Below are 55696 nucleotides of genomic sequence, written 5' to 3' on the forward strand. Positions count from 1 at the left end.
TGAACTCATAGTCGATGTAGAAATGCACGATCGACTGCCCCTCACCCGCTGGCTCGAAGCGCCAGCGATTGTCGAGATATTTGAACGGACCGTCGATATATTTGACCTCGATCTGGCGCTCGGCCTTGTTGAGCAGCACCTGCGTCGTAAAGGTCTCGCGGATCGCCTTGTAGCCGACGGTCATGTCAGCCAGCAGCAGGATTTTGCCATCCCTTTCCTTGCGTGAGCGCACGGTCAGCGCCTCACAGAGCGGCAGGAATTCCGGATAGTGTTCGACATCAGCGACGAGATCGAACATCTGGTCGGCCGTGTGCTTGACGACATGGTTTGTTTCAAAGTGCGGCATAGAAGGGAGTTAAGCGGGCACGCCGAGAAGATCAAGGAGCCTCTGCATCTGGCGCCGCGATTTCAACTGCAGAACCGGCACATGCGGGCCGTGCTGGGCAAGGCCTGCGACGATACGCGGCGAGAATTTGTCCTCGAAGGTCCAGATGAATTCGAGGAACTGCCAATCGACCTTCTCGATGCAGCCCGGCGCCATTTCCGGGCGGGCGCGGCCGAGATATTTCAGCCAGCGGGTGACGACGCCCCAGACACAGAGAAGCCGCGGCATCCGCACCCAGACCACGATATCGCTTCTCGGCACGCGGACATCGAAGGTCGAAGGATTGGTGCCATCCATGATCCAGCGATCGTCGGCGATCCTCTCGACGATGCGTCGGCGCTGTTCGGCCCGATCGCGTTGGACCCAGCCAGGCAACCACAGAATATCGCGATCAATGGAGATGTAGGTAAGGTCGAAATGCCGAGCCAGCTTCTGCGAAAGCGTCGACTTGCCACCACCGGAGCATCCGACCACGAGGATACGCCTGGCATTGCGGATATGACCGGCAGCAACGGCATCGTCGACGTCGTTCACGTTCCCAGGCGCTACTGGCTGATCCATCGACAAACTCCGCCAAACAATCCCGGTCTAGGGTCGGTTGGAAAATCATCGTTGTCACGATCGAAACCTGACGATCGATCAGATGATCGGCACCCGGCATAGGCTCTTCAAAAGAAAAGCGGCGTCTTGGTTCGACAAATATCGAACCATCAGCATTCCAATCAAGGAAGAGAGAACAGCCGATACGCGATCGGCCAAAAATTCGCAAGTTTCGCGCGCAATCGGGAAATTATGCACATCGCCCGAGATGAGTAACCGTCAAACGAAAACTCCGGCACTGGGGCCGGAGTTCCTGTTGTTTCGAAGTGCCTCGGTTCTACCCGGCAGCAGCCGCCAACTTCTTTTCGCGCGCTGCCCGCAGGCGGGCGAAGTCGTCGCCGGCATGGTGCGACGAGCGGGTCAGCGGGCTCGAGGCGACCATGAGGAAGCCCTTGGTATAGGCGACCGTCTCGTAGGACTTGAATTCCTCCGGGGTGACGAACTTCTCGACCTTGTGGTGCTTGCGGGTCGGCTGCAGGTATTGGCCGATGGTCATGAAATCGACGTCGGCGGTGCGCAGGTCGTCCATCAGCTGCAGCACTTCGTTGCGCTCTTCGCCGAGGCCGACCATGATGCCGGACTTGGTGAACATCGTTGGATCGAGCTCCTTGACGCGCTGAAGCAAGCGGATGGAGTGGAAGTATCGGGCGCCCGGACGGACGGTGAGATAGTTGCCCGGTACGGTTTCCATGTTGTGGTTGAACACATCAGGCTTGGCGGCGACGACGCGCTCCAGTGCGCCAGGCTTCTTCAGGAAGTCGGGCGTCAGGATTTCGATGGTGGTCTGCGGCGAAGCGGCGCGGATCGCCCAGATCACCTTCTCGAAATGTTCGGCGCCACCGTCGGCCAGGTCGTCGCGGTCGACGGAGGTAATGACGACGTGGGAGAGGCCCATCTGCTTGACGGCCTTGGCGACGTTCTCGGGTTCGGCCATGTCGAGCGCATTCGGCTTGCCGGTCGAGACATTGCAGAAAGCGCAGGCGCGGGTACAGATCTCGCCCATGATCATGAAGGTGGCGTGCTTCTTGTCCCAGCACTCGCCGATGTTGGGGCAGCCGGCTTCTTCACAGACCGTGACGAGATTGTGCGAACGCACCAGCTCGCGCGTCTCCTGATAGCCCTTGGAGGTCGGCGCCTTGACGCGGATCCATTCCGGCTTGCGCAGCATTTCGGTATCGGGCTTGTGGGCCTTTTCCGGATGGCGGACGCGTTGCGCCCCTTCAGAGACGGCATCGAATACCGTTACCATACTGTCTTCCTCGTCGCGGCGGCTGCGGCTTGGTGCCGGCAGACCCTTTTTCGATCTATATAGATGGCTCGACGAGAAATGTCAGGCCACCTTTTTCTGGATAGCCCGATCGCTGACGCAGGAAGCGTCGCAGGCTATCGTTTGACAGCGCGGCCGACGGCAATCAGCAGGCAGGCGCCGATAAAGCCGAAGACCAGATAGGCAAGCCAGCCGGAAAAAGCCATGCCGAAGGCTGCCAGAATGATATTCGACACCACCGCGCCGATGATGCCGAGCGCTATGTTCATGAACAGCCCGACATCGCTGTTCATGAACTTCTCCGCAAGCCATCCGGCAAAACCGCCGATGATGATCGCAGCCAGGATGCCGACGCCGTTTACAGCCATGGTGATCTCCGTGCATTGAGGACAAGGTCGCGTCATCAATGCGGGATCGCGCCAAAAGTTCCGGCGACGGCCGGTCCATCAGGCGTTCAGCGCACGCCCATAGGCATCGAGCACGCTTTCCTTCATCGTCTCCGAAATCGTCGGATGCGGGAAGATCGTGTGCATCAGGTCTTCTTCTGTCGTCTCCAGGTTCATCGCGACGACGAAACCCTGGATGAGTTCGGTCACCTCGGCGCCGACCATGTGCGCGCCCAGCAACTCGCCGGTCTTCTTGTCAAAGATGGTCTTGACCATGCCCTGATCTTCGCCAAGGGCAATCGCCTTGCCGTTGGCGACGAAGGGAAAGCGACCGACGCGGATATCGCGGCCCTCGGCCTTTGCCTTGGCTTCGGTGAGACCGACCGAGGCGACCTGCGGGTGGCAATAGGTGCAGCCCGGGATCTTCAGCTTGTCCATCGGGTGGACATTCGGCAAGCCTGCGATCTTCTCCACGCAGATGACGGCCTCGTGCTCGGCCTTGTGGGCGAGCATCGGCGGGCCGGCAACGTCGCCGATCGCGTAGACGCCGGGAACATTGGTCCTGCCGTAGCCATCGATGATGATGCAGCTGCGGTCGGTCTTGATACCAAGCGTTTCGAGACCAAGGTTCTCGATATTGCCCTGAACGCCGACGGCGGAGATCATCCGGTCGGCGGTGATCTTTTCGACCTTGCCGTCCTTCATCTCGACATGGGCGGTGACCGAGTTCGCGCCCTTATCGACCTTCGTCACCTTGGCCTCAAGGTGGATCTTCATGCCCTGCTTTTCGAACTGCTTCTTGGCGATGGCGGAGATCTCGGCGTCTTCGACCGGCATCACGGTCGGCATGACCTCGACCACGGTCACGTCGACACCCATGGTGCGGTAGAACGAAGCGAATTCGATGCCGATCGCGCCCGAGCCCATGACAAGCAGCGACTTCGGCATTTCCTCCGGCTTCATCGCCTCGAAATAGGTCCAGACCAGCTTACCATCGGGCTCGATGCCCGGCAGGGCCCGCGGGCGGGCGCCGGTGGCGATGATGATGTGCTTGGCAGTATAGGTGCCCTCGCCCTTGGTGTTCTTCGGCAGCGGCGCCTGCGGCTGAACGATCGCCTTCGTCGTCTTGCCGACGACGATCTCGCCGGGCTTGGTCAGCTTGGCCTCGCCCCAGATGACGTCAACCTTGTTCTTCTTCATGAGGAAGCCGACGCCGCCGTTCATGCGCTCGGCAATGCCGCGCGAGCGGGCAACGATCGCCTTCAGATCGGGCGTCACCGCACCTTCGATCTTGATGCCGTAGCTGCCCGGATGCTGGGCATAGTGCAGCACTTCGGCCGAGCGAAGCAGCGCCTTGGTCGGAATGCAGCCCCAGTTGGAGCAGATGCCAGCCAAATGCTCGCGCTCGACGACCGCAGTCTTGAGGCCCAACTGCGCCGCACGAATAGCGGCGATATAGCCTCCCGGACCCGAACCGATGACGATGACGTCGTAATTCTCAGCCATGTGTTTCCTGCCTTTGTCTCAAGCGACCTTGCGGGTGAAGAGCACCCAGTCGTGTTTTCTGCTACCTTCGAAGAGCGGCACGGCCTCGGTCCGAGCCGCCTCCTCGAAGCCGTTTGCCCTGTAGAGTGTCTGCGCCCTGTCATTGTGGCTTTCGGTGATCAGGCTCACCGGCGCCGAGCCGGCGCGTGCAATTTCATGTGCAAGCAGTCTGCGTCCGATGCCGCGGCCGCGCCGATGGCGGTAAACGCCGAGGCTATCGATGAACCAGTGGCCGACCACAGGCCGCTGCAGCGCCAGCAGGGGTTCGAGCACAGCATGCTTCGCTTCGATTTCCGCCACCGAAGCGTCGATACCGTAGCCGATCGATACCCCCGCGATTTCATCATCGAGGTCGGCAACGACCGCATCCCGCCAGTTTCCAGGGCCGACATCCTCGCGCAGCTTGTTGCGCCCGCGCTCGAAAGCCGTATCGGTCGCCCCGCCAAGAACCGCGCCAGACCAGAGCCAGGCGGCAAAGCCTTGCGAGGCGATGTCGACGAGAACGGCGAGTTCTGCCGCCTCGTTTCGTTCCGCCGGTCTGATGGTGACGTCGTCCGTCATCTCAGACACCGAGCATCATCCGGACGACCGGCTCGAGGCCCCGGCCGATCGCGTGGGTGTTTTCAGCGTCCAGATGCACGCCATCGAGCGGCGTTGTCCTTGCAACCGATCCCGCATCGAAGAACCCGCAATCGAGTTCGTCTGCAAGGTCGCGGTAGAGCGGCGCCAGCATCGCCGACTGCTCGATGCCGTCGGCGAACATCGCCGCGAACGCACTGTTTGCCGTCTCGCAAAGCTGCGGCGGCGAAACGATCAGGATTTCGGGGCCTTCCGCCGTTTCGACCGGCCAATCGTGACGACGCACGAGATTGACCAGGCGCTCGATACCCTTGACCGCGCCGAAAGCCGTGCCGTGAATGATCGGCTTCATATCGTTGGAGCCGAGCAGAATGACCATGAGATCGAGCGGCGCATGACTGTGAAGGACGGTAGGCAGCATCCGCGCGCCGTTGCGGTCGCAATCGGCGAGGTGATCGTCATAGGCGGTCGTGCGTCCATTCAACCCTTCGGCAACAACATGAACGTCCGGCCCGAGCGCCTTCTGCAACACGTTCGGCCAACGGTCTGCGAGTGCATGACGGCCCGGGCCGGACGCGTCATAGCCCCATGTCAGACTGTCACCGTAGCAGAGAAGTGTTTTCATCGTCCGGGCCCGCCTTCGGCGTTGCGATCAAGGAACGGACCGGCCCGAGGGCCGGTCCTTGTCCACATCAGACCAGCATGCCCATCGGGTTTTCGATGTAGCGCTTGAAGGCTCCGAGCAGTTCGGCGCCGAGCGCGCCATCGACGCAACGATGGTCGGTCGAAAGCGTGACCGTCATCACAGTGGCGATGACCATCTGCTTGTTCTTGACGACGACGCGTTCCTCGCCCGCACCGACCGCAAGGATCGTGGCGTGCGGCGGGTTGACGACGGCGGCGAAGTCCTTGACGCCCATCATGCCCATGTTGGAGACCGCCGTCGTGCCGCCCTGATATTCCTCGGGCTTCAGCTTGCGGTCCTTGGCGCGCTTGCCGAGGTCCTTCATCTCGTTGGAGATGGCAGACAGGCTCTTCAGCTCCGCCTGGCGAACGATCGGCGTGATCAGGCCGCCCGGGATGGACACGGCGACGCCGACGTCGGCATGCTTGTGCTTGACCATGTTGCTGTCGGTCCAGGACACGTTGGCATCCGGAACGTCACGCAGAGCCAGCGCCAGCGCCTTGATCACCATGTCGTTGACCGAGAGCTTGTAGACCGGCTTGCCGTCCTTTTCCGGAGCGGCAGCATTGAGCTGGGCCCTGAGCGCCAGAAGCGTATCCAGTTCGCAATCGAGCGAGACGTAGAAGTGCGGGATCGTCTGCTTGGATTCGACGAGCCGCTTGGCGATCGTCTTGCGCATGCCGTCATGTGGCACGAGCTCGTAGGAGCCGGGCTCGAACAGTTTGAGTACGGCGTCTTCCGACATGCCCTTGGCAAGCGGCGCGGCAGCGGGAGCTGCAGCACCTGCTGCTGGTGCAGCGGCCGGCTTCGCGCCGCCACCGGCAACAGCAGTCTCGACGTCCTTCTTGATCACGCGGCCATGCGGGCCGGAGCCGGCGATCGCCGAGAGATCGATGCCGGCATCCTTGGCAAGACGACGCGCTAGCGGCGACGAGAACACGCGACTGCCGGATTCCGTCTTGGCCGCCTGCGGCGCTGCCGCCACCGGCTGAGTTGCAGCGGGCGCCGGAGCGCTGGCCGCTGCCGGCGCGGGCGCTTCCTTCGTTTCGGCCGCGACCGGTGCCGCTGCACCGTTGCCGCCCTTGGCGGCCGCGGCGACATCTTCGCCGTCGGCTGCAAGGACCGCAATCAGCGCATTGACCTTGACGCCTTCGGTGCCGGCGGGAACGACGATCTTGGCAACGGTGCCTTCATCGACGGCCTCGACTTCCATCGTCGCCTTGTCCGTCTCGATCTCGGCGATCACGTCGCCGGACTTGACCTTATCGCCTTCCTTGACCAGCCACTTGGCCAGATTGCCTTCTTCCATCGTCGGAGAGAGGGCAGGCATTGTGATGTTGATAGGCATCGAAGGGCCCTCCCCTTATTTGTAGCAAACGGCTTTCACCGCATCGACGACCTCTGCGACGTTCGGAAGCGCGAGCTTCTCGAGGTTCGCGGCGTAAGGCATCGGCACATCCTTGCCGGCGATCGTCAGGATCGGGGCATCGAGATAGTCGAAGGCCTGCTGCATGACGCGGGTCGCAATCTCGGTACCGACGGAAGACTGCGGATAGCCTTCTTCGACTGTCACCAGACGACCGGTCTTCCTGACGGATTCGATCACCGTCGGCAGATCCATCGGACGGATGGTGCGAAGGTCGATCAGCTCGACGTCGATGCCCTGCGCTTCCAGTTCGGCGACCGCCTTGATCGCATAGGTCATGCCGATACCGAAGGAAACGATGGTTGCGTCCTTGCCGACCTTGTGGATACGGGCCTTGCCGATCGGCAGCACGAAATCGTCGAGCTTCGGCACTTCGAAGGACTGACCGTAGAGGATTTCGTTTTCGAGGAAGATGACCGGGTTCGGATCGCGGATGGCCGCCTTCAGCAGGCCCTTCGCATCAGCTGCCGTATAGGGCATGACAACCTTGAGACCTGGAATGTGGCTGTACCAGGCGGCATAGCACTGCGAGTGCTGCGCCGCTACGCGGGCCGCAGCACCGCTCGGGCCACGGAACACGATCGGCGCGCCCATCTGGCCGCCGGACATGTAGAGCGTCTTGGCGGCGGAGTTGATGATCTGGTCAATCGCCTGCATGGCGAAGTTGAAGGTCATGAACTCGACGATCGGGCGCAGGCCGGTCATGGCAGCGCCAACGCCGACGCCGGCAAAGCCGTGTTCGGTGATCGGCGTGTCGATGACACGACGGGCGCCGAATTCCTGAAGCAGGCCTTGCGTGATCTTGTAGGCGCCCTGGTATTCGGCGACTTCTTCGCCCATGACGAAGACGTCGTCGCTGGCGCGCATTTCCTCGGCCATGGCGTCGCGCAGAGCTTCACGCACGGTCATCGTCACCATTTCGGTGCCGGCCGGGATTGCCGGATCGGCGGCAACTTCGACCTTCGGCTGGGCCGCAACCGGTGCCGGCGCCGAAGCTGCGGGTGCTTCGCTGGCGGTGGCAGCCTTGGGCGCATCCACCTTCGGTGCGGCGATATCGCCAGCGCCTTCGCCATCCTGCAGCAGGACTGCGATCGGCGTATTGACCTTGACGCCTTCGGTGCCGGCGGCGATCAGCAGCTTGCCGATCGTGCCTTCATCGACGGCTTCCACTTCCATGGTGGCCTTGTCAGTCTCGATCTCGGCGATGACGTCGCCGGAGGAGACCTTGTCGCCTTCGTTCTTCAGCCATTTCGAGAGCGTGCCTTCCTCCATCGTCGGGGAAAGGGCGGGCATGAGAATTTCTACTGGCATATTTGAGCCTCCCCGGATCAAAGCAGGATATCGGTGTAGAGCTCGGATACATCCGGCTCCGGATCAGCCTGGGCAAAATCGGCGCTGTCGGCGACGATGTCGCGGACGTCCTTGTCGATCTGCTTCAGCTCGTCCTCGCTCGCCCATCCCTTTTCGGTCAGACGTGCCTTCACCTGTTCGATCGGATCGTGTTCCGACCGCATCTTCTGCACTTCATCCTTCGAGCGGTACTTCGCCGGGTCGGACATGGAGTGGCCGCGGTAGCGATAGGTCTGCATTTCGAGAATGATCGGGCCCTTGCCCGAACGGCAATACTCGACAGCCTCGTCGCCCGCCGCCTTGACCGCACGAACATCCATGGCATCGACCTGGAAGCCCGGGATGCCGAAGGAGACACCGCGCTTCGAAAAATCGGTCTGCGCCGATGCGCGGGTGACCGACGTGCCCATGGCGTAGCGGTTGTTCTCGATCACGTAGATCACCGGAAGCTTCCACAGCTGCGCCATGTTGAAGCTTTCATAGACCTGGCCCTGGTTGGCCGCGCCATCCCCAAAATAGGCGACGCTGACATTGTCGTTGCCGCGATAGCGGTTGGCAAAGGCAAGGCCGGTGCCGAGCGACACCTGGGCACCGACGATGCCGTGACCGCCGTAAAAATGCTTTTCCTTGGAGAACATGTGCATCGAGCCGCCCTTCCCCTTGGAAAGACCGCTGCGACGACCCGTGAGTTCGGCCATGACGCCGCGGGCGCTCATGCCGCAGGCCAGCATGTGGCCGTGGTCACGGTAGGCGGTGATGACCTGGTCACCGTCTTTCAGCGCCATCTGCATGCCGACGACGACAGCTTCCTGGCCGATGTAGAGATGACAGAAGCCGCCGATGAAACCCATGCCATAGAGCTGGCCGGCCTTTTCCTCGAAACGCCGGATCAGCAGCATTTCGCGGTAGGCTTTCAGTTCGTCTTCTTTGGTGAATTCGGCGATATTACCGCCGCTCAGGTCCTTCTTGGCCGGCTTTGCTGCGGTCTTACGGCTGGAGACGGACGCGTTTTTTCGCGGAGCCATTCATTCCTCCCAATGGTTAGCCTTTGAGGGTTACCATAGGGAAAGAAAAGCGCCACAGCAATGCCATATTTGCATGGCTCGCATTCCGCGCAAGTTATTGAATTTAAATATGAAATGCCAATTAACCGAATTTCGGTTAATTCGTCATGCGGTGGAAAATAACAATTTCATCGCTGCGCGACATATTGAGCGCGAGGCGAGCCTTCTCATCCAGCATGTCACGCTCCAGCGAACCGTCGCTCATCAGCTGAACCTCCTTTTCGAGGGTCGTTCGCCGCTTTGTGAGCTCGTCCAGCCGTGCCTGCCGCTCAACGATCTGGCGATCGAATTGCTCCGTCGCCTTCAAGCCGTAGCCGCCGTGAATGGAATGATAGCCGAAATAAGACAGAAAGGCGACCGCGATCAGCGGCAGCACCAGTCGGCCCAGTTTCCGTTTCTTATGATGCCTTGTCCACATCCCGTTCACACCCTGATACGCAATACAGGGTGAGACTAACCGGCATTGATTAACCGACCGTTGACCATGAATGGCCGGATAAAGCAAAACCCGCCCACGGCAACCGTGAGCGGGTCAATTTTTTCAGCGATCGATCGAGGCTATCAGCCACGCAGGATCGAGCGGCCGGCGTAGTTGGCCTGCAGGCCGAGCTGCTCTTCGATGCGGATCAGCTGGTTGTACTTTGCGAGCCGGTCGGACCGGGCCAGCGAGCCGGTCTTGATCTGGCCGCAGTTGGTGGCAACGGCGAGGTCGGCGATCGTCGCGTCCTCGGTCTCGCCCGAACGGTGGGACATGACGGCGGTGTAGCGTGCCTTGTGTGCCGTTTCGACAGCGTCAAGTGTTTCCGACAGCGAGCCGATCTGGTTGACCTTAACGAGGATCGAGTTGGCAACACCCATCTTGATGCCATCGCGCAGGCGGGCGGAGTTGGTGACGAACAGGTCGTCGCCGACGAGCTGGCACTTGTTGCCGATGAGGTCAGTCACAGCCTTCCAGCCGTCCCAATCGTCTTCCGCCATACCATCTTCGATCGAGAAGATCGGGTACTTGGCAGCAAGTTCCGCCAGGTATTCGGCCATTGCACCCGGCTCAAGCGTGCGGCCTTCGCCTTCGAGGACGTACTTGCCGTCCTTGAAGAATTCGGTCGCGGCGCAATCGAGTGCGATGAACATGTCTTCGCCCGGCTTGTAGCCAGCCTTCTCGATCGACTTCATGATGAAGTCGAGTGCTGCCGGAGCGGACGCCAGACCCGGCGCGAAGCCGCCTTCGTCGCCGACATTGGTGTTGTGGCCGTCGGCGGAAAGCTGCTTCTTCAGCGTGTGGAACACTTCCGAACCCATGCGGACCGCGTCACGCATCGTATCGGCACCGACCGGAACGATCATGAACTCCTGGAAGTCGATCGGGTTGTCGGCATGAGCACCACCGTTGATGATGTTCATCATCGGAACCGGAAGCACGTGGGCGTTCGGGCCGCCGACGTAACGGTAGAGCGGCAGGCCGGAAGCTTCGGCGGCAGCCTTGGCGACGGCCAGCGACACGCCGAGGATGGCATTGGCACCGAGGCGCGACTTGTTGGCCGTGCCGTCAAGCTCGATCATCGTCTTGTCGATCTGGATTTGGTTTTCCGCATCGAGGCCACCGATCGCCTCGAAGATCTCGCCGTTGACGGCGTCGACGGCGCGCTCGACGCCCTTGCCGAGGTAACGCGTTCCACCATCGCGCAGTTCGACCGCTTCATGCGCACCGGTCGAGGCACCCGACGGCACGGCCGCGCGGCCGAAGCTTCCGTCTTCCAGATAGACGTCGACCTCGACGGTCGGGTTGCCGCGGCTGTCCAGAATTTCTCGGCCGATGATGTCGATGATTGCTGTCATGATCTCTTCCCTGCTTGAGGACGGTGGTGGGTCGGGCCTGTCATAAGCGAAGGCCCGGGATTTTCAATGGCGCGCAAGATGTAAAAACAACCGCGCCACCGGGGTTCATGAAAATTTCACGAGCCTGTCTCAGCCCTTTGCGACGGCGTCGAAGGCCAGCAGCTTTTCGAGCAGCCGCGGCATGTCCTTCAGATGCACCATGTTGGGGCCATCGGAAGGAGCGTTGTCCGGTTCCTCGTGGGTTTCGACGAACAGGCCGGCGATGCCGACAGCGACGGCTGCACGCGACAGCGTTTCAACGAACTCGCGTTGACCGCCGGTCGAACCGCCCTGCCCGCCCGGCTGCTGCACCGAGTGGGTGGCGTCAAAGACGACGGGCGCGCCGAGCGAGGCCATGATCGGCAGCGAGCGCATATCGGAAACCAGCGTGTTGTAGCCGAAGGACGCGCCACGCTCGCACAGAAGAATGTTGGGATTGCCGCTTTCGGTGAATTTGGCGAGCACGTTCTTCATGTCCCAAGGCGCCAGGAACTGGCCCTTCTTGACGTTGATGGTGCGGCCAGTCTTGGCAGCTGCCACCAGAAGGTCGGTCTGGCGCGACAGGAAGGCCGGGATCTGCAGGATGTCGACGGTCTCGGCGACGACGGCGCACTGCTCCTCGGTGTGCACATCGGTCAGGACCGGGAAACCGAACTCCTTCTTGAGATCGGCAAAGATTTCCATCGCCGTGTCGAGGCCGATGCCGCGCTTGCCAGAAAGCGATGTACGGTTGGCCTTGTCGAAGGACGATTTGTAGACCAGGCCGATATCCAGCGACTTGCATAGTTCGGCAAGCTTTCCCGCCATCATGAAGGCGTGCTCGCGGCTTTCCATCTGGCAGGGGCCGGCGATCAGCGACAGGCGCTCCCTCTGCGAGAAGGCGACCTGCTTGGCACCTTCACCGACGACTACTCTGGCATTCGTTTCCATCATCAAGCTCCAAACGCGAAGATCACCCCTTGCCCCGGCATTTCGGGGACAATGAGGCGTCCGCCCATTTCTGAAAATTCGATATCGTTGCGCGCGAAGAGCGCACGCGTCACTTCGAGGTCCGCGACGCGGAAGATCACGGCCCGGCCGCGCAAGCCGCGCTCGGCGCTGCGGACCGAACGGCCGAAGAAAGCCTCCATGCCGGCGGCGCTCAGCACAGAGATCTTGGCGTTCGTCGTCTCGATATCCATGCCGAAGGAGTGAGCCGCGACTTCGCGCTCATCGACCGCCTCTTGCAGCAGGTACTGGAAATCGGTCGGGTTCGTCTCCGAAAGCACGACCTCGGAAATGCCGAGCACGCTGTTGTCGTGCCGCTCGAGCGCGCCACGATCGATTGGAAGCGCGCGCACCCGCTGACAGCTGAACAGGAAGAAATCCGGCGAGCGCAGGTCGGCGGCAAAGGCCAGCCGGAAGGAGCCAAGCCCTTCCCGGCCATCCGGCAGCCGCATGGGCCGCGAGAACTCCAACATCTCGCCGCCCGAGATGCCACGGGCGCGAAACCGCATATGATCCGTCGCAGCGTCTTCAGTGCCGAGCACGATCGCTGACAGACCTTCCGGCCCCTGACGGAATCGGAAAGCCTGGTCGCGGGCGACGAAGGCGTTGCCGTCCAGGGCTGCCATTTCGCATTCTTCGCGCGAAGCGACGGCAAGCGGCTCAAGATAAGTGTTGTCGGAGAAGAAGACGCAGGCGTTTTCGGTGCCGAAGGGATGGCGAGCATCCTCGGCCACCGTGAAACCGAGATCATTGAGGCGACGCCGTGCCTGTTCAAGTGCGTCCACCGGTAGCACGAGATGATCGAGCGGGCGGGTGGTGCGCTTGGAGAGGCTCATGGCGGTTTCCCTGATGGTTTGCCGCTGTTTGCAACTTTTGTCCGGCGATTGCAAGCCGACTGGCGGCCATGGCACCGATTGCCCGTCTGGACCCAAACATCTGCAGAGAACAGAATCCATCCGCGCCGGGCACCGCCCGCCGCAGATTTATGGTTGCCACCAGGTGCCGAACTGCCCGAGCGTCAATAGTATCCCGGCGCCGCGGTGGCGTTGCCCGTATTCGAAGCCCCGAGACCGGGGGCGAATGTTTGCGGCTGCGCGTAGGTCGTATTGCTCGAGGACGTCGTGGCACAGCCCGAAAGCCCTAGCAGGGCGATCGTCAAAGGCACGAACAACAAAGTTATGAAGCGCATAGGTACTGACCCTTTCTTTAGCTGAAGAACAGAAAAGGCTGAAACCGGTGTTTTGGGGAGTACGTAACAGTAACACGACGTAACACGGCGACACGAGGGACTGGGAACCGCAGCGTCGCGTCGGCCGCTGCGGTTGTTCTCGTTACACCTGCGTTCAGCGCCCGAACAACGAGGTCGGGCCATTCGCGTCAAACACTAAGATCGCGTTTGATGGCGCAGGTCGCGATAAAGGTCGGCACAAACCTGTCGATCAGGAAACTGGCGCATTGAACGACGCTCCTCTTACAACACTCGAAAATTGGCGGCTGCGCTGCAAGCGGTCAACGTTCAGTAGAAGCCGCCTTTCGGTAAAAGACTGCGGTGTGACGTCGCATCGTTTTCAGCGTGTCAGCTAAAAACGTGCAGAGATCGAAGAATTTGCGGCGCCCACACGTCATCATCCCAGGAGCGACTTCGGCCGCTTGTGAAGCGGACGCAATCGCGTAAAGTCGGCCGATGCAGCCTGAGGTTACGATGGGCCTGCGCGTTTTTAGGGGCAACATTTGATCATTTCATTGCACGGCGGGGGACACATCCGGATACGCGGAGCAAGGCAACCTTCGATACCTGGATGCCTTCAACATGGAGTTGAGGCGGCATGATTCGCGATTTGATTGCCAAGCTCGCTTCGGTCGCCATCATGATGTTTGCCCGCGCACTGACAGCTGCCCGGGCACTCTGGCACGAAACCGGCCTGCCGCCGAGACAGAGCATCTATTTCGCCAACCACTCCAGCCATGGCGATTTCATCCTGATCTGGGCCGTGCTGCCGCCTTGGCTGCGCGACCGCGCCCGCCCGGTTGCCAGCGCCGAATACTGGCTGAAGTCGAAGCTGACATCGTTCATCGGCCGCGACGTCTTCAATGCGGTGCTGATCGAACGCGACCCCGCCGCGCGCACAAGCGACCCGGTCGAACAGATGGCGACGGCTCTGGACGAAGGTGCCTCGCTGATCGTGTTTCCCGAAGGCACGCGCAACCAGACCGAGGCCAAGCTGCTGCCATTCAAGAGCGGGCTCTATCACCTCGCACGCAAGCGGCCGGACGTGGCGCTTGTCCCTGTCTGGATCAACAATCTCAACCGCGTGATGCCGAAGGGCGAGTTCGTTCCGATCCCGCTGATCTGCACGATCAACTTCGGCGAGCCGTTGAAGGTTGGACCAGACGAGAGCAAGGAAGACTTCATCGCCAGGGCGCAAGCAGCACTGCTTTCCCTCGCCCCGGCACAGACGGATAACGACGCATGAGTACCACGACTTCCGATATGGTCACCCTGCTGCTCGGCGTCGGCGGCATCCTGCTGTTCGCCTCTTCGGTCGGTTACGTACTGCAGCGCAGGCTTTCGCCCGACGGCTCCAATGGAGCGATCGAGAACCTCAACGCCCGCATCAAGGCCTGGTGGGCAATGGTGTTCCTCATTGCCATCGCCTTCATCGCCGGACGTGTCGGGGTGCTGCTGCTTTTCGCCTTCTGCTCATTTGCGGCGCTACGTGAATTCATCACGCTGATCAATACGCGCCGCGCCGACCATTGGGCGATCGCTGCTGCCTTTTTCCTGGCCTTACCGATCAACTATTATCTGCTCTGGGCCGAAGAATACGGCATCTACGCGATCTTCATTCCTGTCTATGCCTTCCTGCTGATGCCGATCATTGCGGTCCTGCGGGGCGATACGCAAAACTTCCTGCTGCGGATTTCCGAAGTCCAATGGGCGTTGATGATCTGCGTGTTTTGCGCCTCGCACGTACCGGCCTTGCTGACGCTGCAGATACCCGGCTACGGGGGGCGCAACGTGTTGTTGATCGCCTTCCTGGTGATCGTCGTGCAATCGAGCGATGTGCTGCAATATGTCTGGGGCAAGCTCTTCGGGCGCACCAAGATCGCGCCGAAGCTCTCGCCGTCGAAGACAGTGGAGGGGTTCGTCGGCGGCGTTGCCAGCGCGACGCTGCTCGGCGCCTCGCTCTGGTGGATCACGCCGTTTACCCCGATCCAGGCCGGGGTGATGTCGTTCATCATCACGATGATGGGCTTCTTCGGCGGGCTGGTGATGTCGGCGATCAAGCGGGATCGCGGCGTCAAGGACTGGGGCCACCTGATCGAAGGCCATGGCGGCTTGATCGACCGGCTGGATTCGGTCGTATTCTCGGCACCGATCTTCTTTCATCTGACGCGATACTGGTGGTCGTTGACATGAGCGGCCACCTGCGCGCTTTTGCCCGCAGCAGCATCGTCCACGTGCTTTTTGCTTTCATAGCAATGGGCGGATGGGCGCTGTTTGCCAACAGGCACCACCCAATGCCGCGACCACTCGTAGCCGGCCTGGTGCAGGGCGCCCTTTCAGCCGCGCTGACACTGTGCCTGAAATCGGCCATCGACGCGCTGTCTCTTCGTTTCCGCGGCACTTCGCAGCTTTGGATGCCGCCGCTCCTCGCCTGCCTTGCTTCGACAAGCATCCTCGTCGCCGTGCACGCGGCAACCGGAACACCGGAAATTCTCAAAACCATTGCCGTGCCGCTGCTGGTATCGGGCAGTTATGCAGTGCTCTACAACTATTCGATCAGCCGCGGGGGAGCTTGACCAATGACAGAAACCGGCGACCGCAGGCCGTTGGCCAGCCGAAACACCCGCTGGGCGCAGGCAATCGCCCGACGCCTCGCCGCGATGTCGATCACGCCCAACCAGATATCGCAGGCAAGCATGGCGGCCGCGGCTCTGGCAGGCGTTGCTTTCTGGCTGACCAGCGAGACCCAGGACGGACTTCGCGCCCTGCTTTTCATCGCGGCGGCCCTGTTCTGCCAGATGCGTCTGCTCTGCAATCTATTTGACGGTATGGTTGCCGTCGAGGGCGGCAAGGGTGAACCGGACGGTCCGTTCTGGAATGAATTTCCCGATCGGGTCGCCGACCTCTTCATTTTCGCCGGCGCCGGCTATGGCGTCGGCCTGCCTGCGCTCGGCTTTGCCGCAGGCGCCTTCGCCGTGCTCACCGCCTATGTCCGCGAACTCGGCCGTGCCAATGGCGCACCGAGCGACTTTTCCGGCCCGTTGGCAAAACAGCACCGCATGGCGGTGATCACGTTGGCGGCCGTCGTTTCGGCTTTTGAAGGGTTGTGGCTCGGCGATGGCGAAGTACTGCTCGTCGCCCTTGTTGTCGTCTCGGTCGGGGCAGCCGTTACGGCATTGCGCCGCGCGCGACGCCAGACCGCCTGGCTGAAGGCCAAAGCCGCAGCAAACTAGCCTCCGCGGACCGCACCCCCCAACCTCAATCCGTTGAACGCCGTCGCCTGCATCGGCTCGGCGAACCCCTTGACGTCCTCGAAACTTATTATTAGATAGATTACTCTATTTATTATAACGCCACTGAGCCGCCCTTGAACGTTTTGCGCCACCCACTGCCGACCCCCCCGGTTGGCGGAGCTACGTCGACCGTTCGCCCAACCATGCCCGTTCGGCGATAGGCGTTTTGAATCAGATGGATCCGGCCGGCCGCCACATCGCCTGCCGTTACGGAGATGACCATGACCACCCAAGACCGCATAGACGGGGTCGATGCGCTGCGCGGCTTCGCGCTGCTCGGCATTCTGCTCGTCAACATCATGGCCTTCGCTTCGGCATTTTACGGCCTCGAATTGCCTGACCCATCGTTCGATACCGGCCTAGACCGCGCGGTGCACTTCGCTGTCGCACTGTTCTTCGAAATGAAGTTCTACCTGCTCTTTTCCTTTCTCTTCGGCTACAGCTTCACCTTGCAGATGCGCTCCGCCGAAAAGGCAGGCGACGCCTTCGTGCCGCGACTCTTGCGGCGGCAGGCGGGGCTCTGGCTGATTGGCCTGACGCATGCGGTGCTTTTGTTTCATGGCGACATCCTGACGACCTACGCCGTCCTTGGCATCGCCCTGATGATGTTGCGCACGCGAAGCGATGCCAGCCTCTGGCGTCTCGCTCGCCTGCTGGTGATCAGTACGGCGCTTGCCTGGTTCGCCCTTGGCGTCGCCGCCGTCCTGGAGCCTCCAGTCCTTGAGCGGTACGCCATCATCGCCGCGGCTGCAGCGACGGAAGCGGCCTTTCGGGGCGATTGGCAATCCATCATCGGCCAGCACCTGACGGAACTGTCATCGGTCTGGGTCATCCTCGGCCTGTTGCAGGCGCCATCGGCGCTGGCCATGTTTCTTGTCGGCCTGATTGCCGGACGTCGGCAGATCCTGTCTCGGCCGCAGGAGAACCGCGCCCTGTTCCGTTGGCTTGTTCGCCTCGGCCTTTTCGTCGGCCTGCCTGGCGCCGTCATCTATGCCTATACCATCGTCCAAATGGCCGATTCGCCTCAGGCGATCACCGGACTTGCCGTCGGGCTGTTGACCGCGCCGTTTCTGACGGGAGCCTATGTCGGCGCGATGATGCTGTTCCTCGATAGTGCCGCTGGACGGTGGCTGCGCAACCTGTTGGCGCCGGCCGGCCGGACCGCGCTTTCCAACTACCTGCTACAGTCGCTCATCTGCGCGCTTATCTTTCATGGCTACGGTTTCGGCTTGATCGGCCATATCTCGCCGCTCGAAACCGTATCGATGGCCCTTGTCGTCTACGCCGCCCAGCTTGTTCTTAGCCGCTGGTGGCTGCAACGCTTCGCCTATGGACCGCTGGAATGGCTGCTGCGCCTCATCACCATTTGGCGCGTGCCGCAATGGCGCAACCTTGCAAGCGCCGATCGGCGGTAGACCATTCTTTTCGGCGAGATCGAGATCGCACCCGGCGACCCTGCTCGCCGGGCGCTTCGGTGTCGATGCGGCATATGAAGCCAAAACGAAAACGGCCGGTCACGTAGGACCGGCCGCAATTTTCAGAACCGTGCTGACGGATCAAACGAAGCGCGACTGTTCCAGCGCCGCTTCGACGAAGCTCGCAAACAGCGGGTGCGGATCAAGGGGGCGCGATTTCAGCTCCGGGTGATACTGCACGCCGATGAACCACGGATGGTCAGGGTACTCGACGGTCTCAGGCAGAATGCCATCAGGCGACATGCCCGAGAAGACCAGGCCGCAGGATTCAAGCTGCGGCTTGTAATCGACGTTGACCTCGTAGCGGTGGCGATGACGCTCCGAAATATCGGCCGTGCCGTAGATGTCGGCAATCTTCGTGCCGGTCTTCAGCGACGCACGATAGGCGCCAAGGCGCATGGTTCCGCCGAGATCGCCGGAAGCCGAGCGCTTCTGAAGTTCGTTGCCCTTAACCCATTCGGTCATGAGGCCGACGACCGGCTCCTTGGTCGGGCCGAACTCGGTCGAGGATGCCTTGTCGATGCCGGCAAGGTTGCGCGCCGCTTCGACGACTGCCATCTGCATGCCGAAGCAGATGCCGAAATACGGCACCTTGCGTTCGCGGGCGAAACGCGCCGCGTTGATCTTGCCCTCGGAGCCACGCTCGCCGAAGCCGCCGGGAACCAGGATGCCGTGTACCTTTTCGAGATACGGCGCCGGATCTTCCTTTTCGAAGACCTCCGACTCGATCCACTCGAGCTTGACCTTGACCCGGTTGGCGATGCCGCCGTGATAGAGCGCTTCGGTCAGCGACTTGTAGGCGTCCTTGAGGCCGGTGTACTTGCCGACGATCGCAATGGTGACTTCGCCTTCCGGCGTACGGATGCGATCGGCAACTTCTTCCCACGCTTCCATGCGCGGCTTCGGTGCCGGCTCGATGCCGAAGGCGGCAAGCACTTCGTTGTCGAGGCCTTCCTTGTGGTAGGCGATCGGCACGTCGTAGATCGAAGCGACATCGAGCGCCTGGATAACCGCCGACTGGCGGACGTTGCAGAACAGCGAAAGCTTGCGACGTTCGGCCTCGGGAATTTCGCGATCGGCACGGACGAGCAGGATGTCGGGATGAATGCCGAGCGCCTGCAGTTCCTTGACCGAATGCTGGGTCGGCTTGGTCTTCAGTTCACCAGCCGCCGGAATGTAGGGCATCAGCGTCAGGTGGACATAAACGGCGGTGCCGCGCGGCAGATCGTTGCCGAGCTGGCGGATCGCCTCCATGAACGGCATCGCTTCGATGTCGCCGACGGTGCCGCCGATCTCGCACAGCACGAAATCATAGTCATCGTTGCCTTCGGTAACGAAGTTCTTGATCTCGTTAGTAACGTGCGGGATCACCTGAACGGTTGCGCCGAGATAGTCGCCGCGACGTTCCTTGTCGATGATGTTCTTGTAGATCCGGCCGGTGGTGATGTTGTCGGTCTTCGTCGCCGAACGCCCCGTGAAGCGTTCATAGTGGCCGAGATCCAGATCGGTCTCGGCGCCGTCGTCGGTGACGAACACCTCGCCGTGCTGGGTCGGGCTCATGGTGCCCGGATCAACGTTGAGGTAGGGGTCGAGCTTGCGCAGTCTCACCCGGTAGCCACGCGCCTGCAGCAACGCTCCAAGAGCAGCCGCAGCTATGCCTTTTCCGAGGGAGGAAACCACGCCGCCAGTGATGAATACATATCGCGCCATGGGAGTCACCGGTTACCTTTTAACAAACGATTCCGCCACCGAAAAATTCGCCTATCCGAATTTTTCCGTCTTCGAAGGGAATCAGATTTCACACAAAATAAAACCGGCGGATGGTGCCATCCGCCGGTGGGTTCATTTAAATTGCGACCTTATTGGCCGCTGGGAACTTGCGATCCCGTGTTGCCGTTGGCGCCGCCTGCAGGCGTTTGCGTTGTCGTGGCACCGCTAGCCGGAGCCTCGCCTGTGGTCGCCGGAGCCGGCGCTGTTGCACCGTTGCCGGTCGCAGGCTGCTGGGTCGCGCCGCCGGCCGGAGCCTGAGTGTTGCCACCGCCAAGCGAATCGAGGACGCCGCCGCCCGAGCTGGTGCCCGGAATACGGTCGAGGATGTCGGTCGCCTGCGGCTGGTAACGGGCGAGGATACCCATCGCCAGGGCCAGAACGAAGAACAGTGCCGCGAGGATCGCCGTCGTGCGGGTCAGCGCATTGGCAGTGCCGCGTGCGGACATGAAGCCCGAGCCACCGCCGATGCCGAGGCCACCACCTTCGGAGCGCTGAATGAGAACGACGCCGATCAGGGCAACGACGACCATGAGATAGATGACGAGTAGTACGGTCTGCATCAGCTTCCAGTCCTGCCCTTTGGGCAAACGAATCAAATCTTGCGCGGACTCGGGGCTTCCCGGGCGCAATTTTCGCGCTTCTTTATACCAAGCCGTCCGCTATTCCAACCCCCTGCCCGGCCTGTGCCGGACAATCAGGCCGTCAAATCTTCATAAGCCCGGTAGATGGCGAGGAAGTCTTCGGCTTTCAAGCTCGCACCACCGATCAGCGCGCCATCGACGTTGGCAACGCCCATCAATTCGCGGGCATTGGACGGCTTGACCGAACCGCCGTAGAGAATGCGCATCTTGCCGCCGGCACCACCGAACCGCGACACCAGTTCCTGGCGCATGAAGGCATGCGCCTCTTCGACGTCGGCAGTCGTCGGCGTCAGACCCGTACCGATCGCCCAGACCGGCTCATAGGCAATGACAGTGTTTTCCGCCGTGGCGCTGTCGGGCAGGCTTTCGGCAAGCTGACGCTTGAGCACGTCGAGCGTCTTGCCCACCTGTCGCTCGTCACCGGTTTCGCCAATGCAGACGATGGCGACCAGTTCGGCGGCGTGGGCGGCGTCCGTCTTGGCGCGCACCAACCCGTCATGCTCGGCATGGTCGGTGCGTCGCTCGGAATGGCCGACGATCACATGGGTGCCGAAGCAATCGGCGATCATTTCGGCAGAAACTTCGCCGGTATGTGCGCCGGACTGCTTCTGATGGCAATCCTGGGCGCCGATCATCAGCGGGCTATCGTCGCAAAGCGCGGTCGCAACATAGAGTAACGTCGCGGGCGGGCAGATCAGCGTCTCGACCTTGCTCGACAGATCGCCCTTGACCCCTTCGGCCATCGCCTTGATCTGATCGAACGATGCGCGCGTTCCGTTCATCTTCCAGTTTCCGGCGACGAGCGGGCGGATGTCAGGCGTCATGAAATTTCCTCCGGGTCAGGTCATTTTCTCGGCAAGCGGCCTAGCAAATGCAGCCGGCAAAGGAAAGCATCCGTCGCTGAATATTCCGGAAGGACCAAAACGATCGGCCCGGCCGGTGGTCTCTCGCATTGCAGCGCCGCGCGTTAAGTATGACGCGCAAAGGATGCTGTAACGCTTTCAACCTGCTGAATAATATCGTCCTTGGATCGATTCCGAATTAAGGATCTATATGCGGGCGACGGTGCGAGCCATGTGGATCACCGCAAAAGGCAATCCTTCATCATCCCTCTCCTGTCGGCCCGTGACGACAAAGCCGCGACGGTGATAGAATTCGACCGCGCTCGCGTTGTCGGCGTAGACGCTGACGTCGAGATGACCGAGCCGCGTCGCGGCGTGTTCGATCAGTCCGCGGCCGATGCCGGCGCCATGGACTTCGGGATCGACGAACAACCCGCCGACAAAATTGTCGATCAGCCCGATGAAGCCCGCCGGATGCCCACCGACCTCTGCGACCCAATTGTCGGCCATCGGCAGGTACGTGTCGCGGACGATCTGCAGCTGGGTGACCAGCCGCTCTTCGCCGAGAAAGGGATGCCCGATGCGCGAGGCGGACAGCCAGATGGCCACCAGCCGGTCACGATCTTCCGCGCGGTAAGGCCGGATCACCGTTTCTGAGAGCCGATTGGCCTCGTGTTGGTCGTTTTGCATGTCTCTCTCATAAGATATTCTGAGCGGCAACCCGCCGAGCGCCGCCAGTGATGCCTCTTTCAGGCCGCAAACTTGAGCACGGCCTCCGGCTCTTCGCCGTAGCTATCGCCTGTCAGAACAAAGCCCAACCCCTTGTAGAAACCTTCTGGGCTCGCCTCACCCAGTCCGCAGCTGGTGTAGAGCTCGCGGATGCCACGCGCCTTGAGGTCGCGCACGACGAGTTCGATCGCCTTCTTGCCGATGCCCTTGCCCTGAAATGGACGGGCTATCATGAAGCGCCAGAGGTAGACGCCCGGGCAATCGATGCCGTCGTCCCAATCCGATCCCTGGTGCAGCATGATGAAACCGACGAGCGTCTCCTCGGCGTAGATCGCGCGGAACCAGGCATTCTCGGAGAAATGCGCTTCCGCAATCGAGGTGCCGTTGTCGGCGACCATATTGCGCTGTCCTTCGCTCAGCGTTTCGCTGAGCTCGCAGACCTCGCAAACGGTAAGCGCGGAGATACGGCGGAAGGTAATTTCTGCATCAGACGGCAATGCATGTTCGCTCATAAGCGACTCCTGAAAATCAAATGGATGAAAACGAGGACCAAGCCAAAAAGGCCGGCCGCGGTTTTAGATCGTCCGCCAACGATTTGAGCCAACGCTCAAATTGGACATATGATCAAATCTGCGCTATGTCAATCGCATACAACCGGAGACTGAATATGGTGTACATGACCCGCCTCGCCCGGCGCGAGGCGATCATTGCGGCGGCCATCGCCGTCATGCTGAAGGACGGCTTCGACGGGATGACGACACGTCGGGTTGCAGCCGAAATGGGAGCGGCCAACGGCATCATCCACCATCACTTCAAAACGGCAAGCGACCTCAAGTGTGCGGCCTTCCTGCATTACGAGGCTGCGGCCCGTGCCGAGTTCGTGGAGATGCGCCCTGCACTCAGTGCGACGGCAGCGCTCAAGCTCTTCGTCAGTGACCACACGGACGATACACGGGAAAGCGGTATGCGGTTCTGGGCGGAGGCATGGCGGGCAGCCCAGGCCGACCCAGAATTGGCCGGCGCTTACGCCCGGGCCGTTTCCGGCTGGCATCGTCTGCTTTGCGGCATCATTGCGGACGGTGTCGCGGCGGATGAATTCCGTGCAGGCGTGCTCGCAGAAACGATCTCCTGGCGGATCCTCGGTCTCGGAATTGGCCTTTCCAGCATGGCAGTGCTGCCTATGCCGCTGCTATCGCCGACAACCGTGCGCCGCCTGATGATGCAGGCCGTCGCGGACGATCTCGGCATCTCGTTTCAGGAGATAACCGGGGCATCCTGACCTATACCAAACCTGCGCTGATATTGACCTATTGCGTGGGACCGTGTGCGGTCATCCGGCGAGGAGCGGACCTGAGAGCGATGCCTTGGCATCGGTCGAGGATTGCGACGCTGCCAGTGGGCGACAGACGGCCCGCCCGAAGGGCCGGGCACTTTTGCCCCTTGATGGCGTTGACAATCCTCACCGGACCACGCGGTCCGGCTGCGGTTATCTCCTTGCCGGAAACCAAAATCGCTCCGGCGCAATCGGTCAATATCAGCGCAGGTTGGTATTACGCCTTTGCCGCAAGTGCCTTGCGGATATCAGCCACGTGCTGTCGGTCGAACAGGTCGAACACCTCGTCCCCCGTCAGCCGTTGGACGTCCTGGATATGGGGATAGGCATGCTCAGCCTCACCGAGCGCCAGATAGGAGCGGGCGATGGTCATCGACCCGAGCGGCTGGCGCAGTGAAAGCGTCCATTCGCGAACGAGTTTCGAAACAGCGATGCTCTCGCGGTGAAGCCTGACATCGTGGAGCGCGGCACCGTAACCGCCTTTGACCCAATAATAGAGGTCTTCCCCCTCGAAGTTCGCGTCCGCCAGTTGCGCCGCATTGCTCGAGCGATTCTGCGAACCGATGCTCCGCCCCCAGCGCGATGCCGGCGTTGGCATGTTTCAACACCACGTTTTCAAGTGGGATCATCTCGGTCGTCGCGCTATTCTGCGTCATGTCTCATGTTCCGCAATACGTTGGATCTGCAACCATCAGACCAGCCCGTCGACTGCCCTGCGCGGAGCAGATGAGATATCTTTCGACTGTATCAACAGGATCGGCCTGCGAATTTACGGTATCGTCGGAGAATAAAAGATGGGGCCAACGGGTCTTATCCGGGTGACGAAGGCGAATATTTCGTCCGAATGCCGCAGGAGCGTGCCATGCTGCAAAACAGCAAGTCTACATTCGGCTGGGTGACGATCATCCTCCATTGGCTGATCGCCATGTCGATCCTTGGCCTACTGGCACTCGGCTTTGTCATGCGCAGGCTATCCCTGGATCCAGCCCTGCAGTTCTCGCTCTACCAATGGCACAAATCCTTCGGCTTCACCGTGCTTGCCCTCGCCGCGCTACGCGCCGTCTGGCATGTGCTCGATAGGCAACCACAGGCGCCTTCAGGCCTTTCCGTGCTCGAACGACGCGCGGCCCGGACCACGCATGCAATCCTGATCGGCCTGACCATAGCCGTGCCCCTTGCCGGTTGGGCGGTTGCGTCGACCTCGACGCTGAACATTCCAAGCTTCTATTTCGACTGGTTCGTCATCTCGCATCTGCCGATGGCGAAATCGGAAGCAGCCGAGAGCTTCTGGACGTCGACCCACGCAATCCTCGCCTACGCGACGCTGGCTCTTGTCGCGCTCCACGCGATGGCCGCGCTCTACCATCACATGGTGCGCCGCGACGAAGTTCTGGTTCGCATGCTGCCGACGCGACTGCTGCGGCGCGGCGAGGTCGAAAAGACCAAGGGCAGTCAGGTCATTGCCAAGAGGAAGTGAACCATGATCAAGCAGCAATCGAAGGCAACGCCAACAGCATTGGCACTTGGCGTCGTGCTTGCCACGACGTTCGGACCAAGCGCCACAAGTGCCAGTGCGCCGCAACTCTCGGACGCTGCCGGCAGCTACGGCATCACCGGTGCGTCACGTGTGCATTTCTCCGTTGCGCAAGTCGGTGGCGGCGGCATCATCGGCGACTTCGGCAAGTTCTCCGGCAATTTCCGTATCGATGGCAATAACATCGCCCGTTCGTCGGTCGAGTTCACCCTCTACCCGGAAAGTGTCGAGACGGGAGAAAGCCGCGTCGAAGATTTCCTGAAGTCGAGTGCGGTCTTCGACAGCGCGACCTATCGCACCGTCACCTTCCGCTCGACCAGCGTCAAGCAGACCGGCCCGGACACGGCCGCCGTCGAAGGCACGTTGACGGCGCGCGGCAAAGCGCGGAAGGAACGGTTCTCCGTCAAGCTGATGGACTGGAACAGCCGGTCGATCTCCTTCATAATCCGCGGCAGCATCTTTCGCTCACCCTACGGCATGGACGTCGGCACGCCGATCTATTCCAATGTCGTCGAATTCGACATGAACATAAAAGGGCAGAAGCACTAAGCTCCTGCCCTTCGAGGTATTTTTGGGTTTCCGCTCAGCCGCCGATCTGGCTACCGAGGAAATCCTTGACGATATGCACGATGCCGCGGCCAAGAAGCTCATCCAGTGCCGCGATGAACTGGTCGACGTGCGCGCGCTCGCAGATCAGCGGCGGCTCGAGCCGGATGACATTGCGATTGTATTCGGTAAAGGCAACCAGCACGTCGTAGTCGCGCAGAAGCAACGCACCGATGAAGCCAGAGAGCGAGCCCTTCAGCTTGTCATCCAACACGGAAACGACCGGACGCAGAACCATCGGCAACGTCTGGCTGAAATCCTGGAACTCCAGGCCAACCATCAGTCCCTTGCCGCGTACGTCCTTGATGATCTTCGGATATTTTTCCTTCAGCGCCTGCAGGCGTTCAAGCAGATAGTCGCCGCTGTCAGCGGCGCGATCGATCAGATGATCGTCGTAGAGCACATTGATGCCCTCGATCGCGGTGACGCAGGCTTCGCCCATGCCACCGAAGGTCGCCATGGCGTGGATCATCGCCGTCTTCGATGTGCCATAAGCCTTCATGTAGACGTCGCGGCGGGCGATCATTGCGCCAACCGCCGCCTTGCCGGCACCGAGCGACTTGGCGAGCGCGGTGACGTCAGGAATGACGCCATAATGCTCGAAAGCATAGAAGCGACCCGAACGGCCATAACCGCACTGCACTTCATCAGCGACCCACAGGACGCCATAGCGATCGCAGAGCGCACGCAGCTGCTGCCAGTACTCGGCCGGCGCCTGGATGATGCCACCGCCGCCCTGGATCGTCTCGAGCACGATCACGCCGATTTCGGGATCGGACTTGAAGGCGTTCTCGACGGCTTGGATATCGGCGAAGGGAACGCGGACCGTGTTGTCGGCAACCCTAAACTCGGCGCGGTAAAGCTGGCCGTCGGTAATGGCAAGCACGCCCTTGGTTTTCCCATGGAAGGAATTTTCCGCGTAGACGACCTTCGGACGCTTCGGGCCGGCGGCGCGCTCGGCGAGCTTGACGGCTGCCTCCATCGCCTCGGAACCGGAGGAACCGAGGAAGACCATGTCGAGATCAGCAGGCGAGCAGGCGGCAATGTTCTTGGCGAGCGCCGATGCATATTGCGACATGAAGGCGATCGCAATTTCGTGGCGCTTCTCGTCCTGGAACTTCTGGCGTGCTTCGAGAATACGCGGATGGTTGTGGCCGAAGGCCAGCGAACCGAAGCCGCCGAAGAAGTCGAGAATCTTCCGACCGTTCTGATCGGTGTAGTACATGCCCTCGGCGCTTTCGATCTTCACCTTGTGAAAGCCGAGCAGCTTCATGAAGTGAAGCTGACCAGGGTTGAGATGGTCCTTGAAGGCGGTCGTGATGTCCCCGATCGACATGGCTTTCGCCTGCTCGACCGTGATCAGATTTGGCCTTGCGACCCCGCCTTCGATCGACGGCGCCGAGACGCCTGTGCGGTTCGGTCTATCCAGCATTGTCATTCCCCTCACTCGGCCGGTACGGCTGCGGCGTTTTGCATGGCAGCGCCGGATTTCTTGGCCCGATACTCGTCATAGGCGGCAATCAGCATGTCGCCATCGTTGAACTCCGGCCGCCAGCCGAGCTGATGCTTCAGCTTGCCCGTTTCACGGACGCAAAGTTCGTCGGCAATCAGGTACTGCTCCGGATCCATGATCGGCTTGTTGATCAGATCGAACAGCGCCAGTGTCTGCTTCACTGCGAAGCCAGGCGTCGGCAGCAGGAAGGACTTTGAATCGGCGTGCTTGATCAGGTTGCCGAGAAGCTCACGCACCGAAGGAGGACTATCCGAGCCGAGGTTGTAGGCCTCGTTGGGCACGCCACCCTTCCAGGCGAGCCGCGCCGCTTCGGCGCAGTCGAACACCGAGATGAACTGGTACGGTACCCTGCCCGAACCGATCATCGGCACCGGCAGGTTCATGTCGATCAGCTTGAACAGTTTTTCGAGGATACCGAGGCGGCCGGGTCCGATGATCAGGCGTGGGCGGAAGATCGAGATGTTCATGCCCTGCTTGCGCCATTGAGCGGCAAGTTGCTCCGTTGCCCACTTCGATTTTCCGTATTCGCCGAGCGGCTTTGCCGGATGGTCCTCGGTCTGCGGCGACTGCACCGTGTGGCCGTAGATCATGTCCGTGGTGAACTGAACGAGACGCGACGCATTGGCTGCGCCCATGGCCTTCATGATGTTCTCGGCACCGTAGTAGTTGACCGGCCAGAAGAAATCCCAGCGCTTCGAACGGATCTGCAACGGTGACAGCATCTTGGCCGCCATGTTGTAGACCATGTCGTCAGGGCCGATACCGACCTTCAGCACATCGCTCATCTGCGTCACATCGCAATGGACGAAGCGGGCACGGTTGTAGTGCGGCAGATCGGACTTGACGATATCGGCGACCACGACCTCCTCGCCATCCTGAACGAGGCGCTGCGCCAGATGCCGGCCGACGAAACCGTCGCCACCAAAGATAATATGCTTCATGACTTGCTCCCGAAATCTGCTGTTCTTGCACCAGCCGTATCGATCGACTTTTCGTCGCCATGGGATGACATGCCCGACTGGGCGATCAGAACCGTTCCAACGCAGATGAGCGCGATGCCGGCGATGCGCCAGGCATTGAGGTCCTCGCGGAAGACGAAGTAGGCGAAGATCGCAACCGCCACATAGGCCAGGCTCAGGAACGGATAGGCGAAGGAAAGCTCTACCTTCGACAGCACATAGAGATGCGATGCCATCGAGATGACAAAGGTCGCGAGACCCGCGAAGACCCATGGATTGAAAACGATCTGGAACAGGCGAACAATCGCCGTCTCTGCCGTCATCGAGATCGGCCCGAGTGACATCATGCCCTGTTTCAGCATCAACTGTGCCGCCGCATTGGTCAGCACAGTGAAGAGAATGAATGGAATATATTTCATAGTTTTACCCCCAGTCCCGGGGAAGTACCTACACGCGAGAGACGCATATTCAGTGAAGTTCGCGTGTTTAATTTAATAAAATTGTCGGCATTCTCACTTTGGCAAAGCCAGCGCCGTGCGGCGCCAGAAGTTCGACGTCAGCGCTGGATCGCGCAAAGCCTCAAGCTCCCTCCAGGAAGTGAAAGATTTTTCAAAGACTTGCGGGCTCATACGCGCATCCTTGTAAGGATTGATCGCGCCCCCGGCTTCGACAACGATTGCATCCAGCCTGTCCAGCAGCTTAACCGTCCGTTCACCTTGATTGGCGAAGTCGAGCGTCAAAGTAAAACCAGGCCGCGGAAACGATAGGAGCCCGCGGGAGGCGACGTCCCCGAAGCGCTTCAAGACGGTCAGGAACGATGCGTGTCCGGCACGGCGCGCGGTCTCCATCAGCGTCGCGGTGATCTCCCGCGCATTCTCGGCGGGATAGACGCTCTGGTGCTGATACAGACCTTTGGGGCCGTACAGCCTGTTCCACGCGCCGATGGCGTCGAGCGGATAGAAATAGGAAGTCCACGGCACCGTCGACACGGCCTCGCCCGGTTTCTGCTTGCGGAAATAGTATTCGTTGAAGGCCTTGAGCGTCGCTGAATTGAGCAGGTTGAACGGTGGCGAAAACGGCACCGAGAGCTTCATGCCTTTCGGCATATCGGGAAGCTCGCAAGAGCCATCGGCATGGTCGCCGGCCAGCAGAACCCCACGGCCCATACGCCGTCCCGTTGCAAGCTGGTCGATCCAGGCGACTGAGTATTCGTGTTCTTCGTCGACGCGATCGACGAGACCAAAGTATTCGTCGAGATTATCGAAGCGGATCGCGTGCTGCTGCACATGCGGCGACGGCACCTTGGTGAGGCGAAGACTGACGGTCAGGATCAAGCCGGTGAGCCCCATTCCGCCGATCGTGGCGGAAAACAGCTCCTGGTTCTCCGCCGGAGTGCAGGCCAGGTGCTCGCCATTGGAACGCAGGAGCGTAAAGCCAGTCACATGATTGCCGAAGGTACCGCGGGCATGGTGGTTCTTGCCGTGGACATCGTTGGCAAGCGCGCCGCCAACGGTGACAAAAGCCGTACCTGGTGTCACGGGAAGAAAGAAGCGGTGCGGAATGGCGCGGGCCAAAACGTCGCCAAGGGTAACGCCGGCTTCGCAGGTCATCATCCCTGTGCCCGGATCGAAGGCGATTATGCGCGCGTGTCGACGGTTGTCGATCAGCATGCCGCGATCGTTATGGCAGCTGTCGCCGTAGCTGCGGCCGTTGCCGAACGGCAGGAAGGCATCGGGCTCGATATTGCCGATGCGATCTTCGTAGTCGTCGGGTGAAATGCCCTGTCGTGGCCGACGGTCGAGCCGGCCCCAACTTTCGTAGTCTTGTGTGTTCATTGCGGCCCGACGGCTCCGAAAAGAATAAGTAACGCCCCGATCAGCATGGTCAGCTGGCTGCGCCAATCGCGCATGATGAAGACCACCGGATCCTCGTGCAGCATGCCACGGCGCGCCAGCATCCAGATCCGAAGGAGCATATAAAGCACCAGCGGGCAAAGCGGCCACAATGCCCACGGCGTCGTGTACATTTCCTGCAGTTCCTTGCTGTGCACGTAAAGCGCAAGCACCAGAGCGGAAGTGAAGGCTGAGGCCACGCCTGCCTGCCCGACCATCTCGAAATCGACCGCGAGATAGCCGCGCCCGGGAACGGCACCGCCGTCCTTGTTGTCGAATTCATGCAGTTCGACGTAGCGCTTCACCAGAGCCAGGCTGAGGAAAAAGAAGATCGCGAACGACACCAGCCAGAAGGAAAGTTCCGTTCCGGTCGCCGCCGCACCGGCAACGATACGGGTCGTGTAGAGGCCGGCAAGCGTGAACACGTCGACGAGAAGCTTGCGCTTGAGCACAAAGGTGTAGGCCGTCGTAGCACAGGCATAAAACGCCAGCACGCCAGCAAACTTCCACGGAAGGAGAAAGGTCAGCGAAACCGAGGCCAGGGTCAGGCAGACGACCAGCACCAATGCCGTCGGCACCGACATCTGGCCGCTGGCAAGCGGCCGGTTGCGCTTCTTCGCGTGGCGCCGGTCGTTCGCCAGATCGGAGAGGTCGTTGATGACGTAGACGGCGGAGGCCAGGAAGCTGAACGCAAAGAATGCGATGGCAACACTCACCAGCGCATCCAGATGCAGCACCTCATGATTGAGGATCATCGGCACGCCGATCAGCACGTTCTTCGCCCACTGATGGACGCGGATCGACTTCAGCGGCGCAAGCATGCTCACTTTGCCGGTGTCGAGTTTCTCGGCATCGTGACTACGACGCCATTTCTCAGCCGCCGCATCGGGTGCCACGACGATTGCCCGGCGCGACGCCTCGAAGACCGCGATGTCGTCGCGGCTGTTGCCCATATAGTCGAAGCCACCTTCGCCGAACCGTTCCACCAACGCATCACGCTTTCGGCTGCTGGTCAGATTGAGTGCCTCCGACGAATGCATGATCGAAGAAAAGAGCCCGATATGCGCTTCGACCTCTCGCGCGACGGAAGGTGCAGCACCGGTAACCAGCACGATGTCGCGTCCTTGGGCCTTTTCGGCGGCCAATCGAGCAAGGACGGCCTGGCGATACGGCCAGTCCGCCGCCATTCGTCCGGAGCGCAAGGCAACCTCATGTTTCAGACGCGCCTTGCCCTGCGATAGCCACATGAGCATCGGGAAGAGCATCAGCGGATTGCGCAAAACGATGATCGCAGCACCTTCCCACAGTGTGTCGGCAGCCAGTAAGGTGCCATCCAAGTCGACACACAACGGAATTTGCCGTGTTTCGATATGCGCATTCATGAAATCTACCCCAGCAATATCTGCCGGGGATAATCGCGCCGATCACTTTCAAAGGTGGAAATAAGCAGCGCGCCTACACCCGGAAATTGCCGTTCTGGTTAACAAATGCCGAGCCGCGAGCGATGTCCGTCAGCGGCTGCCGATCCAGTTCAAGGCGTCGCGCCAATCGGTCATACGGACCGGCGTTCCATGCGATCCGGTCTCAAAGAGCACGAAGCGGGCCGGATAGCCCTGCCCTTTCAACGCGCTGTACAGCGCCTTCTGGCTCGCTGCCGGATAGACACTATCTCGGCTGCCATGGCTGAAGAACATCGGCAATTTCGCCTTGTAGGCGGCGCTCTTGGTAAAATCAGGATCGGCAGCGCCGCCCATGATCATCATGCCGCCAAGCGCTGCCACAGCGCCCGCGTCACGAGACACACCCCAGCAAATGAAACTGCCCATGGAGGCACAGGCCAGCACGACAGGTCTCCCGCCGGAGCGCTCGGCGGCAAGTTTGACCAGGCCTGCAACGTCCGCGGCCCCGGCCGCATCGAAGGACCGCACGCTCGGCGCGTAATAAACGCCCCCATTGGCGACAGCGAGGTTCTTCAGGCGATTGAAGTTGCCGCCGAAGGAGAAATCATTGGCGCCGAGGCGCCGGTCTCCCCCGCGTCCATGGATGAAAATCACGGTGAATGCTGCGCCGCGCTCCCGACCGACGCGCGTCACGTCGAGCGAGCGCCCGCCAACATCGAGCGTCTCGTTGACCTGCTCGCCTTTGACACCCAACGAGACGAAGGCGCGTTTGACGCGCCGCTCCGGAATTTCGTCGCGTTCATTGATATCGCGCAGTTCCTGATAGTCGACGACGCGGTAGTCACCGCCCTCGCTCTCCTCCAGCACCTTGCCGTATGAAAACAGATCGTCCTTGTAGGGCTTAAGCACCTGCGCCTCGGCGCAAACGATCGAGCTTGCAAAAAGGCCGACGGACAGAAAAATGGCGGCAAGCCGGCGAAAGCAAAAATCAGCTGTGGACACGGACAACGAAGGGCTCCCTGGTTCGCGGCAAAGCCTTGCCATCGGCCCGACAGCAAAGCAACAGTTGGTAACAAACGCCGACGCAGAGGCTTTATTTTGCAGGCATCCGGCGCGGCCATTCTCCTTTTGTTCGCACAATCGGCAAGAGTCTGGCAGAATTCGGGTGATTCGAATGACTGGGGATGGCGACAAGACCGAGGTCTTGCTATGGCCTTCAGCACCTCCGCACGACAGGAATGATCTAGACGCCCCATGGACGACAACAGCGACCTCTTCTCCGCAATACCCGAACAACCGAAGCCCGTCGTGGCAGACGCCGCGCCTGTTGCGCGAACGGCGCCGGCTCCGCGTGAAGAACCGCGCCCTGCTCCCAAAGGCAGCGACAGCGGCGACTATGATGCTTCGGCGATCGAGGTGCTGGAGGGGCTGGAGCCTGTCCGTCGGCGTCCGGGCATGTATATCGGCGGCACCGATGAAAAGGCGTTGCACCATCTCTTCGCCGAAGTCATCGACAACTCGATGGACGAAGCGGTGGCGGGGCACGCCAACTTCATCGAAGTCCATCTCGACGCCGACGGCTATCTGTCGGTAACCGACAACGGCCGCGGCATTCCGGTCGAAAACCATCCCAAATTCCCGGGCAAATCGACGCTCGAAGTCGTCATGACGGTTCTGCATGCCGGCGGCAAGTTCGACGGCAAGGCCTATGAAACTTCCGGCGGTCTGCACGGCGTCGGCGTCTCCGTCGTCAACGCGCTGTCGGACGATCTCGAAGTCGAGGTTGCCAGAAATCGCAAGCTCTATCGCCAGCGCTTTTCGCGCGGCGTGCCGCAGGGTGGCCTGGAGGAGCTAGGTGACGTCCACAACCGACGCGGAACGCGGGTTCGGTTTCATCCCGATCCGCAGATTTTCGGACCGCATGCCCGCTTCGAGCCGGCGCGCCTGTTCCGCATGGCACGCTCGAAGGCCTATCTCTTCGGCGGCGTCGAAATCCGCTGGTCGTGTGATCCGTCGCTGCTGCCGGAAGGCTCCGAGATACCGGACCGGGCGGTGTTCCACTTCCCCGGCGGCCTGAAGGACTATCTTGCCGCAACGCTCGGAAAGGAGTTCACGGTTACCCGCGAGATCTTTGCCGGCAAGTCCGAGAAGTCGAACGGCCACGGATCGCTCGAATGGGCCGTCACCTGGTATGGTGGCGACCAGCAAGTCCATTCCTATTGCAACACCATTCCGACGCCTGAAGGCGGGACGCACGAGGCAGGTTTCCGCATCGCGCTCACAAAGGGTCTGAAGAATTACGCCGAGCTGACGCAGAACAAGCGCGCCGCCATTATCACCACCGATGACGTGATGATTTCAGCCGCTGGCATGCTCTCGGTCTTCATTCGCGAGCCGGAATTCGTCGGCCAGACGAAGGACAAGCTGGCAACCGTCGAAGCACAGCGCATCGTCGAAAACGCCCTGCGCGATCCTTTCGATCATTATCTTGCCGACAACCCGGCCGAGGCGGCAAAACTGCTTGAATGGGTGATCGAGCGCGCCGACGAGCGCGTCCGCCGCCGCAAGGAAAAGGAAGTCAACCGCAAGACCGCGGTGCGCAAGCTGCGCCTGCCCGGCAAGCTTGCCGACTGCTCGCAGAACACAGCCGAAGGTGCGGAACTTTTCATCGTCGAAGGGGATTCGGCTGGCGGCTCGGCCAAGCAGGCGCGTAACCGCGCGAACCAGGCCATCCTGCCGCTTCGCGGCAAGATCCTCAACGTCGCCAGCGCCGGTCGGGAAAAGCAGGGCGCCAACCAGCAGATCGGCGACCTGATCCAGGCGCTCGGCTGCGGTACTCGCAGCAAATACCGGGAAGAGGACCTGCGCTACGAACGCATCGTCGTCATGACCGACGCCGACGTCGACGGCGCGCACATCGCCTCGCTGCTGATCACCTTCTTCTACCAGGAGATGCCGGAGCTCATCCGCGGCGGCCACCTCTATCTCGCCGTACCCCCGCTCTACCGCCTGAGCCAGGGCTCGAAGACGCTCTATGCCCGCGACGACGCCCATCGCGAAGAGCTGATGCGCACCGAATTCAACGGCCGCGGCAAGGTCGAAGTCGGCCGGTTCAAAGGTCTCGGCGAGATGCTGCCGGCGCAGCTCAAGGAAACGACAATGGATCCGAAGTTCCGCACGCTGCTCAAGGTCCAAATCGACGACGTCGATTTCGAAGGCACGCGCGAAGCCGTCGACAGCCTGATGGGCACCAAGGCCGACGCACGCTTCCGGTTCATCCAGGAACGCGCCGTGTTCGCGGATAATCTCGATATCTGATCGACCGAGACGTCGCGGTGCCTATGTGTTTACAAGCAGATAGGCACCGTGGGTGAAGCCGATAATGGCACGCCCGAAACGACGGGCGTTGCCCATTTGCGAGGCGCCTTCAAAGACGCCGCTCCGACTATCGATCGAGATCTGCAGGTGTGCGCAGCGCCTTCTCCATGAACAGGCTCAGCGGATCCGGCTGGTAGTTGCCGAAAGGCGGGCGCTCGACATATCCGGCGCTCCTGTAGAGCCCGATTGCTTCCGGCTGGTGAATACCGGTTTCAAGCCGGATGATATCAAGACCGCAGTTCTCGCCGTGCCGCTCGACTGTCTGCAACAAACGCTTTCCGACCTTCAGTCCCCGCGCCTGCGGGTCGACGAACATGCGGTTGATCTCCGCCGAACCATCGCCGGCTTCGACCAGCGCGCAGCAACCGACGACAATTCCATCAAAACGCGCGACGAAGAAGGATACGCTTGGCTTCTCCAGCGTCGGCACATCGACAAGGTGGTTGCTTTCCGCAGGATAGAGCAATGCGGCATAGGCGTCCGACATTTCCAGAAGGCGCAGGATTTCCGGCTGGCGTGGTAACTCTTCGGCGATCGTGACGTCAGGCAATTTTTATCCTCGGCAATGGCTTGGTTCGTTTGCGGTTCTGAAGCGAAACTAACGGCCTGTAGGTCGGCACCCAATACGTCAAATTGCGCAAGGACCAGACCTGCCCATCAATCCGAATGACGCGGCGAAACAAATTGTTTCTGCGCGTTCAGGCCATTGCCCTAATTCCGGAAGAATCACACAGGCAGAAGTCGTGCAACCGGCGCCCAGATGGATACAGCCAGACCATGAAAGCCACCCTGATCGTTATGACCATCCTTGGCTGTGACCACGACGTCAGCCAGTGCCAATATATCTCGACGGTCGACGGGACATGGCCCTCGATCGCCCAATGCGATACGGATTCGCAGAAACAGTTGCCGCGCTTTTCCAATGCCAACTATCCCGTGGTCGTCGCCGTCTGCGAGAGTTCCGGCCCCGGCTTCGCCACCAATGATCCGCAGCCGGAGGTCGTCGCTCCGCTTCCGCAGCCCGAGACGCCGGCGCCGCAGGCAGCAGAGGTGCAACCGACCCTGCCAAAGCGCGCCCTTGCGTTTCTCTCCGGCGCCGTTCCCGACCGTGAGAAGCTGAAGACCCTGGTCAGCAAGCCGGTTCACTACATCGAGGACGGTTATTCCTGGGTGGCGCGGCGGTTCACCGACTGACGCAATCAGGCGGGGTCATTCATCAGGCTTTCGGCGCTCGTGGTTTGGCGGCCAGCACGGCTGGCTGACCTTTCGGCGAATTGACGTCAGGCGGCCTGGCGCGCGGCCAATTGGGCATAGTCGCGGGCAGACTGCCGTTGCTCGGCAAAGGCCAGACGCTCGAGAATTTCCGCCATTGCATTGCAGGCCGGCGAAGGCGCCCTTTGACCGTGCAAGCTTGCGAGCAGCGCGGCACAGACCGAGGCGCGACAATCGTCCGTGCCGGTCGTGCCGTCCTTGCGCCAGAGCAGGACCGCCTCAGCGAACGCTTCGCTGACGTCACGCCCAAGGCCGGCGCTCTCGAACAGGGCGCGAATGGAATGGATGCGGCCGCTCGAGAGGATCGAGCGAACGCGCTTTTCCGTGACGCCAGAGAGATCGACGATGGCTGCCGAGAAAAACTCCGCCCGACCGGTGACAAGTGCATGCAACAGGAACGCCGGCGTCAGGCGACCGGTCCCGCGCAGATGAGCGACGAGGTCAGGCAATTCATCCACAGCCAAAGCGCCGGCCATGCCGACCGCTGCGACGTCGCAGGCCTCGCGCGTGATCCGCTCTACCCGCGTCTTTCCGATCGCCATCTGAACCAGACCGAAGGCGGCGAGAGCTGCCCCCACCTCTTCGACGAGCGCGTGCCGGGCATCGCTTGGCAAGTCGGCGCGGTCCAGCAGCAGATCGCGGATGGCAGCGGAATAGCCGAGACGCTCAGCGATCCGCTTCAACGACCGGCGCGGCAGCTGGGCACCGCCATTTTCAAGCAGGATCAGCATTTCTTCTTCGCCGCCGATTTCAGCGATAGCGGCTGAGACGGAACGTGACACGAATGCGCGGGCCGCAATCAGCGCCCGTGTCTCGACCGAGCCCCGGGCTGCAAGATCGACAAGGTCCTCGTCGGTCAGAACAGGCGAGCGGGAAATGACGATGTAGGCGATTTCCGGCTGGTCTTCGGCAAGCCCGAGAATGATGGCACGAGGAATATCGGAGGATGGCGCGAGCACTTCGGCCAGAGCCGAACGTACCTTCGGAGAGGGATCGTCGAGCAGAAAGGTCATTGCCATTTCGGCAGCCTGACGATCAATACCGTTCATCTGCGCGTCGACATAGGCGCGACCGAGGGCCCGGGCAGCGCGGGCACGATCGCCCGTTCTCGCCGTCTCCACCCAGCGAAGAAATGCTTGTATGATCACCGACGCCCCACTAGACACCCAAAGCCACCTGATGTTGGAAGCCTAGCCGGCAAAGGTTTAAGATTGGTTCACCATGTCCGTTAACCGCTTCAAAACCATGAAACCACTGCTGTTTCAGAGCGCCGGCGCGCCGCTACCGACGTCCGTCGATCTCAACGCTTTCGATGGCATTATTGTCGATCTCGGTTTTGGTGACGATGCACTAGCTCAGCTGGTGGCAGTCGCGCGCGGTGCCTGCCGTGTCTTCGCACGGATCGCTCCAATCAACCGCCTGGCAGCGGAGGACATGGCCTCGCTTCTTCGCAACGACATTAGCGGCGTCCTGCTTTCCGGATGCCGGAGCCGCGCAGATGTGCAGAGGCTCGATGTCATGCTGCGCGTCGCGGAGGCGAACGTAGGCAATCGCCTGCAGCAGGTCGCTATCCTTGCCGAATATGGCTCGGTCCCCGAAAGCGTACTTTCGCCCTACTCCCTTGGCGAAAGCTCGCCGCGTCTCGAAGGAATTATTTTCGATGCCTCTGCGCTGGCGGCGGCTATCGGCTGCAGACCATCGAAGGAGCCGCAGGATGAGGTTCTGGTCGCACCAATCGCCGCCGGGCGCGCCGCTGCTGCTCTTCGCGCCCATGAAGCGGGTCTTGGCTGTTACGAAATGCTGCCGCAAACGGCAGTGACTGAAAAGGCCGTCCGGCGCGCCTTCGCTGCCAGCCGCGCCAATGGCTTTTCTTCCGTGGTCTGCCGCTCGCCGGAGCAAGCGGCATGGCTGGATACAGGCGGCTGACGCTTCCTCCGACTACCCACGCCTCAGCGCGTGGGACGCACCATCTGGAAGACGTCGCCGCCGTCGCAGTAATCCATGTAGCCGAGGCGGGCGAGCGGGCGGACCGTCGCCATGTCGAAACGACCGTCGCGGATCGCCTCGTCGCGAATGTGGATGCCGACCACCTGGCCGATGACGACGTAATTGTCCGAGGGCTCGCCATCGAGCCCCTTTGGCTGGAACATCTCGGTCATCCGGCACTCCAGCGCCGCATAGGCCTCGCCCACGAACGGCGCCTTGACCAACGTCCCGTCAACCGGCGTCAACCCGGCTATCGTAAACTCGCTCTCGCCATGGGGAGCTGCAATCGAGGTCTTGTTGACCGCCTCGCTCAGATTCCGGCTGGCGAAGCTGGCGGTGAATTCGCCGGTGGCCTCGATGTTGCGCACCGAATCCTTGTAGCCGCTCGACGAAAACATCACGAGTTTCGGCCGGTCGCTGATCGCATTGAAAAAGGAATAGGGCGCGATATTCAGCGAGCCGTCCGTGGCGCGCGTGCCGATCCAGCCGATCGGCCGCGGCGAGACGATGGCCTTGAACGGATCATGCGGCAGGCCATGCCTGTTTGCGGCCGTGTCGTAGAACATCAGGCGTCTTCTCCGACCCAGGTGACGATCTCGGCCAGTTCCGGGCGTGGACGCTCCGTTGGCGGGACCGTAGCGGTGCCGATGTGGATAAAGCCGGCGATCTTCTCGCCCGGCTCAACGCCGAGCAACGGATAGGCAGCTTCGTCGAAGGCGTACCATTCGGTCAGCCAATTGGAGGCATAGCCGAGCGCATTGGCCGCCATAAGCAGGTTGAGGCAAACGGCACCGGCCGACATCTGCTGCTCCCATTCCGGGATCTTGAAATGCGGGGCTGCCTTGCTGACGACCGCAACGACGACCGGAGCCCGCGTCATCCGCGTCTCCTCGACCTTGATCATCTCGTCAGACAGATCGGGCTTCTTGGCGAGTGCCATTGTCTTCAGTTCGGCGCTGATGCGCGCCCGCTCTTCGCCGCGGTAAACGATGAACCGCCACGGAGCGAGCTTGCCGTGATCCGGCACACGCGAGGCGAGCTTCAGCATTTCCTCGACTTCAGCTCTACCGGGTCCTGGTTCACCCATCTGAAAAGCGGGAATGGACCGGCGGGACGCGAGATAGTCAACGAGCTTTATTTCGGTTTTCATATTGGGTGAATTCCACTATTTTGCCGCCGACCGGCAGCCACGAAAATGCCATACCGGCGTCTCAAGTGGAGTCACCCAGTCAGGAAGTCAACTGCTCTCATGCGCACCTGCCCTCGTATTTTCATCAGAACCGGTTTGGCGGTCGCACTCGCAAGCATCACCGCCGGCAGCGTCCTGGCGCAGGACGCCACGGAGGCCTTCGAGAGCTTTCCCTCCATTTCCACCACCGGCAAGACGCAGAAGCTGACCGGCTTCAGTCCGCTGACCAGCGACCCGACACAGGGCGGCACACTGAAGGACGTGAAACTCGAGGCGCTTCTGACCGGCAAGGGTCAGCCCGTCGAGGCCGGCCTGACCTGGCGCGTGTTCAGCCCGATCCCCGGAAGCGACGGCAAGCTGCCGCTGCTGGCGACGTCCGAAGGCGGATCGACGGCCTTCAGCCTGGTGCCGGGCGAGTATTTCGTCAACGTCGCATTTGGCCGTGCGGCCGCGACGCGCAAGATCCGCATCCCGGAAGACGGCGTGCTCGACAAGCAGGTACTGGTCCTTGATGCTGGCGGCATGACGTTGAATGCGGTCTCAGGCAGCGATGTGCGCATCCCGCCGGGCGAACTCAGCTTCTCCATCTATTCGTCCGAAACGCAGAGCGATGGCGAACGGGCCTTGATTGCCGCCGACGTGAAGCCCAGCACCGTCCTTCGCCTCGGCGCCGGCACCTATCATGTCAGCTCCAACTACGGCACGACAAATGCGGTGATCACGGCCGACATCCAGGTGGAAGCCGGCAAGCTGACCGAAGCGACGATCCAGCACAAGGCTGCGAAGCTGACGCTGAAGCTGGTCTCCGAGCCGGGCGGCGAAGCCATCGCCGACACCGGCTGGTCGATCCTGACTTCGGCGGGCGACATCGTCGACCAGGAGGAAGGGGCGTTCCCGACGCTGGTTCTTCTCGAGGGCAACTATACGGCTGTCGCAAGAAACAAGAACAAGATCTACCAGCGCGATTTCACGGTGAAGGCCGGCGTCAACACCGATATCGAAGTGCTGCTGACCAATGGCGGCGCGGCCGCAAGCCCGGAAGCAGCCGCGGAAGCACAGGATTGATCTGACGCCGCCAGGCTGACCGTGCGGCAGGCACGCCTGACGCTACGTCAGCCGGCACGCTTGAGGAAACGGCGACGCGGCGGTGCCATCGAAAAGACCGCCTCGTAGATGCGACCGAGCAGATCCTTGCGGTCAGCATGCAAGCAAAGCTCTTCCCAGGTGAGGATATGCCCGATGCGGGCCGCGATCGTCGTGCCCGACAGCCTTCGGAATTCGCGGATCAGGAGAGAGATCCTGAGCGTCAGCGAGACCTTGCTGGCGAGATGGAAGATGCGGCCGTTCTGCCCCTCGAAATAGATCGGTATGACGTTCGCGCGCGCGGCCTGTATCAACTTGGCCGGAAAGATCTTCCACGGCAGATCCTCGGCCCTGCCCCAGCCCGAGCGCGCCGTTGCTACGCCGCCGGCCGGGAAGATCACGATCGTCACGCCGTCCTTCAGCAATCGCACCGCTTCGTGGCGCGTCGCCATGTTCAGCGCCAAGGCCTCCTTCGTCTCCTCGAAGGACACCGGCAGCGAATAGGGCGCCATCTCCGGCACCTTCAACAGCTCGTTGTTGATCAGCACCCGAAACGGCCTGCCGAGTTGCTCGGCAAGCGCCAGAACGGCAATGCCATCGCCGATGCCGAAGGGATGATTGGCAACGATAACCAGGGGGTGTCCGGCAGGTGCCGAGGCGGCCATTCGCCCTGAAGCCGCAGGCGGACATCGATCAGCTTCAGCATCTCGCCGAAGATCCGGTCGCTCTTGCCGACGACGTCGGATTGCCAACGCGCGTAAAGCTTGACGTATCGGTTGCGACCCGCCAGGCCCTCCATGGAGCGGATGAACCAGCGCTTCAGGCGCCGGTCATTTTCATTTGCGTAAGACAGCTCTTTGAACTGCACGGAAGTCTCCGATGGATGGCCTCCTGCATGCTTCCTTAAATCGTACCCGGTTTAAGGATAGGAACATGCAGCAACTCGAAGTACGACGGCGACCTTTGCGCGTCTGATAAGACGCGCGGCGCTGTAGCATCCGGATATTCCGCTAATATGACAGTTTGCTGACAGAGCGAAGGTCCCGGGGTGTTAACCCCGGGCTTTCTTTTCAGCCTTGCGCTTGAGATCAGGCGCCGTGGCCTCAGCCGAGAGCGAAGCGATCGCCTCGTCGAGCGACATCGCCGTCTGGGCCTGCGAGCCGAGACGCCGGATGTTGACCGAACGCTCTTCCGCCTCGCGCTTGCCGCAAACGACGATGACCGGAACCTTGGTCACCGAATGCTCACGGACCTTGTAGTTGATCTTCTCGTTGCGGAAGTCGGTCTCGACCGTAAGTCCGGCATCACGCAGAAGCTCCGCGACCTCGCGACCATAGTCGTCTGCCTCGGAAGTAATTGTCGCGACGACGACCTGCAGCGGCGAGATCCACAGCGGCATGTGGCCGGCGAAGTTTTCGATCAGAATACCGAGGAAGCGTTCCATCGAACCGCAGATCGCCCGGTGGATCATCACCGGCTGACGCTTCTCGGAATCCTTGTCGATATAGAAGGCGCCAAAGCGCTCCGGCAGGTTGAAGTCGACCTGTGTCGTGCCGCACTGCCATTCGCGGCCGATCGCGTCCTTCAGTGTATATTCGAACTTCGGACCGTAGAAGGCGCCCTCGCCCGGCAGGATGCCGGTCCTGATGCGGCCTTCGGACTGCGCCTCGATCGTCTTCAGCACGTCGGTCATGACGCTTTCGGCGCGATCCCAGAGCTCGTCGGAACCGACGCGCTTATCCGGACGGGTCGACAGCTTGACGACGACTTCCTTGAAGCCGAAGTCCTCGTAGACCGAAAGGATCAGATCGTTGATGCGCAGGCACTCGGCCGCCATCTGCTCGTCGGTGCAGAAGACGTGGGCATCATCCTGGGTGAACCCGCGCACGCGCATCAGCCCGTGCAGCGCACCGGATGGCTCGTAACGATGGACGTTGCCGAATTCGGCCAACCGCACCGGCAGTTCGCGGTATGACTTCAGGCCATGCTTGAAGATCTGGATATGACCCGGGCAGTTCATCGGCTTCAGCGCGAAGACCCGCTCGTCATCGGTGTCGTCGCCGGCGACCGTCACCTTGAACATGTTGTCGCGGTACCAACCCCAGTGACCGGACGTTTCCCACAGCGACTTGTCGAGCACCTGCGGCGCGTTGACTTCCTGATAGGTGTTGGCGAGCCGGCGGCGCATATAGGCCGTCAGCGTCTGGAACAGACGCCAACCCTTGCCGTGCCAGAAGACGACGCCCGGACCCTCTTCCTGGAAATGGAAGAGATCCATCTCGCGTCCGAGGCGGCGATGGTCGCGCTTTTCCGCTTCGGCCAGGATATGCAGGTACTGGTCAAGCTCTTCCTGGGTATGCCAGGCCGTGCCGTAGATGCGGGTCAGCATCGGGTTGTTGCTGTCGCCGCGCCAATAGGCTCCGGCAACCTTCATCAGCTTGAATGCCGTACCGATCTGGCCGGTCGAGGCCATGTGCGGGCCGCGGCAAAGGTCGAACCAGTCGCCCTGATAGTAGATCTTGAGATCCTGGCCCTCCGGGATCGCATCGACCAGCTCTACCTTGTAGGCCTCGCCCTTGTCGGCGAAGACCTGGCGTGCCTTTTCGCGCGGCCAGACTTCCCTGGTGAACGGCTTGTTGCGAGCGATGATCTCCTTCATGCGCTTCTCGATGACCGGCAGGTCGTCGGGCGTGAAGGGCTCGTTCTTGGCAAAGTCGTAGTAGAAGCCGTTGTCGATCACCGGTCCGATGGTCACCTGCGTGCCCGGCCACAGCTCCTGCACGGCTTCCGCCATCACGTGCGCCGCATCGTGGCGGATCAGCTCAAGCGAACGCTTGTCGTCGCGGGTGACGATTTCGATGCGGCCATCGGCGATGGTATCGGACAAGTCGCGCAGCTCGCCATCGAGCGCGATGGCGACGGCCTTCTTGGCCAGCGACTTCGAAATCGACTCGGCGACATCGCGCCCGGTCGTGCCCGGGGCGTATTCGCGGACGGAGCCATCAGGAAATGTAAGGGAAACGGGATTCGACATCATGATCTCCTATCCAGTCCCGCCAACGAATGCGGGTGGTATGGTGTGGTATGACTGACCGGCTTCCGCCGGCTATTTGACGCAGGCCTGATAGAGGTTTTTCGAAACGGAGTAAAGGCAAGGACAGCCTACAGCGCCGCGCGTCTTATCAGACGCGCAAAGGTCGCTGTAGCACTTTGAATGGCTGCATGTTTTTATCCTTAAATCGAATAGGATTTAAGGAAACATGCAGGATGCACGAAGCATCGCGGCGAGGCCCTTAACCGTGTTCCAGTTGCGGAACGTGCCGATGCCGAGACGTTTTTTGGTCAAGGCGCCGAGCAGTTTCGATTCGCTTGCCTGGCCGGTGAAATGAACCCAAAGGTCGCCATCGACGACCGCCAGACGCTCGCCGGCAGTGCAATAGCGTTCGAAATCCGAAGGCACGGCGCCGGAAAGCGGCTCGCGCATCACGCGAACATGGACGCGGGTGCCGTCCTCCTCGCCTTCAACGCGAAACGGATTGGCTGCGGCAAGCCTCAGCCAATCGGAACCAGGACGAACGATGATGTCGACCTGCCGGCCGAACGTCTCGGCGAATGCCGTCTCGAGCGCCGCCTCCAGCTCTCCGACGGCAACCCTGTCCGTTTCGAACAACAGGTTGCCCGTGGCGGCGAGTGTGCGCGGTGACCGGTGACCGAGCCGCTCGGCCATGGCTTTCAGATCACCCATCACAACGCGCCGCCCTTCGCTGAGCACGATACTATAGAGCAGCGCGACGTAGCTGTTCACGCAGGGAACTCCTTGGCTCATGCACGCCAGTAGTCGGCGGCACCGGCCGGCAAATGGGCCAATACGCGATCGAGCTTCGCTTCGTCGACGTTCTTCCGCAAGGCTGCCGCCACATCGGCAATTGCCGTATCCGGCGAAATATTGTGGTCTCCACGCAGCGCTTGCACTTCGAGCGTCATAGCCGTCCTTCCCGAAAACGGGCTCGTGGGTTCTTCGAGATCCCACTCGGCGATAAAGATCGCTCTTAGAACCGGCGGCAGCACGTCGGCAAACAGGATCGCATCCTCGACATCCAGGCGACGACGAAAGGTCTGCAGCACGGCCTGAACCATCGTATAGGCCTGGTTCGTCGTCTGGAGCCCTGAGATATCGCGGGCATCGGTGATGAAGCGGTCGAAATCGACCGAAGCCTGCCGATATTCCATCGGGATCGTCATCGCGTTCATCCGCCCTTTGGCCGCGGCTGCCAGTAGCGCCACGGCGCATACCAATGATGCCTGCCCTTCAGGCGCTCCGGCACCGGGTCGAACCCATGGGTTCCGCCCGGGCCACAACGCGCGACGCGAAAAAGCGTCATCCAACCACCGGCCCACAGGCCGTGGCGTGCGACTGCCTCATAGCCATATTCCGAACAGGTCGGCAGATGCCGGCAGGCATTGCCGATGAAACTGGAAAGGGTCAACTGATAGGCACGGATGAAGGCCATGCCAAGCAGGCGCCCCGGCGTCCTGCGGAAAGGACCGGACCAGTTGCGCCCGCCGCCCGCAGACTCAGAGCCAGCCATGGGCGGATGTTCGCAATGCGGATCCCGGCACATGGCTCAGACGGCCGTCGCCAGACGCCTGGCCTCGATCTGGCCGATCGCATCGACGACAGCATCGAAAGTGAGCATGGTCGAGGCGTGCCGGGCCTTGTAGTCCTTCACCGGCTTCAGGAACCGCATGTCCTCGAAACGGCCAGAGGGACCTTCCCCGTCGGCCTTCAGCATCGCCAGCATCTCGTCGCGGGCCTTTCGGATTTCGCTCGCCTGCGCGCCGACGACATGACGAGCCATGATCGACGACGATGCCTGCCCGAGCGCGCAAGCCTTGACGTCATGGGCAAAATCCGTGACCACGTCGCCGTCCATCTTCAGCCAGATCCGGACCTTCGAGCCGCAAAGCTTCGAATGCGCAACCGCTTCGGCATCGGCATTTTCCAGAACCCCGATACGCGGGATATTGCCGGCGAAGTCGAGAATACGATTGTTGTAAATGTCATCCATCATTTGACGCGATCCGGCTGATTTTTCGCGGTTTTGGGTGATCGGCGCATGATTTTCTCCTATAGGCAGGAAAAAAGCACGACGCAGTCCCCTCGGCCTCTTTCATCTCTGTGGCACCATACTATATGCTATGTCGTGTTGGGGCGACAGTTCCGCAAGAGGATCAAAATGTCGCCTGTTGTTTGGGAAACCGTGCCGGACGGTCCATTGCACTGCTAAGCAAGGACCAGAAAGCCCCGGAGCCCGCCGACGGAACCCAAGCCTGCAGGGTTAGGCGAATGGCCAGTGGCGAGTTGTCCGAAAGATAAAACGTCAAGCAATCCCCGTATTGCGCAAAGAGGCCATTATGGATGCCATAGTGAAGAATTTCCCCGTGCTCGACAATGCGAGCGACCGGCCGACGCAAAAAGAGGCCGAGGACGCCGTGCGCGTTCTGCTGCGCTGGGCAGGTGATGATCCGAGTCGCGAGGGCCTGTTGGATACGCCGGCACGCGTAGCCAAGTCCTACCGCGAGCTTTTCAGTGGTTACGATCTCGCAGCCGAAGACGTGCTCGGCCGGACCTTCGAAGAGGTTGCCGGCTACGACGACATGGTGCTGGTCAAGGACATTCCGTTCTATTCCCATTGCGAACACCACATGGTGCCAATCATCGGAAGGGCGCACGTCGCCTATCTGCCGAATGGAAGGGTTCTTGGGCTTTCGAAGATCGCCCGCGTGGTCGATATCTATGGTCGCCGGCTGCAGACGCAGGAATCGATGACGGCCCAGATCGCCAAGGCGATCGACGAGTCGCTGGCGCCCCGCGGGGTCGCGGTGATGATCGAGGCTGAACATATGTGCATGGCGATGCGCGGCGTTCAGAAGCAAGGCTCGACAACGCTGACCACCACATTTACGGGTACTTTCCAGACCGAACCGGCCGAACAGGCCCGTTTCATGACGATGCTGCGGGGCTTCAAGTAAGGCTCCTACCAACGGAGCCTTTCATGACGCTCACATTCGAGACCCCCTCCTCCAACAATGTCGAACTGGAAAACGGTCCGGCCTTCACGCCCCGCTTCGATGAAAAGGGGCTGATCACCGCCGTCGTCACCGACGCACGCGACGGCGAGTTGCTGATGGTCGCGCACATGAACGCCGAAGCGCTGGCGCTGACGATCGAGACCGGCGTCGCCCACTATTACAGCCGCTCCCGAAAGAGCCTCTGGAAGAAGGGCGAGAGCTCCGGCAATCTTCAGACGGTGAAAGAGATTCGCACCGATTGCGACCAGGACGCCATCTGGCTCAAGGTGTCGGTCGCCGGACACGACGCAACCTGCCACACCGGCCGCCGCTCCTGCTTCTATCGAACGGTCGGCACCGATGGCGGCCGTGCTACCGTTACGATCACCGACGACATCAGGCATTTCGACCCGACCGAGGTTTATGACAAAAATTAAGCATTGCGCATCTTTTTGGGGCGGGTGCATACTGCGTTGATATTTTGGTAACCCAGCGGGCGCCTAATCCTTCGGCAAGGATGCAGTTTCCCTGGGAACGGCCGCAAGCCGGGTAACATTGCAAACTGTAGTGAATGTTTATCGGCCCCGCCGCACGCGGCGACAGGATCGATGGTAATCTGAATAACGGTGCCAGTCTTTCAGCGATGAATAAGGACAAGGCCGGCACCAGCGCCGGCTTGGCAGGTTTTCCTCCAGACAAGTGCGCTCAAAATTATTGCGTCGTTCCAGGATCGAATCTGGTCTTCGGAAGTTTGAGTCAATGCATGGAGCGCCACGACGCCCTTCGCGCATTCTGAAGGACGTGTTGCGCTGCCACGTGTTCGGCGGTGTTGGAGGTGCCGGATGTTGAACTGGACTTTTACGCGTAGCAGCCAGATTGCCGACCTGACCGACCCGGACGGGTCATCACTCTCGACAACACCATCTGAACCCGCCGTGCCGCCCAGACCGCCCAAGATCGCAATCGCGCTCGGCGGCGGCGCCGCTCGCGGCTGGGCCCATATCGGCGTGCTCAGAGCGCTCGACGAAGAAGGCATCGAGGTCGGCATGATCGCCGGTACCTCCATCGGCGCTCTTGTCGGTGGCTGTTATCTCGCCGGCAAGCTCGATGAACTGGAAGCATTTGCCCGGTCACTGACTGTACGACGCATTGCCGGCCTGCTCGATTTCGCCATCGGCGGCGGCGGCCTCTTCGGTGGGCTGCGCTTGACCAAGCGCATGCAGGAGCATCTCAAGGGCCTAAGCATCGAGAGCCTCGACCGACCGTTCATTGCGGTTGCAACCGAGGTGCATAGCGGCCACGAAGTCTGGCTGGAAAAGGGCTCTCTGATCACCGCCATCCGCGCGTCCTATGCCCTTCCCGGCATCTTCGAGCCGATCAATGCCAACGGCCGGACATTAATGGACGGCGCACTGGTCAACCCCGTACCGGTTTCGGTATGCCGTGCGCATGAACAGCAGCTCGTCGTTGCCGTGAACCTTAACTACGATCTCTATGGCCGCTCTGCCGTGGTCAAACACAGCGCCGGCACAGAGACCCTGGATATGCCGGCCATCAACGAGCCGACGCACCACTCGGCGCGCATGGGCATGACCAGCGTCATGGTTCAGGCCTTCAACATCATTCAGGATCGCATCTCGCGTGCGCGCCTTGCCGGCGATCCTCCGGATCTGGCCCTCCATCCGAAGCTCAACGACATCGGGCTCTCGGAATTCCACCGCGCCGGAGAGGCGATTGATCGCGGCTATCAGGAAGCGAAAGCCAAGCTCGCCGAAATCCGCCGGATGCAGGAAGTCCTGGTTCGCTGACAACGGGCGCAATGCCAGGTTTCCGCGTTGCTCCAAGGGATTGCTGTACCGGTCGCACATTTAGCGATGGCGGAAAGTGCCAGCGCGCGTTCAGCACGACTGTTCGAGATTGCGCCGCAGACGGACAACAAAAGGGCGGCGGAAACCGCCCCTTTCAATTATCCAGCTATATAGGCCTTGATGTGCTCGGCCTCTTGCTCCATCGCGCGAATGTGATGCTTGATCACGTCACCGATCGAAATAATGCCGGCCAGGTGCCCATTCGTTTCAACTGGCAGATGACGGGCTCGCAGCTTGCTCATCATTTCCATCAGCGTATCGACGGACATTTCCTCGGTGCAGCAATAGACGTTCTGCCACATCACGGCCGAGACCGGCTTCTCCAGACAGGCAGCGCCATGTTTGGCAATGGCGGCGACGATATCGCGCTCGGTCAGGATGCCGGTGATCTGATCATCCGCATCGATGATGATCACTGCGCCGATATGATTGTCACGCAGAAGGACTGCGGCCTGTTGAACCGTCATGCGAGGACCGACGGTCACGACGTTCCGGCCCTTTTCATTGAGTATCGCTTTTACTGACATGCACACTTCTCCCCGTTGCGACGACGCCGGGTCGGCGGGGAAGGTTCCAGCCTGTCGTGTGCGGCACAGTCGGGCAACGGAACCTATACCCACTCCGGTACCTGCAAGGCTGACGCGTCGCTCCTCAGAAACGCGCTATACCTTTGAGCACCCGGCCTTCACGGGCCGCACCGTCCATGGACAATATCGGCCGTTTCAAATGGTGCGCCAGCGTTCCCGGGAAATCAAGCGTTCTGACAATGATCGCAACAGGATCGGTGCGTTCTCAATCGCGTGGGTCGAACAACGCGAACAGGAGGAAGCCAAAGAGGAAACCGCCGATATGCGCTTCCCACGCCACGCTGTCGGCTCCGCCAGGCGTGAACATGCCGAACCCGACGAGGAAATTCGTCAGGAACCAGATGCCGCTGAAAACGACGACTGAGCGATTGGAGAGCGCCTCGCTGAAGGAAAGCCTGCGATTGAGGTGGGCGAACTGCCGACTGATGCGGCCGCTTGGCGAAAACACGAATCGCGCCGCGCCACCCATGAAACCCGAAACGACCCCCGAGGCGCCGACCACGACGATCATCTCGCCCCAGTGAAATACTGTGTGAAGTGCTACGGCAGCGGCGGCCGAAAGAGCCCAGAAGAGAGCCAGCCGCGCCATGCCGATGCGCCGGGCCACCGGTGCCCCAAAGGCAACCATCCAGAAGATATTGAAGATCAGGTGCTCCCAGCTTCCGTGCAGGAACGAATACGTCACCGGGCTCCAGAGCCACGCAAGGCTCTGCTCGGCAAGCGGATGATCATAGCGCGCTGGAAGGAAGGCGAAGTTCAGGATGATATCCTGGTCGAGACTGCTCGAGAAGACATAGGTGCGAAGCGCATGAATAGCGACGAGGAACAACAGGATGCACGTCAGCCCCGCCGGCAGGTTGAATGCGGGCTCGTGCGTGCGCTGGACGGCGCCTTCCCGCTCCGCCTCCGGTGGCGTCGCTGCCTGATCTCGTTCCATGGCTGCTGCTCTCTTCCGTCCGCATGTCCGTTTCAATCCGACCCAGTCGGCCGGGCAATTGCGCATCGCCGGACAGCGCGCCCAGCCATAAGCAAACAAAAAAAGACCGTCCAGTAAAAACTGAACGGTCGGTGAGCTCCCAATACCCAGAGCTCAAAATCTGTGCCGAAGGCAATCCTTCGTGAAGTGATGTTCATTCAGGTGCCAGCCCGCTGCGGCCGAAGCAATCGAAACCGTTTGTTAACCTTAATTTCCAGGTGGCACGGAATTCGCTCTGTCATCAGGACAACCGGTATGAGCGGTCGAATTTGTGCCGGATCGGCACACAGATCGCGCGAAATGGAATGAACGACATCATGCGCAGCAAGACATCAACGCAGTTGTTCCAGTATTGGAACCTCATTCGTGGCGACCGTGAACTACCGCGTCGCGACGAAATCGAACCGTCGGCCATCCGGACACTCCTGCCTGAGCTCTTCATCCTCGAGAGGGACAGTTTCGCCAGTATAAAATTCCGCCTGGCTGGAACGCATGTCTGCGCCCTCTTCGGCCAGGAACTGCGCGGCCAGCAGTTCGGTACACTCTGGTTCGGGACCCAGGCTGGCAGAACGCTTCAAGTCAGCACGCAGGTGATGGCACGACACGTGCCCGTCATGCTGTCGGCGATTGCACTGACGGAAGACAGGAGAGAATTGGAGATCGAGGCTCTGCTCCTTCCCCTCGCCTCCAACGAAGGTCACAGTGACCGCATTCTCGGTTCTCTCTCACCATTGTCGCGCCCGTACTGGTTGCACGCCGCACCGGTCAGCGGTCTCGATGTTAGGGGCCTCAGAGTGCTCGATCCGGATCGGACGGCGGCGCTCCTAAGGGAACCGGCCATGGACGAGGCATTTTCTCCCGGAATCCGGCAGGTGCAACACTTGCGCGTCTTCGAGGGCGGCCGCGACGCCTGACAAACGCCTGTGCCAAGATCCGCGCAGCCACCAACCGCAGGGCGAACATTCTATTAACCGGACCGCACTATGCTTTGCCTGCCAAGATACGTCATGCAGAGTGATCATGTTCTCGTTCCAGCAAGCTCAAAATACCGGTCCGAAGCCGCACCAGGAAGGCGCATTTCAGCGCGTCTCGGTGAACCTTACCGGGCGACTGATGCTTGCCAACCACGACGAATTCGACTGCACCGCCGTCGACATGTCACCGGGTGACGTGCTTCTGTTATCGCCAGCCCGCCCACGTGCCGGCGAACGCATCATTGCCTACATCGATCACGTCGGCCGGCTCGAAGGCACCGTGTCTCGGCTCGCCGAAAACGCCTTCGTCATCCAGCTCAACGCCACGGAGCGCAAGCGCGAGAAGCTTGCGGCGCAATTGACGTGGATTGCCAACAAGCACGAACTCGGCCTTCCCGAAGATCGTCGCCACGATCGTCTTGCTCCGCGCAAGACGCTGACCGAGCTGACGCTCGATACCGGTGCCAAGTATCCCTGCCGCATCATCGACCTTTCGATGTCCGGCGCCGCGGTGGACATTGAAAACCGCCCCCCGATCGGCACGCAAATCAAGCTCGGCAACATGAAGGGCAAGATTGTCCGTCATTTCCAGGAAGGCGTTGCCATCGAATTCTCGGGCGTCCAGTCCCGCGAAGCCCTGACGGAATTCCTCTAAACCGCGTCGCGGCCTCTACGGCGCCGCGCGTCAACGCGCAAAGGACGCTGCAGCACTTTAAATCTGCTGCATGATTCTCTCCTTGAATCGATTCCGATTTAAGGATTTAAGCAGTCGTATCCGCGGACTGCGCCTCAAACTCTTGTGATGCGCATGACGTTATCGCAAAATCGCTGCGTTCGTTTGCGCGATAGCGCTTTGGGCGATTTCGGCCGCCGCCTCAACGGCATTGCCAGCCCTCAATCGTGACGCTTCGTCCTCGGCGGCATCCGTATGCGGCCGAGCATAATCGGCAACGCCGACGCGGTAGACCGCCCTGGATCGGGGCTATTCCGGCCCAACACTCTCGACGATCGAACCGATGTTTCCGCGCGTCCGTTCCGACCGCGGCGCCTTGTTGCTCCATTTCAGCACAGCCCGTGGCTCCCTTTGCCGATTTTCGGCACAACTTTTTTCAAATAATTTTTCTCCGTATTTTCGCTCGTCGCGTTGATTTCACGTTGAAATCAAGCATTGCGGCCAAACGCAAAGTGGCGAAATTGCCCCTCCCCGACACATCCAGCTGCCGCCATGCACCCGGGCATTGGCACGCTATCCGTCGATATGCGCTCACAAAACCCCACTCTTGCAACCATTTAGATGCTTAACAGATTCCACTTGCGTGCTCGACGGCCGTTCAAGATCGATAAAATTTGAATCAAATTCGACTAAAATATATCTCAAAATCTGTTCTTATTTTATTCTGATACGATTTTCATTTGTACTTTGTTTTACCTCGCATATTCGCCAGCGATAAAAATGTCCGTGCCATTGTCGAACCATAACGGGGAGACAATCATGCTCAAGACAATCACCAAGATGATCGCTGTCGCCGCACTTTTGACCGGCGGCCTGGTCGAAGGCGCAATGGCCCTTCCGGCGAACATGACCGTGACCGGTGCGACCAACCCGCCGATCGGCCACTATGAGTTCTGCAAGATCAATCCGGGCGAATGCCGCTCGAACGGCGCCGATCGCGGCCCGATGGTCCTGACGCGCGAAAGCTGGCAGAAAATTCTCGAGGTCAACTACGACGTCAACCAGGCGGTCACGCCGATGACCGACATGGAAATCCACGGCGTCGAGGAAAAGTGGTCCTACCCGGACAGCGTCGGCGACTGCGAAGACTACGTTTTGCTGAAGCGCCGCAAACTCATCGAAAGCGGCTTCGCCGGCTCTGACCTTTTGATCACTGTCGTCCTTCAGCCGAATGGCGATGGCCACGCGGTCCTGACCGTGCGCACCGATCGCGGCGACTTCATCCTCGACAACATGCGCAACAAAGTGCTGCTGTGGTCGGATACCGAATACACATACCTCAAGCGGCAGTCGACCGAACATGCTGGCCGCTGGGTCAAGCTGCAGGATGGCCGCACGGTCGCAGTCGGCAGCGTCCGCACCCAGTAACCCTCACAGAATGACCGCGGCGTGGTTGGGTGATTTCCCGCGCCGCGATCAGTTATCCGGGCTTCGGTCAGTCCCATCCCCGTTTCAGACCAGGCCCTGGCCGGTTCCGCTGTCCCTCGGAGCCGGCTTTCTTGTTCTCGGCCACCCCAGCGCGCCGAGATCAGGCGCGCACAAGCGGAAGACGCGCCTATTTAATCGAAAATTAACCACCTTCGACCAGCGTCAGGCAAGCCACCCCTGCCAGAGTCCAACTTGCGCTGCCGACCGACCAGCGGCAGCTGAACCGCCACATATCGCGCGGCTACCGCGACGGGACGCCCCATCGATGAGCACCTCTTCCAACGGGAACTCGGAGCCGGAACTCAGCCCGCTCCTTTCGAGGCGCTTCGTCTACAAGATCACCGCGGTCGTTGTCCTGCTTGCCGCGATCACCGCCGCACTTTCCCTGTCGGGGCGTTGGTTCGGGGAAAACCTCGCACTGGCCGGCCACACGTCAAGCCTCGTGCCCTACGATATCTTCATCGGTCAGGATCACCTACGCCTGCCCGCCAACGTCATTCGCTTTGAAAACCAGCGGGCGACGTCGATCGCCGAACGGGTCGACGTTTACGTGACATGGCCAGCGCTCGAGGGGTACAGCGACGACAACCGCAACCTCTTCAATGACGTCAGCCGTCCGGAGGCCCTGATCTTCCTGCAGATCGCGCAGAGCACGATGTCGCGCGACATGTCCGGTCGGCTCGACCCCATCTACACCCAGGTCTTCGAGGGCGCCACAGGCCCTGGCCCCAATGGGTTGACGCGGCACGGCGTCAAGGCGACGTCGAGCTATGCCGGCGAGGCCTTCTTCACAGCTGCGCGTGGAAAGGAGCCACCCTACGTCGTGCGCTGTCTGGAGCCTCGCGCGAACGAGGCCTCCACGAGTGCGGACTGCCAGCGCGATATTCATGCCGGCAAGGATCTCGTCGTCCTTTACCGCTTCTCCCGCAATCTGCTGCCGCAATGGCGCGAAATCGACAATGCTGTGGGTGGCTTCGTGAAAAGCCATCTCGTGCCCTGATTTTGTCCAAGTGGTGTGATGCTGGCTTGTGCGCCGCACCATTGCGCTACACCGGTATCACCTCTGTACAAATGCGTCCGATTCCGGAAACCAATCATTCATCATAAACCGATTGGTAACGCTATGCCGATACTGTCTCAGGAACGGTCGTTCCCGGAGGCGGCGTCCGGACAACACCCATGACATGAGAATGAAGAGCAGCGTAGTGTCCCAATCAGGTTTTCTTGATCTCGCGAAACGCCCGTTCGGCGCCTTTTCAAAGATGGTAGGACGGATCGTCCTTGCGGGCGCCGTCGCATCGGTTGCCTTCGCAGCACCCGCTTTGGCCAACCCGAAGTATTCGGGCATCGTCGTCGACGCGAAAACCGGCAAGGTTCTCTACGGCGAAGATGCCGACGAGTTGCGCTACCCCGCTTCGCTGACCAAGATGATGACGCTTTATCTGGCGTTCGAGGCGCTCGAAGCCGGTCGGATCAGCAAGTCAACGCCTGTTCCCTTCTCCAAGAACGCTTCCGCCGAACCGCCTTCGAAGCTCGGCGTGCGCGCGGGGCAATCGATCACGGTCGAGCAGGCGATCCTGTCGCTCGTCACCCGTTCCGCCAATGACGCCTCGACGGCGCTTGGCGAACTGCTGGGTGGCTCGGAGCAGCGTTTTGCCCGCATGATGACCAACAAGGCGCGTGCGCTCGGCATGACCCGCACCACCTATCGCAACGCCAACGGCCTGCCGAATACCGAACAGCGCACCACGGCCCGCGATCAGGCACGCCTCGGCCTCGCGCTTCGCCAGCATTTTCCACAGTATTACGATTACTTCTCCACGCGCAGCTTCCGCTTCGGCAAGCAGACGATCGGCAACCACAATCGCCTGCTTGGCAATGTGCGTGGCGTCGATGGCATCAAGACAGGCTACACCCGTGCCTCAGGCTTCAACCTGGTGACCTCTGCTCAACTCGAGGGTCGCAGCATCGTCGCCGTCGTCATGGGCGGCACCTCTGGCGCCAGCCGTGACGCCCAGATGCGTCGCCTGGTGGCAAAGTACATGCCGGCGGCATCGCGCCGCGGCGGTGGCAACCTGATCGCTGAAACCGCACCGACGCCGGTTGCGCCTGTCGCCGAAGAGCCTATCGCTGTCGCGCAGGTCGCGGAAACGCCGGTCTCCAGCCCGGTCGCAGCTGCCGCTGGCCTCGACCTGCCGAACACCGGACCGGTTCCGTCCGTGCGCTACAGTGGCGAAAATACCAACAGCGTGCAGATGGCCTATGCCGGCACCAAGCGCGCATCGGACAACCCGGTCCTGTCGCCGAAGATCGTCCCCAATACGCTTGACGCCCAGAGCATCAAGCTGTCGCGTCAGCCGGTTGCCGCAGGCATGGTCGACGGTCAGATCACCAACTCCGTTCCCAAGCGCGAGCCGGTCGCAGCCGAAGCCGAGCCGCAGGCTGTACCGCAGCCCCAGGGTTGGGTCATCCAGATCGGTGCGACGCCGGACAAGGAACAGGCCATGACCCTGCTCGGCAACGCCAAGGACAAGGGTGGCAAGGCGCTCAGCAAGGCAACGCCCTTTACGGTCGCCTTCAGCAATGGCGGTGCTCAGCTCTACCGCGCTCGTTTTGGCGGGTTCGACGACCAGAATGCAGCGGTAAACGCATGCAAGACGTTGAAGAAGAAAGGCATTTCCTGCTGGGCTGCCCAGCAGTAGACGGCATTTAGTTTCGGTGGCCGATCTGTTAGTCCGACCACCCTCCTCGGTTTTGTAAAGCGTACGAGGTTAGTTATGGCAATG

The 55696-nt window shown here is 60.9% G+C and carries 59 protein-coding genes and 1 pseudogene (2 of these 60 running past the window's edge); 22 read left to right on the forward strand and 38 right to left on the reverse strand.

Features of this window, described 5'->3' with window-relative positions; translation table 11 throughout:
- The 14 genes from ASD03_RS14130 to ASD03_RS14195 form a co-directional block, all read right to left on the reverse strand.
- Positions 1-346, reverse strand: partial view of a type II toxin-antitoxin system RatA family toxin gene (locus ASD03_RS14130; protein WP_025426774.1) — the 5' portion only. 104 nt of this gene lie to the left of the window's left edge; only the first 346 of its 450 coding nucleotides appear in the window; its start codon is at positions 344-346; its stop codon lies off the left edge, out of view.
- 9 nt (positions 347-355) lie between these two features.
- Positions 356-946: an ATPase AAA gene (locus tag ASD03_RS14135; protein WP_025426773.1), complete on the reverse strand. Its 591-nt coding sequence runs from the start codon at positions 944-946 to the stop codon at positions 356-358.
- A 316-nt stretch (positions 947-1262) separates the two neighbouring features.
- Positions 1263-2234, reverse strand: a complete 972-nt coding sequence (gene lipA / locus ASD03_RS14140; protein ID WP_025426772.1) for a lipoyl synthase — start codon at positions 2232-2234, stop codon at positions 1263-1265.
- A gap of 134 nt (positions 2235-2368) precedes the next feature.
- Entirely contained in the window at positions 2369-2620 is a 252-nt protein-coding gene (locus tag ASD03_RS14145; protein WP_025426771.1) for a GlsB/YeaQ/YmgE family stress response membrane protein, read from the reverse strand.
- Positions 2621-2698: 78 nt separating this feature from the next.
- Positions 2699-4144, reverse strand: coding sequence for a dihydrolipoyl dehydrogenase (lpdA, locus tag ASD03_RS14150; RefSeq protein WP_057214212.1), 1446 nt, complete (start codon positions 4142-4144; stop codon positions 2699-2701).
- A gap of 18 nt (positions 4145-4162) precedes the next feature.
- Positions 4163-4744 carry a GNAT family N-acetyltransferase gene (locus tag ASD03_RS14155; protein ID WP_057214216.1) on the reverse strand — a complete coding sequence of 194 codons (582 nt, stop codon included), beginning with the start codon at positions 4742-4744 and terminating at the stop codon, positions 4163-4165.
- A 1-nt stretch (position 4745) separates the two neighbouring features.
- Entirely contained in the window at positions 4746-5387 is a 642-nt protein-coding gene (locus ASD03_RS14160) for an SGNH/GDSL hydrolase family protein (protein WP_025426768.1), read from the reverse strand.
- 67 nt (positions 5388-5454) lie between these two features.
- Positions 5455-6795: a pyruvate dehydrogenase complex dihydrolipoamide acetyltransferase gene (locus tag ASD03_RS14165; RefSeq protein ID WP_025426767.1), complete on the reverse strand. Its 1341-nt coding sequence runs from the start codon at positions 6793-6795 to the stop codon at positions 5455-5457.
- A gap of 15 nt (positions 6796-6810) precedes the next feature.
- Positions 6811-8184 (reverse strand): pyruvate dehydrogenase complex E1 component subunit beta, encoded by a 1374-nt coding sequence (locus ASD03_RS14170; protein WP_025426766.1) that lies wholly within the window; start codon positions 8182-8184, stop codon positions 6811-6813.
- A 17-nt stretch (positions 8185-8201) separates the two neighbouring features.
- Entirely contained in the window at positions 8202-9248 is a 1047-nt protein-coding gene (gene pdhA, locus ASD03_RS14175) for a pyruvate dehydrogenase (acetyl-transferring) E1 component subunit alpha (RefSeq protein WP_025426765.1), read from the reverse strand.
- Between the two features lie 136 nt (positions 9249-9384).
- Complete coding sequence (locus ASD03_RS14180; protein WP_025426764.1) at positions 9385-9705, reverse strand: septum formation initiator family protein; 321 nt, start codon at positions 9703-9705, stop codon at positions 9385-9387.
- A gap of 143 nt (positions 9706-9848) precedes the next feature.
- Positions 9849-11123 carry a phosphopyruvate hydratase gene (eno, locus tag ASD03_RS14185; protein ID WP_025426763.1) on the reverse strand — a complete coding sequence of 425 codons (1275 nt, stop codon included), beginning with the start codon at positions 11121-11123 and terminating at the stop codon, positions 9849-9851.
- Positions 11124-11252: 129 nt separating this feature from the next.
- A complete protein-coding gene (kdsA, locus tag ASD03_RS14190; protein ID WP_025426762.1) occupies positions 11253-12095 on the reverse strand; it encodes a 3-deoxy-8-phosphooctulonate synthase in 843 nt (280 codons plus the stop codon).
- Positions 12095-12985 (reverse strand): VOC family protein, encoded by an 891-nt coding sequence (locus ASD03_RS14195; protein ID WP_025426761.1) that lies wholly within the window; start codon positions 12983-12985, stop codon positions 12095-12097. The genes kdsA and ASD03_RS14195 overlap by 1 nt, the downstream gene beginning before the upstream one ends.
- Positions 12986-13978: 993 nt before the next feature.
- Between ASD03_RS14195 and ASD03_RS14200 the strand changes: the two genes are divergently transcribed.
- From ASD03_RS14200 to ASD03_RS14220, 5 genes are all read left to right on the forward strand, one after another.
- Positions 13979-14623 (forward strand): lysophospholipid acyltransferase family protein, encoded by a 645-nt coding sequence (locus tag ASD03_RS14200; RefSeq protein WP_025426760.1) that lies wholly within the window; start codon positions 13979-13981, stop codon positions 14621-14623.
- Positions 14620-15570, forward strand: coding sequence for a phosphatidate cytidylyltransferase (locus ASD03_RS14205; RefSeq protein WP_025426759.1), 951 nt, complete (start codon positions 14620-14622; stop codon positions 15568-15570). Before ASD03_RS14200 ends, ASD03_RS14205 begins: the two co-directional genes overlap by 4 nt.
- Positions 15567-15953 (forward strand): hypothetical protein, encoded by a 387-nt coding sequence (locus tag ASD03_RS14210; RefSeq protein ID WP_025426758.1) that lies wholly within the window; start codon positions 15567-15569, stop codon positions 15951-15953. The genes ASD03_RS14205 and ASD03_RS14210 overlap by 4 nt, the downstream gene beginning before the upstream one ends.
- A gap of 3 nt (positions 15954-15956) precedes the next feature.
- A complete protein-coding gene (locus tag ASD03_RS14215) occupies positions 15957-16610 on the forward strand; it encodes a CDP-alcohol phosphatidyltransferase family protein (RefSeq protein ID WP_025426757.1) in 654 nt (217 codons plus the stop codon).
- Positions 16611-16891: 281 nt separating this feature from the next.
- Positions 16892-18085 carry a DUF418 domain-containing protein gene (locus ASD03_RS14220; protein ID WP_063991860.1) on the forward strand — a complete coding sequence of 398 codons (1194 nt, stop codon included), beginning with the start codon at positions 16892-16894 and terminating at the stop codon, positions 18083-18085.
- A 141-nt stretch (positions 18086-18226) separates the two neighbouring features.
- Here ASD03_RS14220 and ASD03_RS14225 read toward each other — a convergent pair whose 3' ends face one another.
- The 5 genes from ASD03_RS14225 to ASD03_RS14245 form a co-directional block, all read right to left on the reverse strand.
- A complete protein-coding gene (locus ASD03_RS14225) occupies positions 18227-19855 on the reverse strand; it encodes a CTP synthase (RefSeq protein ID WP_025426755.1) in 1629 nt (542 codons plus the stop codon).
- 149 nt (positions 19856-20004) lie between these two features.
- Positions 20005-20475: a preprotein translocase subunit SecG gene (gene secG, locus ASD03_RS14230; RefSeq protein ID WP_025426754.1), complete on the reverse strand. Its 471-nt coding sequence runs from the start codon at positions 20473-20475 to the stop codon at positions 20005-20007.
- 134 nt (positions 20476-20609) lie between these two features.
- On the reverse strand, positions 20610-21380 hold the full coding sequence (gene tpiA / locus ASD03_RS14235; RefSeq protein ID WP_025426753.1) for a triose-phosphate isomerase: 771 nt from the start codon (positions 21378-21380) through the stop codon (positions 20610-20612).
- A gap of 225 nt (positions 21381-21605) precedes the next feature.
- Positions 21606-22088: a GNAT family N-acetyltransferase gene (locus ASD03_RS14240; RefSeq protein WP_025426752.1), complete on the reverse strand. Its 483-nt coding sequence runs from the start codon at positions 22086-22088 to the stop codon at positions 21606-21608.
- A 59-nt stretch (positions 22089-22147) separates the two neighbouring features.
- Positions 22148-22639, reverse strand: coding sequence for a GNAT family N-acetyltransferase (locus ASD03_RS14245; protein ID WP_057214222.1), 492 nt, complete (start codon positions 22637-22639; stop codon positions 22148-22150).
- A gap of 155 nt (positions 22640-22794) precedes the next feature.
- Between ASD03_RS14245 and ASD03_RS14250 the strand changes: the two genes are divergently transcribed.
- Entirely contained in the window at positions 22795-23406 is a 612-nt protein-coding gene (locus tag ASD03_RS14250) for a TetR family transcriptional regulator C-terminal domain-containing protein (RefSeq protein ID WP_025426750.1), read from the forward strand.
- 271 nt (positions 23407-23677) lie between these two features.
- On the opposite strand, the gene ASD03_RS14255 is transcribed toward ASD03_RS14250, so the two are convergent.
- Positions 23678-24058 carry a hypothetical protein gene (locus ASD03_RS14255; protein WP_025426749.1) on the reverse strand — a complete coding sequence of 127 codons (381 nt, stop codon included), beginning with the start codon at positions 24056-24058 and terminating at the stop codon, positions 23678-23680.
- A gap of 264 nt (positions 24059-24322) precedes the next feature.
- Between ASD03_RS14255 and ASD03_RS14260 the strand changes: the two genes are divergently transcribed.
- Positions 24323-24937 carry a cytochrome b gene (locus ASD03_RS14260; protein WP_025426748.1) on the forward strand — a complete coding sequence of 205 codons (615 nt, stop codon included), beginning with the start codon at positions 24323-24325 and terminating at the stop codon, positions 24935-24937.
- A 3-nt stretch (positions 24938-24940) separates the two neighbouring features.
- Complete coding sequence (locus ASD03_RS14265) at positions 24941-25543, forward strand: YceI family protein (RefSeq protein WP_025426747.1); 603 nt, start codon at positions 24941-24943, stop codon at positions 25541-25543.
- A 34-nt stretch (positions 25544-25577) separates the two neighbouring features.
- On the opposite strand, the gene ASD03_RS14270 is transcribed toward ASD03_RS14265, so the two are convergent.
- The 6 genes from ASD03_RS14270 to ASD03_RS14295 form a co-directional block, all read right to left on the reverse strand.
- The gene (locus ASD03_RS14270) at positions 25578-27038 is read right to left on the reverse strand and encodes an aspartate aminotransferase family protein (protein WP_025426746.1); all 1461 of its coding nucleotides are present in this window, start codon (positions 27036-27038) and stop codon (positions 25578-25580) included.
- 5 nt (positions 27039-27043) lie between these two features.
- A complete protein-coding gene (locus ASD03_RS14275) occupies positions 27044-28054 on the reverse strand; it encodes an NAD(P)-dependent oxidoreductase (protein WP_025426745.1) in 1011 nt (336 codons plus the stop codon).
- Positions 28051-28491, reverse strand: a complete 441-nt coding sequence (locus ASD03_RS14280; RefSeq protein ID WP_025426744.1) for a transporter — start codon at positions 28489-28491, stop codon at positions 28051-28053. Before ASD03_RS14280 ends, ASD03_RS14275 begins: the two co-directional genes overlap by 4 nt.
- A 93-nt stretch (positions 28492-28584) precedes the next feature.
- Positions 28585-29907 (reverse strand): FAD-binding oxidoreductase, encoded by a 1323-nt coding sequence (locus ASD03_RS14285; RefSeq protein ID WP_025426743.1) that lies wholly within the window; start codon positions 29905-29907, stop codon positions 28585-28587.
- Positions 29904-31346 carry a UbiA family prenyltransferase gene (locus ASD03_RS14290; protein WP_025426742.1) on the reverse strand — a complete coding sequence of 481 codons (1443 nt, stop codon included), beginning with the start codon at positions 31344-31346 and terminating at the stop codon, positions 29904-29906. The genes ASD03_RS14285 and ASD03_RS14290 overlap by 4 nt, the downstream gene beginning before the upstream one ends.
- Positions 31347-31475: 129 nt before the next feature.
- Complete coding sequence (locus ASD03_RS14295; RefSeq protein WP_051509160.1) at positions 31476-32408, reverse strand: phospholipase; 933 nt, start codon at positions 32406-32408, stop codon at positions 31476-31478.
- 210 nt (positions 32409-32618) lie between these two features.
- On the opposite strand from ASD03_RS14295, the gene parE reads away from it, so the two are divergent.
- Positions 32619-34682: a DNA topoisomerase IV subunit B gene (gene parE, locus ASD03_RS14300; RefSeq protein WP_025426740.1), complete on the forward strand. Its 2064-nt coding sequence runs from the start codon at positions 32619-32621 to the stop codon at positions 34680-34682.
- 127 nt (positions 34683-34809) lie between these two features.
- Here parE and ASD03_RS14305 read toward each other — a convergent pair whose 3' ends face one another.
- Complete coding sequence (locus ASD03_RS14305; protein WP_057214225.1) at positions 34810-35292, reverse strand: GNAT family N-acetyltransferase; 483 nt, start codon at positions 35290-35292, stop codon at positions 34810-34812.
- A gap of 227 nt (positions 35293-35519) precedes the next feature.
- On the opposite strand from ASD03_RS14305, the gene ASD03_RS14310 reads away from it, so the two are divergent.
- Positions 35520-35936: a hypothetical protein gene (locus ASD03_RS14310; protein ID WP_025426738.1), complete on the forward strand. Its 417-nt coding sequence runs from the start codon at positions 35520-35522 to the stop codon at positions 35934-35936.
- Positions 35937-36022: 86 nt separating this feature from the next.
- Here ASD03_RS14310 and ASD03_RS14315 read toward each other — a convergent pair whose 3' ends face one another.
- Positions 36023-37162, reverse strand: coding sequence for a DUF2336 domain-containing protein (locus tag ASD03_RS14315; RefSeq protein ID WP_057205100.1), 1140 nt, complete (start codon positions 37160-37162; stop codon positions 36023-36025).
- A gap of 73 nt (positions 37163-37235) precedes the next feature.
- Between ASD03_RS14315 and ASD03_RS14320 the strand changes: the two genes are divergently transcribed.
- On the forward strand, positions 37236-37940 hold the full coding sequence (locus ASD03_RS14320) for an aldolase/citrate lyase family protein (protein WP_025426736.1): 705 nt from the start codon (positions 37236-37238) through the stop codon (positions 37938-37940).
- Between the two features lie 23 nt (positions 37941-37963).
- On the opposite strand, the gene ASD03_RS14325 is transcribed toward ASD03_RS14320, so the two are convergent.
- Both ASD03_RS14325 and ASD03_RS14330 read right to left on the reverse strand, forming a co-directional pair.
- On the reverse strand, positions 37964-38566 hold the full coding sequence (locus tag ASD03_RS14325; protein WP_025426735.1) for a flavin reductase family protein: 603 nt from the start codon (positions 38564-38566) through the stop codon (positions 37964-37966).
- Positions 38566-39150, reverse strand: a complete 585-nt coding sequence (locus ASD03_RS14330; RefSeq protein WP_025426734.1) for a nitroreductase — start codon at positions 39148-39150, stop codon at positions 38566-38568. Before ASD03_RS14330 ends, ASD03_RS14325 begins: the two co-directional genes overlap by 1 nt.
- A 99-nt stretch (positions 39151-39249) precedes the next feature.
- On the opposite strand from ASD03_RS14330, the gene ASD03_RS14335 reads away from it, so the two are divergent.
- On the forward strand, positions 39250-40254 hold the full coding sequence (locus ASD03_RS14335) for a hypothetical protein (protein WP_057205104.1): 1005 nt from the start codon (positions 39250-39252) through the stop codon (positions 40252-40254).
- Between the two features lie 47 nt (positions 40255-40301).
- Here ASD03_RS14335 and ASD03_RS14340 read toward each other — a convergent pair.
- From ASD03_RS14340 to ASD03_RS14365, 6 genes and pseudogenes are all read right to left on the reverse strand, one after another.
- Positions 40302-41140: pseudogene (locus tag ASD03_RS14340) on the reverse strand (lysophospholipid acyltransferase family protein).
- Between the two features lie 183 nt (positions 41141-41323).
- The gene (thrS, locus tag ASD03_RS14345; protein WP_025426731.1) at positions 41324-43306 is read right to left on the reverse strand and encodes a threonine--tRNA ligase; all 1983 of its coding nucleotides are present in this window, start codon (positions 43304-43306) and stop codon (positions 41324-41326) included.
- Positions 43307-43522: 216 nt separating this feature from the next.
- On the reverse strand, positions 43523-44077 hold the full coding sequence (locus ASD03_RS14350; protein WP_057205107.1) for a DUF1697 domain-containing protein: 555 nt from the start codon (positions 44075-44077) through the stop codon (positions 43523-43525).
- 17 nt (positions 44078-44094) lie between these two features.
- On the reverse strand, positions 44095-44523 hold the full coding sequence (locus tag ASD03_RS14355; RefSeq protein ID WP_025426729.1) for a DUF2267 domain-containing protein: 429 nt from the start codon (positions 44521-44523) through the stop codon (positions 44095-44097).
- Positions 44520-44894 (reverse strand): membrane protein insertion efficiency factor YidD, encoded by a 375-nt coding sequence (gene yidD, locus ASD03_RS14360; protein WP_025426728.1) that lies wholly within the window; start codon positions 44892-44894, stop codon positions 44520-44522. The genes ASD03_RS14355 and yidD overlap by 4 nt, the downstream gene beginning before the upstream one ends.
- 3 nt (positions 44895-44897) lie before the next feature.
- Positions 44898-45344, reverse strand: coding sequence for an iron-sulfur cluster assembly scaffold protein (locus ASD03_RS14365; RefSeq protein WP_025426727.1), 447 nt, complete (start codon positions 45342-45344; stop codon positions 44898-44900).
- 343 nt (positions 45345-45687) lie between these two features.
- On the opposite strand from ASD03_RS14365, the gene folE reads away from it, so the two are divergent.
- The 4 genes from folE to ASD03_RS14380 all read left to right on the forward strand — a co-directional run bounded on the left by folE (position 45688) and on the right by ASD03_RS14380 (position 48152).
- Entirely contained in the window at positions 45688-46305 is a 618-nt protein-coding gene (folE, locus tag ASD03_RS14370; protein ID WP_025426726.1) for a GTP cyclohydrolase I FolE, read from the forward strand.
- 23 nt (positions 46306-46328) lie between these two features.
- Positions 46329-46781 carry a phosphoribosyl-AMP cyclohydrolase gene (gene hisI / locus ASD03_RS14375; protein ID WP_057214228.1) on the forward strand — a complete coding sequence of 151 codons (453 nt, stop codon included), beginning with the start codon at positions 46329-46331 and terminating at the stop codon, positions 46779-46781.
- Between the two features lie 134 nt (positions 46782-46915).
- Positions 46916-47140: a hypothetical protein gene (locus tag ASD03_RS38960; RefSeq protein ID WP_146160899.1), complete on the forward strand. Its 225-nt coding sequence runs from the start codon at positions 46916-46918 to the stop codon at positions 47138-47140.
- A gap of 46 nt (positions 47141-47186) precedes the next feature.
- Positions 47187-48152: a patatin-like phospholipase family protein gene (locus ASD03_RS14380; RefSeq protein ID WP_025426724.1), complete on the forward strand. Its 966-nt coding sequence runs from the start codon at positions 47187-47189 to the stop codon at positions 48150-48152.
- A 158-nt stretch (positions 48153-48310) separates the two neighbouring features.
- Here ASD03_RS14380 and ASD03_RS14385 read toward each other — a convergent pair whose 3' ends face one another.
- Entirely contained in the window at positions 48311-48739 is a 429-nt protein-coding gene (locus tag ASD03_RS14385) for a CBS domain-containing protein (RefSeq protein ID WP_025426723.1), read from the reverse strand.
- A gap of 265 nt (positions 48740-49004) precedes the next feature.
- A complete protein-coding gene (locus tag ASD03_RS14390) occupies positions 49005-49736 on the reverse strand; it encodes a rhomboid family intramembrane serine protease (protein ID WP_025426722.1) in 732 nt (243 codons plus the stop codon).
- 344 nt (positions 49737-50080) lie between these two features.
- Here ASD03_RS14390 and ASD03_RS14395 point away from each other — a divergent pair, with 344 nt between their 5' ends.
- The 6 genes from ASD03_RS14395 to ASD03_RS14420 all read left to right on the forward strand — a co-directional run.
- Positions 50081-50689 carry a PAS domain-containing protein gene (locus ASD03_RS14395; RefSeq protein WP_051509159.1) on the forward strand — a complete coding sequence of 203 codons (609 nt, stop codon included), beginning with the start codon at positions 50081-50083 and terminating at the stop codon, positions 50687-50689.
- A gap of 106 nt (positions 50690-50795) precedes the next feature.
- Positions 50796-51404: a PilZ domain-containing protein gene (locus tag ASD03_RS14400; protein WP_025426720.1), complete on the forward strand. Its 609-nt coding sequence runs from the start codon at positions 50796-50798 to the stop codon at positions 51402-51404.
- An 837-nt stretch (positions 51405-52241) separates the two neighbouring features.
- A complete protein-coding gene (locus ASD03_RS14405) occupies positions 52242-52850 on the forward strand; it encodes a transglutaminase-like cysteine peptidase (RefSeq protein WP_025426719.1) in 609 nt (202 codons plus the stop codon).
- Between the two features lie 325 nt (positions 52851-53175).
- Positions 53176-53910, forward strand: coding sequence for a hypothetical protein (locus tag ASD03_RS14410; protein WP_025426718.1), 735 nt, complete (start codon positions 53176-53178; stop codon positions 53908-53910).
- 184 nt (positions 53911-54094) lie between these two features.
- The gene (locus ASD03_RS14415) at positions 54095-55612 is read left to right on the forward strand and encodes a D-alanyl-D-alanine carboxypeptidase (RefSeq protein WP_057205111.1); all 1518 of its coding nucleotides are present in this window, start codon (positions 54095-54097) and stop codon (positions 55610-55612) included.
- A gap of 75 nt (positions 55613-55687) precedes the next feature.
- Positions 55688-55696 carry the beginning of a hypothetical protein gene (locus tag ASD03_RS14420; protein ID WP_025426716.1) on the forward strand. The gene runs 261 nt beyond the window's last position, so only the first 9 of its 270 coding nucleotides appear in the window; the start codon lies at positions 55688-55690; the stop codon falls past the right edge of the window.

Source organism: Ensifer sp. Root127 (genome assembly GCF_001425225.1).
In the GTDB taxonomy this organism is placed as follows: domain Bacteria; phylum Pseudomonadota; class Alphaproteobacteria; order Rhizobiales; family Rhizobiaceae; genus Ensifer; species Ensifer canadensis.

What these genes read in the sequence shown, in the direction of transcription:
- ASD03_RS14170 (WP_025426766.1), bottom strand. Translation starts at nt 8,184, where the DNA reads ATGCCAGTAGAAATTCTCATGCCCGCCCTTTCCCCGACGATGGAGGAA.
- ASD03_RS14410 (WP_025426718.1), top strand. Translation starts at nt 53,176, where the DNA reads ATGAGCACCTCTTCCAACGGGAACTCGGAGCCGGAACTCAGCCCGCTC.
- ASD03_RS14400 (WP_025426720.1), top strand. Translation starts at nt 50,796, where the DNA reads ATGTTCTCGTTCCAGCAAGCTCAAAATACCGGTCCGAAGCCGCACCAG.
- yidD (WP_025426728.1), bottom strand. Translation starts at nt 44,894, where the DNA reads ATGTGCCGGGATCCGCATTGCGAACATCCGCCCATGGCTGGCTCTGAG.
- ASD03_RS14310 (WP_025426738.1), top strand. Translation starts at nt 35,520, where the DNA reads ATGAAAGCCACCCTGATCGTTATGACCATCCTTGGCTGTGACCACGAC.
- ASD03_RS14255 (WP_025426749.1), bottom strand. Translation starts at nt 24,058, where the DNA reads ATGCCAACGCCGGCATCGCGCTGGGGGCGGAGCATCGGTTCGCAGAAT.
- ASD03_RS14415 (WP_057205111.1), top strand. Translation starts at nt 54,095, where the DNA reads ATGAGAATGAAGAGCAGCGTAGTGTCCCAATCAGGTTTTCTTGATCTC.
- ASD03_RS14180 (WP_025426764.1), bottom strand. Translation starts at nt 9,705, where the DNA reads ATGTGGACAAGGCATCATAAGAAACGGAAACTGGGCCGACTGGTGCTG.
- ASD03_RS14165 (WP_025426767.1), bottom strand. Translation starts at nt 6,795, where the DNA reads ATGCCTATCAACATCACAATGCCTGCCCTCTCTCCGACGATGGAAGAA.
- ASD03_RS14295 (WP_051509160.1), bottom strand. Translation starts at nt 32,408, where the DNA reads ATGGCAAGGCTTTGCCGCGAACCAGGGAGCCCTTCGTTGTCCGTGTCC.
- ASD03_RS14365 (WP_025426727.1), bottom strand. Translation starts at nt 45,344, where the DNA reads ATGATGGATGACATTTACAACAATCGTATTCTCGACTTCGCCGGCAAT.
- eno (WP_025426763.1), bottom strand. Translation starts at nt 11,123, where the DNA reads ATGACAGCAATCATCGACATCATCGGCCGAGAAATTCTGGACAGCCGC.
- ASD03_RS14265 (WP_025426747.1), top strand. Translation starts at nt 24,941, where the DNA reads ATGATCAAGCAGCAATCGAAGGCAACGCCAACAGCATTGGCACTTGGC.
- hisI (WP_057214228.1), top strand. Translation starts at nt 46,329, where the DNA reads ATGACGCTCACATTCGAGACCCCCTCCTCCAACAATGTCGAACTGGAA.
- folE (WP_025426726.1), top strand. Translation starts at nt 45,688, where the DNA reads ATGGATGCCATAGTGAAGAATTTCCCCGTGCTCGACAATGCGAGCGAC.
- ASD03_RS14225 (WP_025426755.1), bottom strand. Translation starts at nt 19,855, where the DNA reads ATGGCGCGATATGTATTCATCACTGGCGGCGTGGTTTCCTCCCTCGGA.
- ASD03_RS14320 (WP_025426736.1), top strand. Translation starts at nt 37,236, where the DNA reads ATGTCCGTTAACCGCTTCAAAACCATGAAACCACTGCTGTTTCAGAGC.
- secG (WP_025426754.1), bottom strand. Translation starts at nt 20,475, where the DNA reads ATGCAGACCGTACTACTCGTCATCTATCTCATGGTCGTCGTTGCCCTG.
- ASD03_RS14285 (WP_025426743.1), bottom strand. Translation starts at nt 29,907, where the DNA reads ATGAACACACAAGACTACGAAAGTTGGGGCCGGCTCGACCGTCGGCCA.
- pdhA (WP_025426765.1), bottom strand. Translation starts at nt 9,248, where the DNA reads ATGGCTCCGCGAAAAAACGCGTCCGTCTCCAGCCGTAAGACCGCAGCA.
- ASD03_RS14240 (WP_025426752.1), bottom strand. Translation starts at nt 22,088, where the DNA reads ATGCAAAACGACCAACACGAGGCCAATCGGCTCTCAGAAACGGTGATC.
- ASD03_RS14205 (WP_025426759.1), top strand. Translation starts at nt 14,620, where the DNA reads ATGAGTACCACGACTTCCGATATGGTCACCCTGCTGCTCGGCGTCGGC.
- ASD03_RS14135 (WP_025426773.1), bottom strand. Translation starts at nt 946, where the DNA reads ATGGATCAGCCAGTAGCGCCTGGGAACGTGAACGACGTCGACGATGCC.
- ASD03_RS14390 (WP_025426722.1), bottom strand. Translation starts at nt 49,736, where the DNA reads ATGGAACGAGATCAGGCAGCGACGCCACCGGAGGCGGAGCGGGAAGGC.
- ASD03_RS14395 (WP_051509159.1), top strand. Translation starts at nt 50,081, where the DNA reads ATGAACGACATCATGCGCAGCAAGACATCAACGCAGTTGTTCCAGTAT.
- ASD03_RS14195 (WP_025426761.1), bottom strand. Translation starts at nt 12,985, where the DNA reads ATGAGCCTCTCCAAGCGCACCACCCGCCCGCTCGATCATCTCGTGCTA.
- parE (WP_025426740.1), top strand. Translation starts at nt 32,619, where the DNA reads ATGGACGACAACAGCGACCTCTTCTCCGCAATACCCGAACAACCGAAG.
- ASD03_RS14380 (WP_025426724.1), top strand. Translation starts at nt 47,187, where the DNA reads ATGTTGAACTGGACTTTTACGCGTAGCAGCCAGATTGCCGACCTGACC.
- ASD03_RS14220 (WP_063991860.1), top strand. Translation starts at nt 16,892, where the DNA reads ATGACCACCCAAGACCGCATAGACGGGGTCGATGCGCTGCGCGGCTTC.
- ASD03_RS14260 (WP_025426748.1), top strand. Translation starts at nt 24,323, where the DNA reads ATGCTGCAAAACAGCAAGTCTACATTCGGCTGGGTGACGATCATCCTC.
- ASD03_RS38960 (WP_146160899.1), top strand. Translation starts at nt 46,916, where the DNA reads ATGTTTATCGGCCCCGCCGCACGCGGCGACAGGATCGATGGTAATCTG.
- ASD03_RS14215 (WP_025426757.1), top strand. Translation starts at nt 15,957, where the DNA reads ATGACAGAAACCGGCGACCGCAGGCCGTTGGCCAGCCGAAACACCCGC.
- ASD03_RS14335 (WP_057205104.1), top strand. Translation starts at nt 39,250, where the DNA reads ATGCGCACCTGCCCTCGTATTTTCATCAGAACCGGTTTGGCGGTCGCA.
- kdsA (WP_025426762.1), bottom strand. Translation starts at nt 12,095, where the DNA reads ATGATGGAAACGAATGCCAGAGTAGTCGTCGGTGAAGGTGCCAAGCAG.
- ASD03_RS14250 (WP_025426750.1), top strand. Translation starts at nt 22,795, where the DNA reads ATGGTGTACATGACCCGCCTCGCCCGGCGCGAGGCGATCATTGCGGCG.
- ASD03_RS14160 (WP_025426768.1), bottom strand. Translation starts at nt 5,387, where the DNA reads ATGAAAACACTTCTCTGCTACGGTGACAGTCTGACATGGGGCTATGAC.
- ASD03_RS14290 (WP_025426742.1), bottom strand. Translation starts at nt 31,346, where the DNA reads ATGAATGCGCATATCGAAACACGGCAAATTCCGTTGTGTGTCGACTTG.
- ASD03_RS14245 (WP_057214222.1), bottom strand. Translation starts at nt 22,639, where the DNA reads ATGAGCGAACATGCATTGCCGTCTGATGCAGAAATTACCTTCCGCCGT.
- ASD03_RS14330 (WP_025426734.1), bottom strand. Translation starts at nt 39,150, where the DNA reads ATGAAAACCGAAATAAAGCTCGTTGACTATCTCGCGTCCCGCCGGTCC.
- lpdA (WP_057214212.1), bottom strand. Translation starts at nt 4,144, where the DNA reads ATGGCTGAGAATTACGACGTCATCGTCATCGGTTCGGGTCCGGGAGGC.
- ASD03_RS14405 (WP_025426719.1), top strand. Translation starts at nt 52,242, where the DNA reads ATGCTCAAGACAATCACCAAGATGATCGCTGTCGCCGCACTTTTGACC.
- tpiA (WP_025426753.1), bottom strand. Translation starts at nt 21,380, where the DNA reads ATGACGCCTGACATCCGCCCGCTCGTCGCCGGAAACTGGAAGATGAAC.
- ASD03_RS14210 (WP_025426758.1), top strand. Translation starts at nt 15,567, where the DNA reads ATGAGCGGCCACCTGCGCGCTTTTGCCCGCAGCAGCATCGTCCACGTG.
- ASD03_RS14155 (WP_057214216.1), bottom strand. Translation starts at nt 4,744, where the DNA reads ATGACGGACGACGTCACCATCAGACCGGCGGAACGAAACGAGGCGGCA.
- ASD03_RS14355 (WP_025426729.1), bottom strand. Translation starts at nt 44,523, where the DNA reads ATGAACGCGATGACGATCCCGATGGAATATCGGCAGGCTTCGGTCGAT.
- ASD03_RS14325 (WP_025426735.1), bottom strand. Translation starts at nt 38,566, where the DNA reads ATGTTCTACGACACGGCCGCAAACAGGCATGGCCTGCCGCATGATCCG.
- lipA (WP_025426772.1), bottom strand. Translation starts at nt 2,234, where the DNA reads ATGGTAACGGTATTCGATGCCGTCTCTGAAGGGGCGCAACGCGTCCGC.
- ASD03_RS14385 (WP_025426723.1), bottom strand. Translation starts at nt 48,739, where the DNA reads ATGTCAGTAAAAGCGATACTCAATGAAAAGGGCCGGAACGTCGTGACC.
- thrS (WP_025426731.1), bottom strand. Translation starts at nt 43,306, where the DNA reads ATGTCGAATCCCGTTTCCCTTACATTTCCTGATGGCTCCGTCCGCGAA.
- ASD03_RS14280 (WP_025426744.1), bottom strand. Translation starts at nt 28,491, where the DNA reads ATGAAATATATTCCATTCATTCTCTTCACTGTGCTGACCAATGCGGCG.
- ASD03_RS14275 (WP_025426745.1), bottom strand. Translation starts at nt 28,054, where the DNA reads ATGAAGCATATTATCTTTGGTGGCGACGGTTTCGTCGGCCGGCATCTG.
- ASD03_RS14145 (WP_025426771.1), bottom strand. Translation starts at nt 2,620, where the DNA reads ATGGCTGTAAACGGCGTCGGCATCCTGGCTGCGATCATCATCGGCGGT.
- ASD03_RS14270 (WP_025426746.1), bottom strand. Translation starts at nt 27,038, where the DNA reads ATGACAATGCTGGATAGACCGAACCGCACAGGCGTCTCGGCGCCGTCG.